49 protein-coding genes and 1 pseudogene (1 of these 50 only partly in view) are annotated in these 57,183 nt (G+C 61.0%); 24 read left to right on the top strand and 26 right to left on the bottom strand.

The features are described 5' to 3' along the window. Positions 1 to 233 carry the 3' portion of a PIN domain-containing protein gene (locus B348_RS0117505; RefSeq protein ID WP_017737367.1) on the top strand. 163 nt of this gene lie to the left of the window's left edge, so 233 of the gene's 396 nt are visible here — the last part of the coding sequence; its start codon lies beyond the left edge, outside the window; its stop codon occupies positions 231 to 233. 11 nt (positions 234 to 244) lie between these two features. Here the strand turns inward: B348_RS0117505 and B348_RS0117500 are convergent, their stop codons facing one another. Together B348_RS0117500 and mqo are read right to left on the bottom strand one after the other, a co-directional pair. Next, positions 245 to 574 (bottom strand): YXWGXW repeat-containing protein, encoded by a 330-nt coding sequence (locus B348_RS0117500; protein ID WP_026136855.1) that lies wholly within the window; start codon positions 572 to 574, stop codon positions 245 to 247. A gap of 242 nt (positions 575 to 816) precedes the next feature. Beyond that, on the bottom strand, positions 817 to 2,463 hold the full coding sequence (gene mqo, locus B348_RS0117495) for a malate dehydrogenase (quinone) (protein ID WP_017737365.1): 1,647 nt from the start codon (positions 2,461 to 2,463) through the stop codon (positions 817 to 819). 490 nt (positions 2,464 to 2,953) lie between these two features. On the opposite strand from mqo, the gene B348_RS01000000130105 reads away from it, so the two are divergent. From B348_RS01000000130105 to tal, 5 genes and pseudogenes are all read left to right on the top strand, one after another. Continuing rightward, positions 2,954 to 3,586: a Wzz/FepE/Etk N-terminal domain-containing protein gene (locus B348_RS01000000130105; RefSeq protein WP_017737364.1), complete on the top strand. Its 633-nt coding sequence runs from the start codon at positions 2,954 to 2,956 to the stop codon at positions 3,584 to 3,586. A gap of 214 nt (positions 3,587 to 3,800) precedes the next feature. Then, positions 3,801 to 3,976: pseudogene (locus B348_RS1000000131580) on the top strand (MFS transporter); the annotation flags it as partial. A gap of 152 nt (positions 3,977 to 4,128) precedes the next feature. Next, positions 4,129 to 4,968: a hypothetical protein gene (locus tag B348_RS0117480; RefSeq protein WP_026136854.1), complete on the top strand. Its 840-nt coding sequence runs from the start codon at positions 4,129 to 4,131 to the stop codon at positions 4,966 to 4,968. Positions 4,969 to 5,068: 100 nt separating this feature from the next. Then, a complete protein-coding gene (gene dusA, locus B348_RS0117475) occupies positions 5,069 to 6,064 on the top strand; it encodes a tRNA dihydrouridine(20/20a) synthase DusA (RefSeq protein WP_026136853.1) in 996 nt (331 codons plus the stop codon). Positions 6,065 to 6,251: 187 nt separating this feature from the next. Further along, positions 6,252 to 7,178, top strand: a complete 927-nt coding sequence (gene tal / locus B348_RS0117470) for a transaldolase (RefSeq protein WP_017737360.1) — start codon at positions 6,252 to 6,254, stop codon at positions 7,176 to 7,178. Positions 7,179 to 7,323: 145 nt separating this feature from the next. Here the strand turns inward: tal and rssC are convergent, their stop codons facing one another. Together rssC and rssB are read right to left on the bottom strand one after the other, a co-directional pair. Beyond that, complete coding sequence (rssC, locus tag B348_RS0117465) at positions 7,324 to 7,806, bottom strand: anti-sigma factor antagonist RssC (protein ID WP_003172602.1); 483 nt, start codon at positions 7,804 to 7,806, stop codon at positions 7,324 to 7,326. Further along, complete coding sequence (gene rssB / locus B348_RS0117460; protein WP_017737359.1) at positions 7,806 to 8,987, bottom strand: two-component system response regulator RssB; 1,182 nt, start codon at positions 8,985 to 8,987, stop codon at positions 7,806 to 7,808. Before rssB ends, rssC begins: the two co-directional genes overlap by 1 nt. A 277-nt stretch (positions 8,988 to 9,264) precedes the next feature. On the opposite strand from rssB, the gene B348_RS0117455 reads away from it, so the two are divergent. Next, positions 9,265 to 9,561 (top strand): PilZ domain-containing protein, encoded by a 297-nt coding sequence (locus tag B348_RS0117455; RefSeq protein ID WP_017737358.1) that lies wholly within the window; start codon positions 9,265 to 9,267, stop codon positions 9,559 to 9,561. 63 nt (positions 9,562 to 9,624) lie between these two features. Here B348_RS0117455 and B348_RS0117450 read toward each other — a convergent pair whose 3' ends face one another. Further along, entirely contained in the window at positions 9,625 to 10,314 is a 690-nt protein-coding gene (locus tag B348_RS0117450) for a VacJ family lipoprotein (protein ID WP_017737357.1), read from the bottom strand. Positions 10,315 to 10,510: 196 nt separating this feature from the next. Between B348_RS0117450 and B348_RS0117445 the strand changes: the two genes are divergently transcribed. Next, positions 10,511 to 11,119, top strand: a complete 609-nt coding sequence (locus tag B348_RS0117445; protein WP_017737356.1) for a hypothetical protein — start codon at positions 10,511 to 10,513, stop codon at positions 11,117 to 11,119. Positions 11,120 to 11,229: 110 nt separating this feature from the next. Then, entirely contained in the window at positions 11,230 to 11,496 is a 267-nt protein-coding gene (locus B348_RS0117440) for a DUF4404 family protein (RefSeq protein WP_017737355.1), read from the top strand. A 137-nt stretch (positions 11,497 to 11,633) separates the two neighbouring features. Here B348_RS0117440 and queF read toward each other — a convergent pair whose 3' ends face one another. Together queF and B348_RS0117430 are read right to left on the bottom strand one after the other, a co-directional pair. Next, positions 11,634 to 12,464, bottom strand: a complete 831-nt coding sequence (gene queF / locus B348_RS0117435; RefSeq protein ID WP_017737354.1) for an NADPH-dependent 7-cyano-7-deazaguanine reductase QueF — start codon at positions 12,462 to 12,464, stop codon at positions 11,634 to 11,636. A 61-nt stretch (positions 12,465 to 12,525) separates the two neighbouring features. Then, positions 12,526 to 13,041: a plastocyanin/azurin family copper-binding protein gene (locus B348_RS0117430; RefSeq protein ID WP_017737353.1), complete on the bottom strand. Its 516-nt coding sequence runs from the start codon at positions 13,039 to 13,041 to the stop codon at positions 12,526 to 12,528. Positions 13,042 to 13,196: 155 nt separating this feature from the next. Here B348_RS0117430 and B348_RS0117425 point away from each other — a divergent pair, with 155 nt between their 5' ends. Together B348_RS0117425 and B348_RS0117420 are read left to right on the top strand one after the other, a co-directional pair. Further along, positions 13,197 to 13,877, top strand: a complete 681-nt coding sequence (locus B348_RS0117425; RefSeq protein WP_017737352.1) for a heavy metal response regulator transcription factor — start codon at positions 13,197 to 13,199, stop codon at positions 13,875 to 13,877. Further along, positions 13,874 to 15,220 carry a heavy metal sensor histidine kinase gene (locus tag B348_RS0117420; RefSeq protein WP_017737351.1) on the top strand — a complete coding sequence of 449 codons (1,347 nt, stop codon included), beginning with the start codon at positions 13,874 to 13,876 and terminating at the stop codon, positions 15,218 to 15,220. The genes B348_RS0117425 and B348_RS0117420 overlap by 4 nt, the downstream gene beginning before the upstream one ends. A gap of 105 nt (positions 15,221 to 15,325) precedes the next feature. On the opposite strand, the gene B348_RS0117415 is transcribed toward B348_RS0117420, so the two are convergent. The 3 genes from B348_RS0117415 to B348_RS0117405 are packed head-to-tail and all read right to left on the bottom strand — an operon-like array spanning position 15,326 to position 18,570. After that, complete coding sequence (locus tag B348_RS0117415; RefSeq protein ID WP_017737350.1) at positions 15,326 to 16,570, bottom strand: lipoprotein-releasing ABC transporter permease subunit; 1,245 nt, start codon at positions 16,568 to 16,570, stop codon at positions 15,326 to 15,328. A 58-nt stretch (positions 16,571 to 16,628) separates the two neighbouring features. Then, positions 16,629 to 17,312 carry a lipoprotein-releasing ABC transporter ATP-binding protein LolD gene (gene lolD / locus B348_RS0117410; RefSeq protein ID WP_016971432.1) on the bottom strand — a complete coding sequence of 228 codons (684 nt, stop codon included), beginning with the start codon at positions 17,310 to 17,312 and terminating at the stop codon, positions 16,629 to 16,631. 7 nt (positions 17,313 to 17,319) lie between these two features. Then, positions 17,320 to 18,570 (bottom strand): lipoprotein-releasing ABC transporter permease subunit, encoded by a 1,251-nt coding sequence (locus B348_RS0117405; RefSeq protein ID WP_026136852.1) that lies wholly within the window; start codon positions 18,568 to 18,570, stop codon positions 17,320 to 17,322. 94 nt (positions 18,571 to 18,664) lie between these two features. Here B348_RS0117405 and B348_RS0117400 point away from each other — a divergent pair, with 94 nt between their 5' ends. Beyond that, positions 18,665 to 19,249 (top strand): PilZ domain-containing protein, encoded by a 585-nt coding sequence (locus B348_RS0117400; RefSeq protein ID WP_017737348.1) that lies wholly within the window; start codon positions 18,665 to 18,667, stop codon positions 19,247 to 19,249. A 43-nt stretch (positions 19,250 to 19,292) separates the two neighbouring features. After that, on the top strand, positions 19,293 to 20,015 hold the full coding sequence (locus B348_RS0117395; protein WP_017737347.1) for a glycerophosphodiester phosphodiesterase: 723 nt from the start codon (positions 19,293 to 19,295) through the stop codon (positions 20,013 to 20,015). A gap of 42 nt (positions 20,016 to 20,057) precedes the next feature. On the opposite strand, the gene sthA is transcribed toward B348_RS0117395, so the two are convergent. Then, entirely contained in the window at positions 20,058 to 21,452 is a 1,395-nt protein-coding gene (gene sthA / locus B348_RS0117390) for a Si-specific NAD(P)(+) transhydrogenase (RefSeq protein WP_017737346.1), read from the bottom strand. 234 nt (positions 21,453 to 21,686) lie between these two features. On the opposite strand from sthA, the gene B348_RS0117385 reads away from it, so the two are divergent. Next, positions 21,687 to 22,208 (top strand): chalcone isomerase family protein, encoded by a 522-nt coding sequence (locus tag B348_RS0117385; protein WP_017737345.1) that lies wholly within the window; start codon positions 21,687 to 21,689, stop codon positions 22,206 to 22,208. A 192-nt stretch (positions 22,209 to 22,400) separates the two neighbouring features. Here the strand turns inward: B348_RS0117385 and B348_RS0117380 are convergent, their stop codons facing one another. Next, positions 22,401 to 23,864, bottom strand: a complete 1,464-nt coding sequence (locus B348_RS0117380; protein WP_026136851.1) for a glyceraldehyde-3-phosphate dehydrogenase — start codon at positions 23,862 to 23,864, stop codon at positions 22,401 to 22,403. A 340-nt stretch (positions 23,865 to 24,204) separates the two neighbouring features. On the opposite strand from B348_RS0117380, the gene mfd reads away from it, so the two are divergent. Genes mfd through B348_RS0117365 form a run of 3 tightly spaced genes read left to right on the top strand, consistent with a single transcriptional unit; the run spans position 24,205 to position 30,935 of the window. Continuing rightward, complete coding sequence (gene mfd / locus B348_RS0117375; RefSeq protein WP_017737343.1) at positions 24,205 to 27,654, top strand: transcription-repair coupling factor; 3,450 nt, start codon at positions 24,205 to 24,207, stop codon at positions 27,652 to 27,654. 11 nt (positions 27,655 to 27,665) lie between these two features. Next, positions 27,666 to 28,235: a CsiV family protein gene (locus B348_RS0117370; protein ID WP_017737342.1), complete on the top strand. Its 570-nt coding sequence runs from the start codon at positions 27,666 to 27,668 to the stop codon at positions 28,233 to 28,235. A gap of 9 nt (positions 28,236 to 28,244) precedes the next feature. Then, positions 28,245 to 30,935, top strand: a complete 2,691-nt coding sequence (locus B348_RS0117365; RefSeq protein WP_017737341.1) for a DEAD/DEAH box helicase — start codon at positions 28,245 to 28,247, stop codon at positions 30,933 to 30,935. Positions 30,936 to 31,047: 112 nt separating this feature from the next. Here B348_RS0117365 and nagZ read toward each other — a convergent pair whose 3' ends face one another. Beyond that, entirely contained in the window at positions 31,048 to 32,058 is a 1,011-nt protein-coding gene (gene nagZ, locus B348_RS0117360) for a beta-N-acetylhexosaminidase (RefSeq protein WP_017737340.1), read from the bottom strand. Between the two features lie 145 nt (positions 32,059 to 32,203). Continuing rightward, positions 32,204 to 32,911 (bottom strand): TetR/AcrR family transcriptional regulator, encoded by a 708-nt coding sequence (locus tag B348_RS0117355; RefSeq protein ID WP_017737339.1) that lies wholly within the window; start codon positions 32,909 to 32,911, stop codon positions 32,204 to 32,206. Positions 32,912 to 33,174: 263 nt separating this feature from the next. Here B348_RS0117355 and lexA point away from each other — a divergent pair, with 263 nt between their 5' ends. Together lexA and sulA are read left to right on the top strand one after the other, a co-directional pair. Continuing rightward, entirely contained in the window at positions 33,175 to 33,783 is a 609-nt protein-coding gene (gene lexA, locus B348_RS0117350) for a transcriptional repressor LexA (protein WP_003172575.1), read from the top strand. Between the two features lie 10 nt (positions 33,784 to 33,793). Then, positions 33,794 to 34,270, top strand: a complete 477-nt coding sequence (gene sulA, locus B348_RS0117345) for an SOS-induced cell division inhibitor SulA (protein ID WP_017737338.1) — start codon at positions 33,794 to 33,796, stop codon at positions 34,268 to 34,270. Positions 34,271 to 34,494: 224 nt separating this feature from the next. On the opposite strand, the gene B348_RS0117340 is transcribed toward sulA, so the two are convergent. The 7 genes from B348_RS0117340 to B348_RS0117310 all read right to left on the bottom strand — a co-directional run bounded on the left by B348_RS0117340 (position 34,495) and on the right by B348_RS0117310 (position 42,853). After that, on the bottom strand, positions 34,495 to 34,728 hold the full coding sequence (locus tag B348_RS0117340; protein ID WP_026136850.1) for a hypothetical protein: 234 nt from the start codon (positions 34,726 to 34,728) through the stop codon (positions 34,495 to 34,497). A gap of 130 nt (positions 34,729 to 34,858) precedes the next feature. Continuing rightward, positions 34,859 to 35,380 carry a DUF6586 family protein gene (locus B348_RS0117335; protein ID WP_017737336.1) on the bottom strand — a complete coding sequence of 174 codons (522 nt, stop codon included), beginning with the start codon at positions 35,378 to 35,380 and terminating at the stop codon, positions 34,859 to 34,861. Positions 35,381 to 35,507: 127 nt separating this feature from the next. Then, positions 35,508 to 38,129 (bottom strand): type I DNA topoisomerase, encoded by a 2,622-nt coding sequence (gene topA, locus B348_RS0117330; protein ID WP_017737335.1) that lies wholly within the window; start codon positions 38,127 to 38,129, stop codon positions 35,508 to 35,510. Between the two features lie 114 nt (positions 38,130 to 38,243). Beyond that, positions 38,244 to 38,480, bottom strand: coding sequence for a DUF1653 domain-containing protein (locus B348_RS0117325; RefSeq protein WP_017737334.1), 237 nt, complete (start codon positions 38,478 to 38,480; stop codon positions 38,244 to 38,246). 97 nt (positions 38,481 to 38,577) lie between these two features. Next, positions 38,578 to 39,753, bottom strand: a complete 1,176-nt coding sequence (gene fadA / locus B348_RS0117320; RefSeq protein ID WP_026136849.1) for an acetyl-CoA C-acyltransferase FadA — start codon at positions 39,751 to 39,753, stop codon at positions 38,578 to 38,580. Between the two features lie 29 nt (positions 39,754 to 39,782). Continuing rightward, positions 39,783 to 41,930, bottom strand: a complete 2,148-nt coding sequence (gene fadB, locus B348_RS0117315; RefSeq protein WP_017737332.1) for a fatty acid oxidation complex subunit alpha FadB — start codon at positions 41,928 to 41,930, stop codon at positions 39,783 to 39,785. Between the two features lie 485 nt (positions 41,931 to 42,415). Further along, positions 42,416 to 42,853, bottom strand: a complete 438-nt coding sequence (locus B348_RS0117310; RefSeq protein WP_017737331.1) for a hypothetical protein — start codon at positions 42,851 to 42,853, stop codon at positions 42,416 to 42,418. Positions 42,854 to 42,958: 105 nt separating this feature from the next. Between B348_RS0117310 and B348_RS0117305 the strand changes: the two genes are divergently transcribed. Then, entirely contained in the window at positions 42,959 to 43,399 is a 441-nt protein-coding gene (locus tag B348_RS0117305; protein WP_017737330.1) for a universal stress protein, read from the top strand. A 123-nt stretch (positions 43,400 to 43,522) separates the two neighbouring features. On the opposite strand, the gene B348_RS0117300 is transcribed toward B348_RS0117305, so the two are convergent. Further along, the gene (locus B348_RS0117300) at positions 43,523 to 45,442 is read right to left on the bottom strand and encodes an ATP-binding cassette domain-containing protein (RefSeq protein WP_017737329.1); all 1,920 of its coding nucleotides are present in this window, start codon (positions 45,440 to 45,442) and stop codon (positions 43,523 to 43,525) included. Between the two features lie 213 nt (positions 45,443 to 45,655). On the opposite strand from B348_RS0117300, the gene B348_RS0117295 reads away from it, so the two are divergent. Next, positions 45,656 to 47,584, top strand: a complete 1,929-nt coding sequence (locus tag B348_RS0117295; protein ID WP_026136848.1) for a transglycosylase SLT domain-containing protein — start codon at positions 45,656 to 45,658, stop codon at positions 47,582 to 47,584. Positions 47,585 to 47,668: 84 nt separating this feature from the next. Here B348_RS0117295 and B348_RS0117290 read toward each other — a convergent pair whose 3' ends face one another. Then, positions 47,669 to 49,453, bottom strand: a complete 1,785-nt coding sequence (locus tag B348_RS0117290) for an ABC transporter ATP-binding protein/permease (RefSeq protein WP_177325339.1) — start codon at positions 49,451 to 49,453, stop codon at positions 47,669 to 47,671. Positions 49,454 to 49,699: 246 nt separating this feature from the next. Between B348_RS0117290 and B348_RS0117285 the strand changes: the two genes are divergently transcribed. Beyond that, a complete protein-coding gene (locus B348_RS0117285) occupies positions 49,700 to 49,879 on the top strand; it encodes a PA1571 family protein (RefSeq protein WP_017737326.1) in 180 nt (59 codons plus the stop codon). Between the two features lie 51 nt (positions 49,880 to 49,930). Here B348_RS0117285 and pdxB read toward each other — a convergent pair whose 3' ends face one another. Then, positions 49,931 to 51,073: a 4-phosphoerythronate dehydrogenase PdxB gene (gene pdxB / locus B348_RS0117280; RefSeq protein ID WP_017737325.1), complete on the bottom strand. Its 1,143-nt coding sequence runs from the start codon at positions 51,071 to 51,073 to the stop codon at positions 49,931 to 49,933. A gap of 229 nt (positions 51,074 to 51,302) precedes the next feature. Here pdxB and B348_RS0117275 point away from each other — a divergent pair, with 229 nt between their 5' ends. Further along, positions 51,303 to 52,697 carry an MATE family efflux transporter gene (locus B348_RS0117275; RefSeq protein ID WP_017737324.1) on the top strand — a complete coding sequence of 465 codons (1,395 nt, stop codon included), beginning with the start codon at positions 51,303 to 51,305 and terminating at the stop codon, positions 52,695 to 52,697. Here B348_RS0117275 and tusA read toward each other — a convergent pair. Beyond that, entirely contained in the window at positions 52,694 to 52,945 is a 252-nt protein-coding gene (gene tusA / locus B348_RS0117270; RefSeq protein WP_017737323.1) for a sulfurtransferase TusA, read from the bottom strand. The two genes, B348_RS0117275 and tusA, sit on opposite strands and share 4 nt — an antisense overlap. Before the next feature lie 144 nt (positions 52,946 to 53,089). Next, positions 53,090 to 54,166 (bottom strand): 23S rRNA (cytidine(2498)-2'-O)-methyltransferase RlmM, encoded by a 1,077-nt coding sequence (gene rlmM, locus B348_RS0117265; protein ID WP_017737322.1) that lies wholly within the window; start codon positions 54,164 to 54,166, stop codon positions 53,090 to 53,092. 190 nt (positions 54,167 to 54,356) lie between these two features. Between rlmM and acnA the strand changes: the two genes are divergently transcribed. Further along, positions 54,357 to 57,098, top strand: a complete 2,742-nt coding sequence (gene acnA / locus B348_RS0117260; protein WP_017737321.1) for an aconitate hydratase AcnA — start codon at positions 54,357 to 54,359, stop codon at positions 57,096 to 57,098. Positions 57,099 to 57,183: the final 85 nt, after the last annotated feature.

The following is a 57,183-nucleotide window of genomic DNA, read 5'->3' as shown; positions in this document are numbered from 1 at the left end:
ACCAATCAGCCAAGAGTGACGTGGTGGTGGTTCTGGAGACGTTACTGCGCACCCGCGAGCTGACTATCGAGCATGCCGAAACCCTCTGGCAGGCACTCCGACGGTTTACCGCAAGCAAGGCCGACTTCGCCGACTGCCTGATTGAACGCTGCGCCCATGCAGCAGGATGCGAGTACACCGCCACCTTCGATCTCAATGCCGCGAAGGCAGCGGGCATGAAACGGCTGACCTAGCCGTGCGGGGCTCAACGAACCCAGCCACCCCCCTGCCAGTGATAACCGTCATTGCGTTGCACCCAGTGCGGATGTACATAACGGTAACCTTCGCGCACCGGTTCCCAGTGACCGTGTACTGCCACATAGCGCCCGCTCTCCCAACGCCAATAACCGCGTGACCACACATAGCCGTAACGTGGCACAGGTTCGACTTCGATCACTTGCACCGGCGGCGGCTGTGGCGCGATGACTTCGACATACTCTCGTTGCACCGGCCTGCGCTCATGCACGACACGCTCCTGTACACACCCCGACGCGGCCACCACCACTGCCGCCAATGCTGCATAACGTAGCAACATACAAACCCCTCGGGCGTTATCGCCCCAAGCCTACACCGGTAAAAAATCCCCCCTTGTCACAGCCGCGCTCCTGCTTGGCCTGGGTTCTTTTTAACAGGTGGTGTCTGTCGGGTTGCTGAACCCATCGCCGCCGCCAAGACTCTCGCCCCCACGTATTGCACAGGCACAAAAAAGCCCGCTGACCGTCACCGGTTCAGCGGGCTTCTTTTGTCTCAGCGTGACCCTAGGACCACAGCTGTTTCTTACAACGCCAGGTCAGACGCCGGCTTGCTCGGCTCAGCCGCAGGCTTGGCAGCCTCGACAGCCTTCGGCGCAGCGCTCTGTGGGATCACAGGCGGTGTCGGCAGTTGCAGGACACCGGCGGTGTAGGCCCATTCCTTGGCAACAGCCTCAGGGCTGTCGTTCAGCTTGGTGCCGTAGCTCGGTACGATCTGGTGCAGTTTCGCCTGCCACTCAGGGGTCGCAACCTTGTCCTTGAACACTTTCTGCAGCACGGTCAGCATGATCGGAGCCGCGGTGGACGCGCCTGGCGATGCACCCAACAGGCCCGCGATGGTGTTGTCGGCGGAGCTGACCACTTCGGTACCGAGTTTCAGGACGCCGCCCTGCTCTTCGTCACGCTTGATGATCTGCACGCGCTGACCGGCTTGCCACAGGCGCCAGTCTTCTTTCTTGGCGTTCGGGAAGTACTCTTGCAGCGCCTTGAAGCGGTCGTCATCCGACAGCATCAGTTGGCCAGCGAGGTACTCGACCAGTGGGTATTCACGAATACCGACTTTGGTCATTGGCCAGATGTTGTGGGTGGTGGTGCTGGTCAGCAGGTCCAGGTACGAGCCTTCCTTCAGGAACTTGGTGGAGAAGGTCGCGAATGGGCCAAACAGGATCACGCGCTTGCCATCCAGCACACGAGTGTCCAGGTGCGGAACCGACATCGGTGGCGCGCCAACCGACGCTTTGCCGTAGGCCTTGGCCAGGTGTGCCTCGGCTACGGTTGGGTTATCGGTCACGAGGAACGAGCCACCTACCGGGAAGCCAGCGTATTCCTTAGCTTCAGGAATGCCCGACTTTTGCAGCAGGTGCAGTGCACCGCCGCCCGCGCCGATGAACACGAACTTGGCGTCGGTTTCGGTCTTGGTGCCGTCTTTCAGGTTTTTGTAGCTCACACGCCACGAACCGTCGGCGTTCTTGGTGATGTCCTGCACTTCGCTCGACAGTTTCAGGTCGAACTTGGGCGTGGTTTGCAGGTGAGCGACGAACTGGCGGGTGATCTCGCCGAAGTTCATGTCGGTACCCAGCGGGCTCCAGGTGGCCGCGATCTTCTGGTTCGGGTCACGCCCTTCCATCATCAGCGGAACCCACTTGGCGATCTGCGCCGGGTCTTCGGAGTACTGCATGCCGGCGAACAGCGGGCTGGCTTGCAGGGCTTCGTAGCGCTTCTTGAGGAACTTGATGTTGTCATCGCCCCACACAAAGCTCATGTGCGGAGTGGTGTTGATGAACGAACGCGGGTTCTTCAGCACGCCCTGCTGGACCTGCCAGGACCAGAATTGACGGGAGATCTGGAACGCTTCGTTGATTTCGACCGCTTTCGGGATCTCAACGTTGCCGTTCTTGTCTTCCGGGGTGTAGTTCAGCTCAGCCAGGGCCGAGTGGCCGGTACCGGCGTTGTTCCAGCCGTTGGAGCTTTCTTCGGCCACACCATCGAGGCGCTCGACCATTTCCATCGACCAGCCCGGCTCCAGCTCATTGAGCCATACACCCAGGGTCGCACTCATGATGCCGCCGCCGATCAGCAGCACATCGACTTTCTTTGCCTCTTCCGCGTGAACGGACGTGATCCCCATCGACAAAGCCAGCCCCAGCAGGGCAGTGTTTACTTTCTTAAACATCAGTAGCACCTATGATAAAACGCCATCCGCCCTACCGCCCCCGTTCGTGAGCAACCCTCCTTCACACTGCGCCAGGCAACGCACCGCGGGGTTTGCACACTCACTTAAAGGCCGCAGGGTGGGCACACAAGGCCGACGTATCGACCTCACTTTTATGTCCCTTCTGCGCTGACTTCTTATCATTATTGGCTTCAGCTACCTAGGCGACAGCCAACCGTCGGCGCGTATTCGGGTGAACGCACCTTGGAAAGCGTAGACCAAGACGGCGCGCAGAATATCACGCTCGGGGAGGATGGGGCGTCTGATGTGGACTCGCCGGTCGAATGCCGCCATCGGCTGGCGGGCCTGGGCCGCACCCGCAAGGGGTGGCACGGAACTATTCAGCTCCCGATCCGGTCAACCCGGTGGCAAATGTAGCAACTGCCAGCGCAAATATTTCCATTTACTCTACAATCAGCAACACGTGAAAACAGGCCTCTTCGTGAGTAGTATGACGACACCAAACGATCGATATAGAGATGACGAAATAGATCTTCTGCCGTTTATTCATGCCCTGTGGAAGAGCAAGTTCAAGATCATTGCGGCAACCGTGGTTGGGGTGGCCATTTCTTTCGCCGTCTTCTATACCGCCGCACCCAAATGGATCGCCAGCACTTACATCGCGAAACCGGCGCTATTGAGCCTTTATAACGAGTTGCGCAGTGACCATATCGCGCCCGCCACTGAGCAGGCTTCAGAGATCAGGCTCTACAGTTCGATACAGGACGATGTGTTCAATACCGCCATGGGCATCATGACGGCCAACGGAATCGACAGCGCAGGCACGCCGCAGCCTTATATCTTCCGCGTGTCGTCCACGGCCAGCAGCAAAGAGCAGGCAGAGGCGCAACTGAAGGCGGCGCTGGCCGTCGCCAACACGCAGGCGCTCAACCTCAACCTGCCCTCACTGGCTGCCGACAATACGCTCAGGGCCTTCAATCCACTAAGCGGTTTCAGCACGTTTAATTCAAAGAGCTTGAAACCCTATTTGGCGCCCGGCATTTTCATCGGGTTTATGTTCGGCTGCCTAGTTGCCCTGATCCCGTTACTCAAACTTCATTTCGGACGGGCGACTGGCAAATAACGTCACGCACATCCATTCGCGGACTCGGCAATAAAACTTGAATCACGGATGCCCCAAGCCGTTTCGCGAAAACCGTCGTTTTCATTGCGCACTCGTCAACCTATCAAGTAATGGCGTAAAGCCATCTTTCGCCACAAACAGTACTTCGTACACAAGTCGCATTCATCAGCTGGTTGGTAGCCTTCCATTGCGCTGGTCTGGCGCTTCGTGCCCGAGCGCCGCAACGAACCACGCCGCGTTCAACCTGGCCAATGCATTGGGTCGATGGTTTGGCGGGATCGCGATCAGCGCCGGTTTCGGCTGGACCAACACCGGCTACATCGACACAGCGACCGCACTGAGCGGCCTGGCGTTTACCGGGTAGCACGTCGAATGCCTGTAGGCACCTAAATGAAGACCGCATCTGAGTCAATGCCTGAAAAATCAAAAAATCGCCATTTACGATGAATATTTATTCATCAGACAGGTTAGGTTCAGGTTGGATCCAATAGCGGCATGCGTGTAACATCCCTGTAACATTTACCCAATGACAAGGATGTGTTTTGATTTTCCCCGACAGAGGTGTGCTTAAGAGTTTTCCCTCGATACTCGACCACCGTAAAGCCAGAATTTTTCTGACAGAAGACACGAATATCAATGTCGAACTGGCGATCCAAGAGCTGATTGACAGCCGGCACCAGTTGCAAGACCGCATCAGCGCCCCGCTCCAAGGCATGGAAAGCGACCTCTTCGCCAAATTCCAGCCCCTCGACAGCTTCAAGCCCAAATTGAGAGTGACCCTCGGACGTGCAAAGCGCGACGGCGCCTTCGATTGGCCGGTCGAAGAAGTCATCAACACCCACGCCGCACAACAACGCGGGGCCCCCATCGCCAACCTGCTCGGGTTTGGCTACCGAAAATCCGCGATTGGTTTGATCCAGGAATTCTTCATCTTCACCGAAATGCTCGACGACCACGTCAACGGCCTGCAGTGGCTGGACAAAAGCCGCGACATCCGCGGCCTGGTCAACCTGTCGTTCGACCTGCTGCGCGCCCTGCATGACAAGGGCATCGTGCATATGGACTTCTGGGCGAACAACGTGATGATCAACGCTGACGCACCCTACGCCGCCAAGGCCATCGACCTGGAAAACTGCTTCCTCACCCCTACCGATCACATGACCGAAGTGCTGGCGTTTCAATTCGGGTTCTTTTATCGACGGGAAGTTTTCCGCTTCATGATCGAGCAGGACTACGACCAGATGGTTATGGAAGAGCTGCACAAATACCGCGAAATCGACCGTAGCCGGTTTGACAGCATGTATACGTCATGCAAACACGAAAATATCAGCCGTCGCGCCAGACGCGAGATTTTCCATAGGGGCACTGTAGTTGCGGGATAAGCGTGACGGCGCGCATTGAACCTGAAGCCGCAGAGCAAGATATCTGGCCCCTGATTCCTGATAAACTCGCGCCCTCTGCCTTGCTCACTCAGATTTCCCAATGTCCCTGACTACTGCTGCACCGCAATCCGTTGCACGGCGCTTTTCTGTTGCGCCGATGATGGATTGGACCGACCGCCACTGCCGCTTCTTCCTGCGCCTGTTGTCGAAAAACGCCCTGCTCTACACCGAGATGGTCACCACCGGCGCGATTCTCCACGGTGACCACGAGCGCTTCCTGCGTCACAACGACGCCGAGCACCCTCTGGCCTTGCAACTGGGCGGCAGCGTTCCGGCGGACCTGGCCGCGTGTGCGCGAATGGCTGAGGCCGGTGGTTACGATGAGGTGAACCTCAACGTCGGTTGCCCCAGTGACCGCGTGCAGAACAACATGATCGGTGCCTGCCTTATGGGCCACCCCGCCCTGGTGGCGGATTGCGTGAAGGCGATGCGTGATGCGGTGGCGATTCCGGTGACGGTAAAACATCGCATCGGGATCAACGGCCGCGACAGTTATGCGCAGCTGTGTGATTTTGTCGGCCAGGTGAAGGACGCGGGATGCACCAGTTTTACCGTGCATGCGCGCATTGCGATTCTGGAGGGGTTGTCGCCCAAGGAGAACCGCGATATTCCGCCCCTGCGCTACGACGTGGCAGCGCAGTTGAAGCAGGATTTCCCTGAATTGGAGATCATCCTGAACGGTGGGATCAAGACACTGGCGCAGTGCCAGGAGCACTTGCAGGTGTTTGATGGGGTGATGCTGGGCCGCGAGGCTTATCACAACCCCTACCTCCTGGCGGAGGTGGATCAGCAGTTGTTTGGCAGTACTGAGCCTGTGATCACCCGGGCGCAGGTGCTTGCGCAATTGCGGCCCTATATCGCGGCGCATCTGGCGACGGGCGGCTCGATGCATCACATTACCCGGCATGTGCTGGGGCTGGGGACGGGGTTCCCGGGGGCACGGAAGTTTCGGCAGTTGTTGTCGGTGGATATTCACAAGGCGAGCGATCCGCTGGCGTTGCTGGATCAAGCCGCGCAATTGCTGGACGGGCGCTGATACCCTCGTCACAGGTCATCGGGGTTGAACCTGCCGGCCTTTTTGCCCTCCTATCTACCAGCAAGGCCAGTCATTCAAACGGCTGTTTTCAGGTTGTTGCCCTCGCAAACGATCGAACGCATTTGCGCCCTTGAGCGCCTGTCGGCGCTCGGGTAATGTCATCAGACCCATAGGACAGAGCACGCCCATGACTTCCAAGCTGGAACAACTCAAGCAAATCACCACCGTCGTAGCCGATACCGGCGATTTTGAAGCTATCGCTCGGGTCAAACCGCAAGACGCCACCACCAACCCTTCCCTGCTGCTCAAGGCTGCTTCGATTCCCGCCTACGCCAAGCTGCTGGACGAGTGCGTCAAAGACTGCAACGGTGATGTCGGCCTGGCCAGCGATCGCTTTGCGGTTGCGGTGGGTCAAGAAATCCTGAAAGTGGTTCCGGGGCGTATTTCCACCGAGGTGGACGCACGCCTTTCGTTCGACACCGACGCTGTACTCAAGCGTGCGCACCGTCTGATCGACCTGTACGAAAAGGCCGGCATTGGCCGTGATCGCGTGCTGATCAAGATTGCCTCCACCTGGGAAGGCATCCGCGCCGCAGAAAAGCTGGAAAAAGAAGGCATCCAGACCAACCTGACCCTGCTGTTCTCCTTCGCCCAGGCTGTTGCCTGTGCCGAAGCAGGTGTGTTCCTGATCTCACCGTTCGTGGGCCGCATCTACGATTGGTACAAGAAGGCCAACGGCAGCGACTACACCGGCTCGGAAGACCCGGGCGTGCAGTCGGTGACGCGCATCTACAACTACTACAAGGCTAACGGCTACAAGACCGTGGTGATGGGCGCCAGCTTCCGTAACCTGAGCCAGATCGAAGAACTGGCCGGTTGTGATCGCCTGACCATCAGCCCGGACCTGCTGGAGAAACTGGCGGCCGACAACGGCAAGCTGGAGCGCAAGCTGGCTCCAGGCCACGCCGGTGAAGCGCGTGTGCATCTGACTGAAGCGCAGTTCCGCTGGGAGTCCAACGAGGACGCGATGGCGACTGAGAAGCTGGCGGAGGGGATTCGTCAGTTTGCTCGGGATCAGGAGAAACTGGAGGCACTGCTGAGCGCCAAGTTGTAAGGCAGGCCGTAACAAAAAGGGCGATACCTGTGAGGGTATCGCCCTTTTTTGTGCTCGCCGGGTTTGGCAGCACGTCCTGTATTGCCTGGGCTGGCGCTATCGCAGGCAAGCCAGCTCCCACAGAGACCGAGTTTTTACTGGGGAATCAGTGGCGTTCCAGGGCGTTGACGAGGTCGTGGAACGCTTCGCGGTTGGACTCGTTCAAGCCCATCAGGATCTTGTGCGCTTCCAGCACCTTGACCCGCACCACTTCTTCGGACTGGTCCTGCGATGGCAGGTCGGTCAGGCATTCCGGGCAAGGAATCGGACGATCAACGATGTTGAACACCTGATCGAAACCCATGGATTGCAACAAACGGGTGATGTCTTCGTGGGTGGTGACGACCGTCGGCAACAGGCCGACCTTCTGCCGAGACAGAATGGACAACTTGGCCAACAACCCCAGGGTGGTGCTATCGATGCTGCGGGTTTCGGTCAGATCGATCACGATCGCCGAGAAATTCAGCGCGGTGAAAATCCGCTCAATCGTCGCATCCAGCGCCGAACACAAGGTCAGGCGCACTTCACCGACAAACTTCAGGACAAAGGTCCCGTCTTGCTCGGCGAATTGGATTCTTCCGGTACTCATCAAAGATTCCTGCTCAACACCAGTAGGGCGATATCATCCGGCATCTCCCCCAGCGTGGCCAATCCAAACACTTGCCGCAGGCCATCCAGGCTGCCGCCCGCCGACTTGACCTTTTGGGGCAAGGCGGCTTCTTTCTCCTTGAGTGTAGGCTCTGGAAGCAAATCCAGGATACCGTCGGACATCAGCGTCAGGCTGAAGGTCGGCGGCAGCTCCAGGATGTGATCTTCGTAGGTGGCTTCATTGAACAAGCCTACGGGCAGACCACGTCCTTCCAGGTAGCGCACACTGTCAGGCGTATACAAAACAGGCATCGGCAGGTGACCGCCAATACTGTAGGTCAAAAGACCAGTTTCTTCATCGATCACGCCGCCGACCATCGTCACATGCTTGCCCAGCTTGCAGCTGATCAAGCCTCGGTTGATGTGGCCCAGCACCTCGGACGGCGTGAACTCCGGCAAGGTGCCATTGCGCTTGGATTCGAACAACAACCGCGTGGTCATGAACTTCAACAACACGGTGACAAACGCGGAAGAGGCGCCATGGCCGGAGACGTCGGCCAGATAGAACGCAACACGGCGCTCATCCACGCGGAAATAATCGACAAAATCCCCCGACAGGTACAACGACGGGATGATCTGGTGGGCAAACTGGAATTCGTCGATGGTCCACGGACTCACCGGCAACATGTTCATCTGCACCTGGCGACCGGCGTTCTGGTCTTCCTGGAGCAGGTTCAGGCTGGCTTCGAGTTCGCGGTTGGCGGTTTCGAGCTTTTCGCGGTAGCGCTGGTTTTCCAGGAGCAGGCGTGCACGATCCAGGGCACGGCGCACCGAGTGCTCCAGCACCGCCAGGTCTTCCAGGGGCTTGATCAGGTAGTCGGCAGCGCCGAGGCGCAGGGCCTCGACCGCATCGTTCATCACCCCGGCACCGGACACCACAATCACCGGCGTCTGCGGCGCGAGCTCAGTCACCTGGCGAATCAGCTCCAGGCCGCCCATCTGGGGCATGCGCAGGTCGCAGATCACAAGGTCGGGCTTGTCGCGCTCGAATACCTGGAGACCCTGTTGGCCATTGCTGGCCTGCAGGACGCTGAAGCCACTGTCTTCCAAATAGGCCGCGAGACTCGCGCGCACTACTTCGTCGTCATCGATTATCAGCAGCGTGGCACTGGTTTTTTGCATGTGGGCAAACGGCGCCAGAATTAGGTTGGCGTAGGCAGCTCGGCAATGGCCGGGCTCACACTACTGGATTCGCTTTCTAGCCACTCTGTCCTACAAAGCACGGGCTTTTGGCCTACGCACAACAGTAAAGCAGAGGTGCCCTTCTAAGGCGCAGACGGTACTCCCATCCGTCAGGGGTTTCAAGCTCATGCCGATGGTCGCCGAGCGTCTTTACATCGCAAATCACTGGGAGTTATAAGAACAGCCACGACCACAACACAAAGTAAGGATGGAACCCGTGAGCGAACACGAGCGCGACTACGCCGAAAAACGCGATTTCATCCGCATGCGAGTGGATGCCGATGTGTCTTTGATCCACGCCGGGCAAGAGATTGCAGGGGTTTGCGTGGACCTTTCCAGCTCCGGCATGCAGGTGCAGGCACCGCGCCTGTTCAAGGTGGGCGACCTGTTGACCGTGCGCATCGATTCGGAGCACAGCTCCCTCACAGGCCTGGAGGCGGACACTGAAGTGGTGTGGGTCAAAGGCGCCGACGATGGCCAGCACCTGGGCCTCAAGATCTTGAAAATGCACTGAAATCCGCGCACAAAAAAGGCGACCCTTGAAGGTCGCCTTTTTTTCATTTCAAGACATCACAGCTTAGAAATCATCGACAACCTTGCCATCCTTGACCTTGAACTCGCGGTTCTGCAGGTAGGCATTGCGGATGAAGGTGTATTTGTCGCCGGTGATCAGCTTCTCGCTGTCGAGCAGGCTGGCACGGACATCAACCACGTTCAGGCCGAAGGTGCTGTTGCGCCAGCCGATATCGTTCATGTAGCGGTATGGCTGGGTGTAGCTGTCCACGTACTTGGACGGTGCGTCACGCAAGGTGCTCGGGCCCAGCAGCGGGAGCATCACGTAAGGGCCGCTGCCCACACCCCAATAGCCGAGGGTCTGGCCGAAGTCTTCATCGCTGCGTTGCAGCCCCATTTTGGTGCCGACGTCGATAAAGCCCAGCACGCCAAACGTGGTGTTCATCAGCAAGCGCGCCGTGTCCACACCCGCCGCATGCGGCTTGAGCTGCAGCACATTGTTGGCCAGGTTGCCGACATCGCCGATATTGCGGAAGAAGTTATGGACGCCATCCTGCATGAATTGCGGGGTCACGAACTGATAGCCTTGGGCCAATGGCTTGAGGGCATAGGTATCAACGGTGTCGTTGAAGGTGAAGATCGGGCGGTTCACGCTTTCCCAGGGATCATCTTCCGAGGCGGCCTGTGCGGCGAACGGGGCCAGCAGCACAGTGGCACACACCGACAGCTGAGCGAAATAGTGGCTCCAGCGCATAGCTTTTGCTCCTTGAATGGTCTGTCATGGGCGCTATGCCCTGAATAAGGCCGTGAGTATATGACGGAAGTGTCCATTTAGGCAGCAACCGGGGAACCTCCCGCCCAAAATGCACAAAATTCCTACAATTAAAGCCCGGTGTCATCCGCCTGTCATCCCGTTCCGATAGGGTCAACGCTATTTCAGGGAAGTCGCCATGCCTCACGCCGAGATTGCCATCGCCAGCGCGCCTGCCTTGACTGCCGTTCTGTTTGGCCTGAGTGGTTGCCTGGTGGACTTCGGTTCCCAGGCACGCAGCGATTCGCCCTCACCCGATTCCCTGGCAACGCCCGGCGCCCTGAAAATCCTGCGCAACCTGCAAGAGCAAGGCATCCCCTGTGCCTGGCTGGATGAACTCCCCGCCTCGATCACGACGCCACTGGCCGCCGTCCTGCCCGGCTGGCTGAAAGCAACGTCGCCCTCCTCCATTCGCTGGCCCGCACCTCACGCGTGCTGGCAGGCCTTGATGGAGTTGAACATCGAACGCCTCGAAGGCTGCGTGCTGGTCAGCGGCGAACCGCGCCTGCTGCAGTCGGGACTCAACGCCGGCCTGTGGACGATTGGCCTGGCATCCTGCGGCTCGCTGTGCGGCATGGCCCCGACACAATGGCAGGCCTTGAGCGAGCAAGAGCGCGAGCACAAGCGCGGCAAGGCCACCGTGGCCCTGTACGGGTTGGGCGTGCATTCGGTGATCGACCACCTGGGCGAGCTCGGCACTTGCCTGGCCGATATCAGCCTGCGTCAGCTCAAAGGCGAGAAGCCCTGATCGAGATCATGCACAGTCAGCGCAGGTGGATTAGTCTACAGGTCAGCCCGTAGACCTTTCTCGGCGTGCCGCGGTCTATGCCAGTGCCTATCGATAAAAGGAAACACGTCATGCCAGATCGCAAAAAACTGGAAGAACAGGTCGAGATCCTGCGCGGGCAGTTGGAACAGGAACCGCCCCTTTCGGAAGAAAAACGTACAGCACTGGAAGCCTTGATCGCCAAGTTCGAGCTACAACTGGAACTTGAACCGGCTACCCAGACACCCAGTATTTCCGACGATGTGAACCTGGCGGCTGTGGAATTCGAATCCGAGCACCCGCTGATTGCCGGGACGCTGCGTAACATCGTGACCACCTTGGGCAACATCGGGATCTGACCCGAACTCAAAGCCAAACCCTGAAACCAGTGTGGGAGCTGGCTTGCCTGCGATAGCGATCATTCAGCCACCCATCAGGTGACTGATCCACCGCCATCGCAGGCAAGCCAGCTCCCACAATTGTTTGTGCGTGAAGCTTACTGCCGGGCCAGGCGCACGTTCTGGAACGCCACATCCTCAGTACTGCGGTACGGGTTGATATCCAACCCACCACGCCGCACATAACGCGCATACACCGTCAACGTCTCAGGCTTGAGCAGACGTTGCAGGTCGAGAAAGATCCGCTCCACACACTGCTCATGGAAGTCCGAGTGCTGGCGAAAGCTCACGATGTATTCCAGCAGGCTGGCGTGATCCAGCGCTGACCCACGGTACTCCACCACCACGCTGCCCCAGTCGGGCTGGCTGGTCACCGGGCAGTTGGATTTGAGCAGGTGGCTGTGCACGCTCTCCTCGACGATGCGCGAATCATCGCAACGCAGCAGCTCCGGGCGCGGGTGCTCGTAGTTGCTGACGCTGATGTCCAGCTCATCGATGCACACGCCCGGCAACGCCATCACGCCCTCGGCCTCGATCTCGGCCAGGCTGCGGATGCGCACACCGACCGGCTTGCCGGCAGCGGCGCCGAGGTCGGTGCGCAGGGTCGCTTCCAGGCTCGCCGTGTCGGCGAACGCGGTCTGGTTCAGTGAGTTGAGGTACAGCTTGAAGGACTTGGACTCGATGATATTCGGCGAGTCAGCCGGGATGCTGAACTCACCGATGGCCACCACCGGCTTGCCCGACGGCAGCAGCCAGGACAGTTCGAAGCAGTTCCAGAAGTCCACGCCCTTGTAGGGCAGGGTCTCGGCGCTCAGGCCCAGCTCGGCCCATTTGGCGGCGCGAGGAATCGGAAACAGCAACGACGGGGTGTAGGTGGAGATGTATTCACTGGACTTGCCCAGCGGCGAATGTTCGGCTGCGGGATGCATGGCGGAAACCTGGCTAAATAAACGCCGCCAGTCTACCAGCCTTTGCCCCCGCCTTTGCGGCCTACTCGACGTTCAGCGCTCCCACCATGCCCGCCTGGTAATGCCCGGGCAGGTTGCAGGCGAACTCCAGGCCCGTGGACCGGGTGAAGGTCCAGGTCAACTCGGCGGTTTTCCCCGGCTCGACCAACACGCTGTTGGGATCATCGTGTTTCATCATCGCGCCATGGCCCATGGCACTGTGATCCATCTTGCCCATGCCCGTGGCTGTGAGCATGCCGCTGGCCTGCATCTGCAACATTTCCTTCTGGTGTTCGGCATGCATCGCCGCGTCACCCAGGTTGAATTCGTGGAGCAGTTGGCCTTTATTGACCAGGACAAAGCGCACGGTCTCACCGGCTTTTACGTCCAATGACTTGGGCGAAAAGGAAATATCCTGCAAGGTCACTTCCACGGTGCGCGTGGCCTGGCCGGCCGCTGCCGCGTGGCCGAATGCATAGGTATGCGCCGAGTCCGCCAGCGCAGCAAAACTCGCCACCAACAGGCAACCCGCCAATAACAGGGGTGTACGCAACGCCATCTCAACTCTCCAAAAATGTGTAACACACTGAACAGCACTCTAAGATGGGGCCGCTGCCAGCCAGCTGACTGCTAGATTACAACTTTGTCAGGTTGCGCCCCTACCCTGGAACCCACGGTATAAAGCGCCTCGTGCATCGCCACTCAGAGCCGCCCATGAAACTGCTGATCGTCGAAGACCAACCGAAAACCGGCCACTACCTGCGCCAGGGCCTGGCCGAAGCCGGCTTTACCACCGAACTGGCGGCCGACGGCACCAGCGGCCAGCACCTGGCACTGACCGGTGACTACGATCTGCTGATTCTCGACGTCATGCTACCCGGTCGCGATGGCTGGCAAATCCTGCAAGCGGTGCGCAGCGCCGGCCTGGAGACGCCGGTGCTGTTCCTCACCGCCCGTGACGCCGTGGAAGACCGCGTGCACGGCCTGGAACTGGGCGCCGATGATTACCTGGTCAAGCCCTTCGCCTTTTCCGAACTGCTGGCCCGGGTGCGCAGCCTGTTGCGTCGTGGCAGCAGCACGCCACAGGAAACCGCCCTGCAACTGGCCGACCTGCGCCTGGACCTGATCCGCCGCCGCGTCGAGCGGGACGGCCAGCGCATTGACCTCACCGCCAAGGAGTTCGCCCTGCTGGAACTGTTGCTGCGCCGCCAGGGCGAAGTGCTGCCCAAATCGCTGATCGCCTCCCAGGTCTGGGACATGAACTTCGACAGCGACACCAACATCATCGAAGTGGCGATCCGCCGCCTGCGCCTGAAAGTCGACGACAGCTTCCCCAACAAGTTGATCCACACCGTGCGCGGCATGGGTTATGTGCTGGAGGAGCGTTTCAATTGATCAAGCGCCTGTCCCTGGCCAGCCGCCTGGCGCTGCTGTTTGCGGCGTGTACTGCGGTGGTCTCGCTGCTCGCCGGCGTGCTGTTCAACCGCGCCAGCGAAGCGCATTTCATTGAGCTCGACCAACAACAGCTCGACAGCCAGCTCGTGGCCCTGCGCAGCACCTTGCAGGGCGTGGATTCGGCCGAATCCTTTGCCCGTCGCGAAGCCCAACTGCGCGCCGAACTCAGTCACCAACCCGACCTCACCCTGCGCATTACCCGCGCGGGCCAGCGCTGGTTCGACGGCGCACCAAGCATGACCTTGCCCGAAGCCCCCGGTCTGCACAGCCTGCAAGACGCCGGCACCAACTACCGGGTGTACAACGCGCCGTTGACGGCCAGCCAACCTGACTCACCGCAACTGAGCCTGATGCTCGACATCACCCATCACCAACACTTCCTGCAACGCATGCAGCATCTGATCTGGCTCACTGTTGGCCTCTCGGCACTCGCCACCGCATTGCTCGGTGCCTGGGCCGCACGCAGCGGGCTGCGGCCGTTGCGGCGCATGGGCGAAGTGGCGGCAGGTGTATCGGCCCATTCTCTGACCCAACGCCTGCCCCAGGAGCAGATGCCGGTAGAACTGGCAGAACTGGCCCAGGCCTTCAATGCCATGCTCGGCCGCCTGGACGACGCCTTCCAGCGCCTCTCGGCGTTCTCCGCCGATATCGCCCATGAGCTGCGCACACCGCTGTCGAACCTGTTGACCCACACCCAAGTCATCCTCACCCAGCCGCGCCCGCTGGAAGACTACCGCGAGGCGCTGCACAGCAATCTGGAAGAGCTGCAATGGATGGCGCAATTGGTCAACGACATGCTGTACCTGGCCAAGGCAGACCACGGCTTGCTGATGCCCAAGCGTGAGCCATTGGTATTGGCCGATGAGGCGGACACCTTGCTGGAGTTTTTTGCGTTGCTGGCGGAGGACGCCCAGGTCAGCCTGGTGCGCGAAGGTTCTGCGCACACGGTAGGCGATCGCGGCATGTTGCGTCGGGCGCTGTCGAATCTGCTGGATAACGCCTTGCGGTTTACCCCGACAGGGGGTGAGGTGCGGGTAAGGATAGAGGAAGGCGTGAGGCTGACTGTTGAAAATACCGGGGACGGTATTCCAGCGGCGTTGCTGCCGAGGCTGTTTGACCGATTCTACCGGGCGGACCCGGCGCGCCATGAGGGCAGCAGCGAGCATGCGGGATTGGGGTTGGCGATTACCCAGTCGATTGTGCGGGCGCACGGCGGGCGGATTTTTTGTGAATCGGGGAAGGGTTGGACCAGGTTTGTGATTGAGTTGCCAGCTCCAGATTGACGCAAGCTGTGCCGGCCCTATCGCGGGCAAGCCCGCTTCCACATTTTGATTTGTGAATACATTCAACGGTGGGAGCTGGCTTGCCTGCGATAGCGATCCAAAGGCCTACGAATACCTCAGGGCATGCGCCGGCTCAATCTTCGCGGCCCGATACGCTGGATACAGCGTCGCCAAAAAGCTCAACACAAACCCCGCCGTGCAAATCAGCACCACATCCCCACCTTGCAGCTCCGAAGGCAGGTTACTGACAAAGTACACGTCCGAACTGAAGATATGCTGCCCGGTCACCCGCTCCATCCAGCCCACCAGCGCACTCACGTTCAGCGCCGCAATCACGCCGAGCACGCCGCCGATCAAGGTGCCGACGATGCCGATCACCGTGCCCTGCACCATGAAGATCGCCATGATCTGCCGTGGCGTGGCGCCGATGGTGCGCAGGATGGCGATGTCGGCGCCCTTGTCATTCACCACCATGATCAGGGTCGCGATGATGTTGAACGCCGCCACGGCGACGATCATCAGCAACAGCAGGCCGATCATGGTCTTTTCCATCTTCATCGCGCTGAACAGGCTGCCCTGGGTGTGCGTCCAGTCATCCGCCTTATAGGCCGCACCCAGGCTGGCGGCGATGTCCGCCGAGACCTTGGGTGCCGCATACAGGTCTTTTACCGCCACGCGCACGCTTTGCACCTGGTTCGGTTGCCAGTGCTGGATCTCAGCCGCGTCAGCCATGTGGATCAGGGCCATCGAGCCATCCAGCTCGGCGCCGACCTTGAAGATACCGACCACATTCAAGCGCTGCATGCGCGGGGTAATCCCCCCCGGCGCCGTGCTGATTTCCGGGACGATCAAGGTCAGCTTGTCGCCCACATTCAAGCGAAAACGCCGGGCGGTGATTTCACCGACCACCACGCCGAACTCGCCGGGCTTCAGGTCCTCCAGCTTGCCCTGCACGATGTGCTGGGCCACGATCGACACCTTGCCTTCCTGGGCCGGGTCGACGCCGCTGATCTCGATCGGCTGCATCGCGCCCTTGTAGGAGAACATGCCATCCATCTGCGTGAAGGGAACTGCGGCAGTCACCTCGGGATTCTTCATCGCAGCAGCGGCCACCGGCTGCCAGTCGTCAATCGGGTTCACGCCGACGATGGTGGCGTGGGGCACCATGCCGAGGATGCGTGAGCTCATTTCGCGCTGGAAGCCGTTCATCACCGACAACACCACGATCATCGCCAACACACCCAGGGCGAGGCCGATCATCGAGGTCATCGAGATAAACGAAACAAAACGGTTGCGGCGCTTGGCGCGGGTATAGCGCGTGCCGATGAAAATCGATAACGGTCTGAACATTCGCGGGCACCGTTGGAAAAATAGAAAACCCGATGTCAGACACCGGGCTTGAAACAGGTCAGATAGCGACCAGATGACCTTCCTGCAGGTGCAGCACACGGTCCATCTGGCGGGCCATGCTCATGTCATGGGTCACCACCAGGAACGCGGTGCGCATCTGCGTGCTCAGTTCCAGCATCAAGTCCTTGATGCCCTGGGCTGTGTGGGAGTCGAGGTTGCCGGTGGGCTCGTCAAGCATCACCAGGCCCGGGTTGTTGACCAGGGCACGGGCGATGGCCACACGCTGGCGTTCACCGCCGGACAGTTCGGCCGGCTTGTGCTCCAGGCGATGGCCCAGGCCGACGCGTTCCAACAAGGCTTTGGCGCGCTGACGGGCTTCCGGAATCGCGGTCTTGCCGATCAACAGCGGCATGCACACGTTTTCCAGGGCGGTGAACTCGGGCAGCAAGTGGTGGAACTGGTACACAAAACCGAGGGAACGGTTGCGCAATTGGCCTCGGGCCTTTTCACCAAGGGCCGACAGTTCTTCACCGGCCAGCCAGACGCTGCCCTGGGACGGCGTATCAAGGCCGCCCAACAGGTTCAGCAAAGTACTTTTGCCAGAGCCGGAACTGCCGACAATCGCCACGCGCTCGCCCGGGTGCAACTCCAGTTGCAGGTCTGACAGCACCACCACCGATTCCGGGCCTTCCTCGTAGGATTTGCCCAGGTTGCGGCAGCTCAAGATTGCTTTTTCACTCATGCCCGATTCACTCATAACGTAAGGCCTGTGCTGGCTGGGTACGTGCCGCGCGCCAGGCTGGATACAGGGTGGCAAGGAAACTCAATACCAACGCGGCGCCGCCCACCATCAGCACGTCCTGGGCCTGCACCTGGGACGGCAAGTAGTCGATGAAGTAGACGTCGGCGTTGAGAAACTTGTGGCCGATCAGGGTTTCGAGGCCGGCGATGGCAGCGCTGACGTTCAGCGCGGCCAGGATGCCGACGGCGGTGCCGATCAGGGTGCCGACCACGCCGATCACCGTGCCCTGCACCATGAAGATCGCCATGATCTGCCCCGGCGTGGCGCCAAGGGTGCGCAGGATGGCGATGTCGCCTTTCTTGTCATTCACCACCATGACCAGCGTGGAAATGATGTTGAACGCGGCCACGGCGACGATCAGCAGCAACAGCAGGCCGATCATGGCTTTTTCCATGCGGATGGCCTGGTACAGGTTGCCGTGGGTGCGGGTCCAGTCGCGGGCGTAGTACTGGGATTCGCCCAGGTGCTGGGCGATTTCCCACGAGGTACGCGGGGCGTCGAACAGGTCATTGAACTTGAGGCGCAGGCCCTGCACCTGGTCCGGCTTCCAGCGATGCAGGCGGGCCAGGTCGGTGAGGTTGGTCAGGCCGAGGTAGCCGTCGATTTCGCCGGCGCCCACGTGGAAGGTGCCCACCACGGTAAAGCGCTTCATGCGCGGGAACATGCCGGCCGGGGTCACGGTGACTTCCGGGGCGACGAAGGTCAGCTTGTCGCCCAGGTTCACACCGAGCTTGGCCGCGGCCTTGTCACCGATCACGATGCCGAACTCGCCAGGGGCCAGGTCATCGAGTTTGCCCGACAACATGAACTTGTCGATGATCGAGACGTTACGCTCCTGGGCCGGGTCGATGGCATTGAGCAGGATCTTCTGCACCTTGCCGTCGTTGGTCAGCAGCCCCTGCATCTGGGTAAATGGCGCGACGGCCAGCACCTTGGGGTTCTGCTTGACCTTGTCGGCCAGGCTTTGCCAGTCACTGATGGGCGCATCGCCCTCGATGGTCGCGTGGGGCACCATGCCCAGCACGCGGGTACGCATCTCATGATCGAAGCCGTTCATCACCGACAGCACCACGATCATCACGACCACGCCCAAGGCGAGCCCGATCATCGAGGTCAAGGAAATGAACGACACAAAATGATTGCGACGCTTTGCACGGGTATAACGCGTGCCGATAAATACGAAGAGAGGTCTGAACATGTCGGGGCTTGTTCGGAGGAAAAGAAGACGTCCCGGTGGCGGGGTCTGGTAAGCAGCTTTACACTCAGACCATTAACGCTAGCTGGGGTTCGCCATGTCGACATTAGATGAAGAAGAGCGCCGCGAATACTACCGTATCGACGACATGATCGCACTTCAAATCAAAAGCCTGTCCGCCCCCGAAGCGGCGAGCAAGGAAGTGTTGCAGGATGAGTCGCCGCTGTTCAATTTGCTCAGCGAACTGCACCTCAGCGAATTCGAAGCCCAGCACCTGCTGCGCCAGATCAGCGAGAAAGACCGCAGCCTCGCCGCCTTCCTCAAAGTCCAGAACAAACGCCTGGACCTGCTCAGCCAGGTCATGGCGCAAAGCCTGCGCACGGCCGTTGGCGAGCCGCAGCCGGTGATCATTTCCGAAGGCGGCATCGACTTCCAGCACCCTACCCCGCTCGCCCCCGGCGCACACCTGGCGGTCAAGCTGGTGCTGATGCCCCAGGCGCTCGGCCTGCTGCTGCGCGCGCGGGTCACCCATTGCGATCCCAAAGGCGCTGGTTTTGACGTGGGCACGGAGTTCGAATCCATGACCGACGCCCAACGCCAGCTGCTCGCCCGCTACATCCTGCAGAAACAAGCCCAGGAACGCCGCCTGGCGCGGGAACAAAGCGACGCCCAAGACACCTGAATAGCATTCACCCCGCCAGACACGCTGGCGCATAGGAGCAACTGTGACCCTGATTTACGGCCACCGCGGTGCCAAAGGCGAAGCACCGGAAAACACCCTGACCAGCTTCCAGGAATGCCTCAAGCACGGCGTGCGCCGCTGCGAATTGGACCTGCACCTGTCCATGGATGGCGAGCTGATGGTCATCCACGACCCGACCCTCAAGCGCACCACCGACCGGCGCGGCAAAGTCGTCGAGTATTCGGCGGCGGACCTGGTGAAGATGGACGCCCGCAAAGGCGGCCCGGGTTGGGTCAAACCCTGCCCGATCCCGCGCCTGGAAGAATTGTTCGAGCAGTGCGACTTCGATCACTGGCAACTGGAAGTCAAAAGCGCCTCACGCACCCGCGCAGCCACCACCGTGCTGGCGATTCGCGAGATGGCCGTGCGCCACGGCCTGATGGACAAGGTCACGGTCACGTCAAGTTCGCGGGAAGTACTGAAAGCGGCGGTGGAACTCACCCCCGACCTGTCACGCGGCCTGGTGGCCGAATACGCGTGGCTCGACCCGCTGAAGGTCGCGCAAAACTACGGCTGTGAGATTCTGGCGTTGAACTGGACGTTGTGCACCCCTGAGCGTCTGGAAAAAGCCCAGCGCCAGGGCCTGCACGTGTCCGTGTGGACGGTCAACGAACCTGCGCTGATGCGCAGGCTCGCCGACTTCGGCGTAGATAGCCTGATTACAGACTTTCCCGGTTTGGCCACTGCCACCCTCGAGAATTACTGAAATCGGTCTCCCCGGCCGGCTCAGGCCACCGGCCGGAGCCGCTCAAAAAAGCCGGTTGAGGCCGTCGTAGGCCGCTACCCGATAGGCTTCGGCCATGGTCGGGTAGTTGAACGTGGTGTTCACAAAATACTTGAGGGTATTTTGCTCGCCCGGCTGGTTCATGATGGCCTGGCCGATGTGCACGATCTCCGAGGCCTGGTAGCCGAAGCAATGCACGCCGAGGACTTCCAGGGTTTCGCGGTGGAACAGGATCTTCAGCATGCCTTGCGGCTCGCCGGCGATCTGCGCACGCGCCATGCTCTTGAAGAACGCCTTGCCCACTTCGTAAGGCACCTTGGCCTTGGTCAGTTCGTGCTCGTTCTTGCCGATCGAGCTGATCTCGGGAATGGTGTAGATCCCGGTCGGCACGTCGTTCACATAACGCCAGCTGCCATTGTCGACGATGCTGCCAGCGGCCGAACGGCCCTGGTCATGCGCCGCACTGGCCAGGCTCGGCCAGCCGATCACGTCGCCGGCGCCGTAGATGTTCGGCACGCAGGTGCGGTAGTTCTCGTCCACCTCGATCTGGCCACGGCCGTTGACCTTGACCCCGATGTTTTCCATGCCCAGCTTGTCGGTATTGCCGGTCCGGCCGTTGCACCACAGCAAGGCATCGGCCTTGATCTTCTTGCCGGACTTGAGGTGCAGGATCACGCCGTTGTCCAGGCCTTCGACCCGCTCATACTCTTCGTTATGGCGCACGGTGATGTTGTTGTTGCTGAAGTGGTAGCTCAACGCCTGGGAGATTTCCGAGTCGAGGAAGCTCAGCAACTGGTCGCGGTTGTCCACCAGCTCCACCAGCACACCCAGGCCGCTGAAGATCGAGGCGTATTCACAGCCGATCACGCCGGCGCCGTAGATGATCAGTTTGCGCGGGGTGTGGCCCAGGCTGAGGATGGTGTCGCTATCGTAGATACGCGGGTGGTGGAAATCGATATCGGCCGGGCGATACGGGCGCGAACCGGTGGCGATGATGATGTGCTTGGCCACCAGCTTCTCGACCACGCCATTGGGGCACACCACTTCGACGGTTTGCTCGTCGGCAAAGCTGCCGGTGCCGAAGAACAGGTCGACACGGTTACGGGCGTAGTAACCGGTGCGCGAGGCCACTTGCTTGGAGATGACTTTCTCGGCGCTTTTCAGCACGTCCGGGAACGAGAACCAGCGCGGCTCACCAATGGCCCGGAACATCGGGTTGGTGTTGAACTGCATGATCTGGCGCACCGAGTGACGCAAGGCCTTGGACGGGATGGTACCCAGGTGGGTGCAGTTACCGCCGACCTGGCGACGGCTATCGACCATCGCCACCTTGCGCCCTGCCTTCGCGGCGTTCATCGCCGCACCTTCTCCAGCCGGGCCGGAACCCAGTACCACCACGTCGTAGTTGTAGACAGCCATGCGTACTCCTCAGAACAGGCCAGGCGTACGGTTGGACGCCTGGCTAAATCATGCCGCGGCCAGCGGTCATGAAGGACATTTTGGCTCAAGTGTGTGAACCGGGGCACAGTCTATATAAGGCTCAACGCCGCGCACATTAACCCTTGGTCGCGTCGTAGGCCAGTCTTGCCTTTACTACAGCATCAGGAAATTGCAATTACACTGCCAGCAAGCACCTTTGCAGGACTGGCCATTATGCGGCATGTCGCTTTCTGTTTATTGATGATGTTGTCGGCCATGGTTCAAGCCAACGAGGCCGACCGGCTCAGGCAAGCCGGTTTTCCTGCGCAATCCCATGAGCTGGCGCTGAAAAACCAGGTGGTGCTGACCTATCTCTGGGCGGATGTCTACGCGGCAGCGCTGTATGCCCCGCCCGAGAGGCGCGCCAAGCTCGCCTGGGAGCAGCAAAAGGCCCTGCGCCTTGAGCTGTATTACTTTCGCGATATCGATCGTGGCGATGTGATCAAGGCGGCCAATACGACGCTGGAGCGCCAACGGGTTAGCGCACGATTGAAACCCGAGGTAGAAAAATTGCATGCCCACTTTCGCAACATCCAGAAGGGTGATCGGTATGCGCTGGATTTTCGCCCTGGGCGTGGGTTGAATCTGGAAATCAATGGGGAGGTGGTGTTCAGCAGCCCCAATGACGAACTGGCGCGGGCTTACTTGGGGATTTGGTTGGCGCCCAAGGGGTTGTCGGAGGGGTTGCTGAATTGAAGGTGTGTCAGTGCTGCCGCCATCGCGGGCAAGCCCGCTCCCACATTGGACTGGGTTCACAGATTTCCATTTGTGAATACATTCAACTGTGGGAGCTGGCTTGCCTGCGATGAGGCCCTTACAGTCCCTACAAAACCCCCAGACATAAAAAAGCCCCGAACCAGTCGGGGCTTTTTCATTCAGCGCAAAGGCTTAGCGCGGAAACGCAGGCGGGTTAACCCCAGCCATGTCTTCCATCACGCGAACCACCTGGCAGCTGTAGCCGAACTCGTTGTCGTACCACACGTACAGCACAACACGGTTGTCCTGGGTAATGGTCGCCTCGGCGTCCACCACACCGGCGTGGCGCGAGCCCACGAAGTCGGTGGAAACCACTTCCTGCGAGTTGACGAAGTCGATTTGCTTATGCAGATCGGAGTGCAGCGCCATGAAGCGCAGGTACTCGTTCATCTCTTCACGGGTGGCGGCTTTCTCAAGGTTCAGGTTGAGAATGGCCATCGACACGTTTGGCGTCGGCACGCGGATCGCGTTACCGGTCAGCTTGCCGGCCAGCTCAGGCAGGGCCTTGGCAGCAGCGGTGGCAGCACCGGTCTCGGTGATCACCATGTTCAACGCGGCGCTACGGCCACGGCGATCGCCCTTGTGGAAGTTGTCGATCAGGTTCTGGTCGTTGGTGTACGAGTGAACCGTCTCAACGTGACCGTTGACGATACCGAACTTGTCATTCACCGCTTTCAGCACCGGCACGATGGCGTTGGTGGTGCAGGAAGCGGCGGACACGATCTTGTCGTCAGCGGTGATTTCACCGTGGTTGATGCCGTGCACGATGTTCTTCAACTTGCCCTTGCCCGGTGCGGTCAGGACAACGCGGTCGATACCCGGGCAGGCCAGGTGCTGGCCCAGGCCTTCGGCGTCACGCCATACACCGGTGTTGTCCACCAGCAGTGCGTCTTTGATGCCGTACTGGGTGTAGTCCACTTCAGCCGGGTTCTTCGCGTAGATCACCTGGATCAGGTTACCGTTGGCGGTGATAGTGTTGTTTTCTTCATCGATGACGATGGTGCCGTTGAACGGACCGTGTACCGAATCGCGACGCAAGAGGCTCGCGCGCTTGGTCAGGTCGTTGTCGGCGCCTTTGCGCACAACGATGGCACGCAGGCGCAGGCCGTCGCCGCCACCGGTTTTTTCGATGAGGATGCGCGCCAGCAGACGGCCGATACGACCGAAGCCGTACAGCACCACGTCAGTGCCTTTGCGACCGGCAGCGTTTTGCTGGCCAACCACATCGGCCATCTCTTCACGCACGAACTGCTCGGCGGTACGCCCAGCGCCTTCTTTGCGGAATTTATAGGCCAACTTGCCCAGGTCTACCGAGGCCGCGCCGAGCTTGAGCTCGCTCATGGCTTTGAGCAGTGGGAATGTTTCGTGGACGGAGAGTTCGCTGTCGTCGGCAGAACGGTGACGCGCAAAGCGGTGGGCTTTGAGAATCGCGATGACAGACTGGTTGATCAGGCTGCGGCCATAGATCGAGCTCACCACATTGTTATTGCGGTACAGCTGGCCGATAAGCGGAATCATCGCTTCTGCGAGTGCTTCACGGTCGATCCATTCACCAAGACACTGGTCGGGCTTCTGAGTCACGGGAACCTTCCACATGTAGGGGCAGAAAAAAGGGGCTACATTATGCCGCCCGACCGGCCTCGGAGCAATGCGCCCCAGGCAACAAAAAGTGCTTGCGAAAAAAAGGCACCCCGCTGGAGCCCAGTAAATACGCGGGTTCCAGAAGGCCACTAGTTGAGCCAAGCGGCCGACTTGTCCGTAACCCTCCGAAAACCTCGCCGGTTTTCGCACTACATAATGAGTCAAAAGCCGCCTTTGTTTGTCTTAGCCACTACATTTCCTACAAACCGTAATAGGCTCAGTCAGCAACTGACAGACGGCGCCTCGCACCGTTACAATTACCGACTTTGTCGCAACGCTTGGAGCTCAACCTTCCGTGCCCGTCCTGCGTCTACCGCTTCTCCCTGCTGCGGCAGGCAAACAGCACTGGGGCAACCTGCCCGGTGCCGCCCTGAGCCTGGCCATTGCCGAGGCTGCCAGCGCAGCCAAGCGCTTTACCCTGCTGCTGACCGCCGACAGCCAAAGCGCCGAACGGTTGGAGCAGGAGCTGAGCTTCTTCGCCCCCGATTTGCCGGTGCTGCATTTCCCCGACTGGGAAACCCTGCCCTACGACCTGTTCTCGCCGCACCAGGACATCATCTCCCAGCGCATCGCCAGCCTCTACCGCCTGCCGGAACTGGCCCACGGCGTGCTGGTGGTGCCGATCACCACGGCCCTGCATCGCCTGGCGCCGACCAAATTCCTGCTGGGCAGCAGCCTGGTGCTGGATATCGGCCAGAAGCTGGATGTCGAGCAGATGCGCACACGCCTGGAAGCCAGCGGCTACCGCTGTGTGGACACGGTGTACGAGCACGGTGAGTTCGCGGTACGCGGTGCGCTGATCGACCTGTTCCCGATGGGCAGCAAATTGCCCTACCGCATCGACCTGTTCGATGACGAAATCGAGACCCTGCGCACCTTCGATCCCGAGAACCAGCGCTCCATCGACAAGGTGGATTCGATCAAGCTGCTGCCCGCACGGGAATTCCCGCTGCAAAAAGACGCGGTCACCCGCTTCAAGGCGCGCTTCCGTGAACGCTTTGACGTGGACTTCCGTCGCTGCCCGATCTTCCAGGACTTGAGCAGCGGGATTACACCCGCCGGTATCGAGTACTACCTGCCGCTGTTCTTCGACGAAACCTCCACCCTGTTCGATTACCTGCCCCAGGACACCCAAGTGTTCTCGCTGCCAGGCATCGAGCAAGCCGCGGAAAACTTCTGGAACGACGTGCGCAACCGCTACGAAGAGCGCCGCGTCGATCCGTCCCGGCCTTTATTGCCGCCCGCCGAGCTGTTCCTGCCGGTGGAAGACTGCTTCGCCCGCCTGAAAAGCTGGCCGCGCGTGGTCGCCAGCCAGCAGGACGTGGACGCCGGCAGTGGCCGTGAACGCTTTCCCGCCGGGACGCTGCCGGATTTGGCCATCCAGGCCAAGGCCACGCAACCCCTGGAAGCGCTGTCCAACTTCCTCGGCGACTTCCCCGGCCGCGTGCTGTTTACCGCCGAATCCGCCGGCCGCCGCGAAGTCCTGCTGGAGCTGCTGGAGCGCCTGAAACTGCGACCCAAAACCGTCGACAGCTGGCCGGACTTCGTCAAAGGCAAAGACCGCCTGGCGATCACCATCGCGCCGCTGGACGAAGGTTTGCTGCTGGATGACCCGGCGCTGGCACTGATCGCCGAGAGCCCGTTGTTCGGCCAACGCGTGATGCAGCGCCGCCGCCGGGAAAAACGCGCCGACGCCAACAACGACGCGGTGATCAAGAACCTCACCGAACTGCGCGAAGGCGCGCCGGTGGTGCACATCGACCATGGCGTGGGCCGCTACCTGGGCCTGCAAACCCTGGAGATCGACAACCAGGCCGCCGAATTCCTCACCATGGAATACGCCGAGGGCGCCAAGCTCTACGTGCCAGTGGCCAGCCTGCACCTGATCGCCCGCTACACCGGCAGCGACGATGCCCTGGCGCCGCTACACCGCCTGGGCTCCGAGACCTGGCAGAAAGCCAAGCGCAAGGCCGCCGAGCAAGTGCGCGACGTCGCCGCCGAACTGCTCGACATCTATGCCCGCCGCGCGGCGCGCGAAGGTTATGCCTTCGCCGACCCGAAAGCCGACTACGCCACCTTCAGCGCCGGCTTCCCCTTCGAAGAAACCCCGGACCAGCAAACCACCATCGAAGCGGTGCGCGCCGACATGCTCGCGCCCAAGCCGATGGACCGCCTGGTCTGCGGCGACGTGGGTTTCGGCAAGACCGAAGTGGCCATGCGCGCCGCCTTCATTGCCGTACACGGCGGCCGCCAAGTGGCGATCCTGGTGCCCACCACCCTGCTCGCCCAGCAGCACTACAACAGCTTCCGCGACCGCTTTGCCGACTGGCCGGTGACCGTGGAAGTGATGAGCCGCTTCAAGTCGGCCAAGGAAGTGAATGCGGCCATCGCCGATTTGGCCGAAGGCAAGATCGACATCGTGATCGGCACCCACAAACTGCTGTCGGACGATGTGAAGATCAAGAACCTGGGCCTGGTGATCATCGACGAAGAACACCGTTTCGGCGTGCGCCAGAAAGAACAGCTCAAGGCCCTGCGCAGTGAAGTGGACATCCTCACCCTCACCGCCACGCCGATTCCGCGCACGCTGAACATGGCGGTGTCGGGCATGCGCGACCTGTCGATCATCGCCACGCCGCCGGCGCGTCGTTTGTCGGTGCGCACCTTCGTGATGGAGCAGAACAAAAGCACGGTCAAGGAAGCGTTGTTGCGTGAACTGCTGCGCGGCGGGCAGGTGTACTACCTGCACAACGACGTGAAGACCATCGAGAAATGCGCCGCCGACCTCGCCGAGCTGGTGCCGGAGGCACGTATCGCCATCGGCCACGGGCAGATGCGCGAGCGCGAACTCGAACAGGTGATGAGCGACTTCTACCACAAGCGCTTCAACGTGCTGATCGCCTCGACCATCATCGAGACCGGCATCGACGTGCCAAGCGCCAACACCATCATCATCGAGCGTGCCGACAAGTTCGGCCTGGCGCAGCTGCACCAGCTGCGTGGCCGGGTCGGGCGTAGTCACCACCAGGCGTATGCCTATTTGCTCACGCCGCCGCGCCAGCAGATCACGTCCGACGCCGAGAAGCGCCTGGAAGCCATCGCCAACACCCAGGACCTGGGCGCCGGGTTTGTGCTGGCCACCAACGACCTGGAAATCCGTGGCGCCGGCGAACTGCTGGGCGACGGTCAGAGCGGGCAGATCCAGGCGGTGGGTTTCACCCTCTATATGGAGATGCTCGAACGCGCCGTCAAAGCGATCCGCAAGGGCGAGCAACCGAACCTCGATCAACCGCTGGGCGGCGGCCCGGAAATCAACCTGCGCTTGCCGGCGTTGATCCCCGAAGACTACCTGCCCGACGTGCACGCGCGGTTGATCCTGTACAAGCGCATCGCCTCGGCCACCGACGAAGAAGGCCTCAAGGACCTGCAAGTCGAGATGATCGACCGCTTCGGCCTGTTGCCCGAACCGACCAAGAACCTGGTGCGCCTGACCCTGCTTAAATTGCAGGCCGAGCAGCTTGGCATCAAGAAAGTCGACGCCGGGCCACAAGGCGGGCGCATCGAGTTTGAAGCGCAGACGCCGGTGGACCCACTGGTGCTGATCAAGCTGATCCAGGGCCAGCCCAACCGCTACAAGTTCGAAGGGGCTACGCTGTTCAAGTTCATGGTGCCGATGGAACGCGCCGAAGAACGCTTTAATACATTGGAGGCGTTGTTTGAGCGCCTCATTCCGAAATCCGTATGAAGGACGCCCCAATGCGCCTGTTCCGCATTTTGAGCCTGTTGTTGGTGGTCGTGGCACCTGCGGCATTCGCCGACAGCCCGTACCAGGTGGAAATGATCCTCGTGCGCCAGAACGCCGAGCCGGTGATCAACAGCCGCGCCGCGCCGGAAAACTGGGATGCCGGGGCTGTGCGCCTGGGCTCCGACAAACTGAGCCCGCCACGCCTGAACAATATCGTCGACAAGCTCCGCGCCGATAACAGCTACACCGTGCTGGCGCACAAGGCCTGGGAGCAAAACCTCGGCGAGCAACCGGTGAAAATCGCCATCACCGACGGCGCGGAACAGTTCGGCCAATTCCCTATCGAGGGTGTGCTCAACCTGCAACTGGGCCGTTTCACCGACATCGACGCGAACTTCTGGATCAACACGTTCGACAGCAACGGCAGCGTGATCGCCAGCGAACACCTGAGCCAGACGGACGTGCGCACCAAGAACAACCAACTCAACTACCTGGACGGCGGCCACCTGGCGCTGCTGATCAAGATCACCTCGCTGACCGCCAAGCCGCCCAGTGCACCACCGTCCGACGTTCAGGACTGATCACGCGCCATGCCCCTGACGTCGCAGTTGACCAAACCCCTGGCCCCGTCGTGGGCCAATCGCTTTAAAGAGCAGAGCCTGGAGCGCGGGCGCCGTTATGCCCTGGAGAACCGCGTGCGCATCGTCGAGTGCGGCGACAGCACCATCGTCGCCAGTTGCGAAGGCTCGGGCGGCAACGTCTACCGGCAGACTATCTCGCTGCGCGAGTCGGCCAAGGGCACGCTGATCCTCGTCGACAGCCGCTGCACCTGCCCGGTGCATAGCAACTGCAAACACATCGCCGCGGTGCTGCTCAAGGTCCAGGAAACCCTGGCCTACCCGGCCGCCGCCCAGGATGCCGAGCTGCTGGAAAAGCTCCAGGCCGTGCTGGACAACCGCGTGGTGTTGCCACAAGTGGTGATGGAGGACGTGCCACCGGTGCCACGCCTGTGGCTGGCCAGCGTCGAGTTCAGCGCGTTTGAACCGCGCAACGGCAAGATGCAGCGCTACATCCAGCACCGTGCGGCGCTGTCGTTCAACTACCTGGGCAACTATGTCAGCGGGCAGAAGAACGCCGACATCATCGTCCGCCAGGACACCCAGAGCCTGCGGATCAAGCGCCATCCCGAGCTGGAACAGCCCTATCGCGAGCAACTGCGCTTGCTCGGTTTCAAGATCGCCACGCGTCAGAGCAAAGCCTTGCCGGAGAGCGCCGGCGAACTGTTCGAGATGGTCAATGACAGCGCCTGGCTGAACTTCACCCTGAACGTATCGCCCACCTTGCGCGCCCAAGGCTGGGAGTTGCTGATCGATGATGATTTCGGCTTTGACCTGAGCGCCGTGGATGACTGGTACGCCACCGTCGACGAGGGGCCGGAGCGCGACTGGTTCGACCTGGAACTGGGGATCATCGTCAACGGCGAGCGCCTGAGTCTGCTGCCGATCCTGTTGAACCTGATGCGCTCCCACACCGAGATCCTCAACCCGGAAAAACTCGCACGGCGGCGTGATGATGAGCTGATCCTGGTGAATATCCCCGGCCTGCCCAATGGCCACGGCCCGCTACAAGTGGCGCTGCCCTACGGCCGCTTGAAGCCGGTGCTGGCGACCCTCGGCGAGTTTTACCTACAGGAAGCCGGTACCACCACCTTGCGCCTGGCCAAGGCCGACGCCATTCGCCTGAACCCGCTGGAAGATTTGCCCCTGCAATGGGAGGGCGGCGAAAAAATCCGCAACTTCGCCCAGCGCCTGCGGGATATCAAGGACTTCACCTGCGTGGCCCCCGAGGGGCTGAACGCGACCTTGCGCCCGTATCAGCTGGAAGGCTTGAGCTGGATGCAGTCACTGCGCCAGTTGGATGTGGGCGGCATTCTTGCGGACGACATGGGCCTGGGCAAAACCCTGCAAACCCTGGCGCACATTCTCACGGAGAAAAACGCCGGGCGCCTGGACCGCCCGTGCATGGTGGTGATGCCTACCAGCCTGATCCCCAACTGGCTCGATGAAGCGGCGCATTTCACCCCGCAACTCAAGGTCGTGGCCCTCTACGGCGCCGGGCGTAAGAAACACTTCCAGAACCTGCAGGACTATGACCTGCTGCTGACCACCTACGCCCTGCTCCCCAAGGACATCGAACTGCTCGCCGCCCAGCCGCTGCATGTGCTGATACTTGACGAAGCCCAGTACATCAAGAACCCCAACAGCAAGGCGGCCCAGGCCGCGCGCGAGCTGAATGCGCGGCAGCGCCTGTGCCTGAGCGGCACGCCGCTGGAAAACCACTTGGGTGAACTGTGGTCGCTGTTCCACTTCCTGCTGCCGGGCTGGCTGGGTGACGTGAAGAGCTTCAACCGCGATTACCGCGTGCCCATCGAAAAGCGCGCCAGCGAAGTGCGATTGCAGCACCTCAACGGTCGGATCAAGCCCTTCCTGCTGCGTCGCACCAAAGAACAGGTGGCCACGGAGCTGCCGCCCAAGACCGAGATCATCCACTGGGTCGATCTCAACGAGGCCCAGCGCGACGTATACGAAACCATGCGCCTGGCCATGGACAAGAAGGTGCGCGACGAAATCACCCGCAAGGGCGTGGCGCGCAGCCAGATCATCATTCTTGAAGCGCTGCTCAAGCTGCGCCAGGTGTGCTGCGACCTGCGCCTGGTCAACGACGCCGCCCTGCCCGCCCGTGGCAGCAGCTCGGGCAAGCTCGACAGCCTGATGGAAATGCTCGAAGAACTGTTTGCCGAGGGGCGGCGAATCCTGTTGTTTTCACAATTCACCTCGATGCTCAGCCTGATCGAAGCCGAGCTGAAAAAGCGCGGCGTCTCCTACGCCCTGTTGACCGGCCAGACCCGCGATCGGCGCACGCCGGTGAAGGACTTCCAGAGCGGCAAGCTGCAGATTTTCCTGATCAGCCTGAAGGCTGGCGGCGTGGGCCTGAACCTGACGGAAGCGGACACGGTGATCCACTATGACCCATGGTGGAACCCGGCCACGGAAAACCAGGCGACTGACCGTGCGTATCGCATCGGCCAGGAGAAGCCGGTGTTCGTCTACAAGATGATCGCGCGGGGCACGGTGGAGGAGAAAATCCAGCATCTGCAGAAGGAAAAGTCCGACTTGGCGGCAGGCGTGCTGGATGGGCGTACGACGGGGGATTGGCAGTTGGGTAACGAGGATATCGAGGCGTTGTTTGCGCCTTTGCCCAATAAGCAAGAGAAGCGCTGACTGTTAGACCGCTATCGCGGGCAAGCCCGCTCCCACATGTTGACCGCCTTTCAAAATATGTACTCGGTCGAATGTGGGAGCTGGCTTGCCTGCGATGGCCGCGACGCGGTCTTCAGCCGATCAACTGCGCATCCCGCAACGCAGTCAGCGCCGCCAACCAGCGCGGGTCCTGCTTGTAATCCGTCGACGCAATCGCCTGCCCACGCATCCGCGCAATGCGTGCGGAAGGCTTGACCTTCATCCGCTGCGCAGCGGTCAATGCCAACTCCGCCGCCGCACGATCGTTACACACCAGCCCCATGTCGCAACCCGCCGTCAGCGCAGCTTCAATCCGACTGGCCGCATCGCCGACCACATGGGCACCCGCCATGGACAGGTCATCACTGAAAATCACCCCATCAAACTGCAACTCGCCGCGCAGGATGTCCTGCAACCAACGGCGCGAAAAGCCTGCGGGCTGGGAATCAACCTGCGGGTAGATGACGTGGGCCGGCATGACTGCGGCCAACTGTTTACTCAGGCGCGCGAAAGGCACCAGGTCATTGGCGCGGATCTGGTCCAGGCTACGCTCATCATTGGGAATGGCAACGTGGGAATCGGCTTCAGCCCAGCCGTGTCCCGGAAAATGTTTACCGGTGGCGGCCATGCCAGCGCTGTTCATGCCACGGATAAAAGCACCGGCGAGCACGGCGGCGCGCTCGGGGTCGCCCTCGAAAGAACGGGTACCGACCACGGCGCTGCGCTGGTAATCCAGGTCCAGCACCGGGGCAAAGCTCAGGTCCAGGCCCACGGCCAGCACTTCAGTGGCCATGATCCAGCCGCACTGTTCGGCCAGGTATTCGGCGTTGGGATTGTCAGCCAGCGCACGCATGGCCGGCAGGCGTACAAAGCCCTGGCGCAGGCGCTGCACACGACCGCCCTCCTGATCGACGGCCAGCAGCAGGTCCGGGCGCACGGCACGAATCGCCGCGCTCAACTCCCGCACCTGGCGCGGGTGTTCGATATTGCGCGCAAAAATGATCAGGCCGCCCACTTCAGGCTGGCGCAACAGGTGGCGGTCCTCGGCCGTCAGCCAGGTGCCGGCCACGTCAACCATCAAAGAACCTTGCAGGGCAGCAGTCATAAACCTTCCTTAAATAACGCACACAACCCGCTGCACTCACCGGATGCGATAAGCAGGGTGAGCACAGCGGGTTGCGAGTAAATAGCTGAATTCGGCATGGGCGGCTAGCTTAGCGGATGCAAGCGGCCGCGCACACCCGGAGGGGTCAAACCTTGGCGACGGCCGGCGCGGATTTGCTGCGTGGGCGCAATTGCGCGGCAGCCATGGCCTGGTCGGTGACCCCGGTTTCGGCGCGCATGCCGGCCGCGAGGAACGGCACCATCAGGCGCATGACTTGCTCGATGGAGGTGTTCACCCCGAAGTCGGTCTCGGCAATGGCGCGCAAGGCCTTGATCCCGGACATGCTGAACGCCGCGGCGCCGAGCATGAAGTGCACGCGCCAGAACAACTCGATGGGCGGAATGCGCGGGGCGGCTTCGTTGACCAGCAACATATAGCGACGGAAAACCTTGCCGTACATGTCTTCCAGGTAACGGCGCAAGTGACCCTGGCTCTGGCTGAACGCCAAGCCGAGCAAACGCATGAAGATCGACAGGTCGTTGCCGCTGCGCGGTTGCACCACCAGCGCTTGCTCGACGAGGATCTCCAGCAGGTCTTCCAGGCTTGGCTTGTTTTCGGGCTTGGTCTGGCGGCGCTCCAGCTCGCGGTCGAGACTGGCGCAGAACGGCCCCAGGAAGCGCGAGAACACCGCCTGGATCAGGGCCTTTTTCGAGCCGAAATGGTAATTCACCGCGGCGAGGTTGACCCCGGCCTTGCTGGTGATCAGCCGCAATGAAGTTTCAGCAAATCCTTTTTCCGCGAACAACTGCTCGGCAGCATCGAGAATGCGTTCAACGGTTTCCGACTGGGCCATGGCTACTCCGCCTGACAAACACTTGTTTGAAACATACGTTTCAGGTTGTGTCTTGTCAACCCTGAGGGGCCGTTTTCCGGCCGGGCAGTCATCTATTTCATCGCTATTTAATCACATCCTTCCCGGTCTGTAGGCAGCGCTATCTCCGGCTTGTAGGAGGGGTGCCGAATGACCGTCCAGCGGAGTGGTAGAAAAGGATGATTGCCAAGCGCAGTCCACTGTATATAATCCCAGTCACTGTATAAAAAGACAGAGCGATCAACATGCTAAAACTGACGCCACGCCAAGCTGAGATTCTGGCTTTTATCAAGCGCTGCCTCGATGACAACGGCTACCCGCCGACTCGAGCGGAGATTGCGCTGGAACTGGGATTCAAATCCCCCAACGCCGCCGAAGAACACCTCAAGGCCCTCGCTCGCAAAGGCGCGATCGAGATGACCCCAGGTGCCTCACGCGGCATTCGCATCCCTGGCTTCGAAGCCAAGGCCGACGAATCGACCCTGCCGATCATCGGTCGCGTCGCCGCCGGTGCGCCGATCCTGGCGCAGCAGCACGTCGAGGAATCCTGCAACATCAACCCGACCTTCTTCCATCCTCGCGCCGACTACCTGTTGCGCGTCCATGGCATGAGCATGAAGGACGTGGGCATCTTCGATGGCGACCTGCTGGCCGTCCACACCACCCGCGAAGCCCGTAATGGCCAGATCGTCGTCGCCCGTATCGGCGATGAAGTCACCGTCAAACGCTTCAAGCGCGAAGGCAGCAAGGTCTGGCTCCTGGCCGAGAACCCTGAGTTCGCCCCGATTGAAGTGAACCTGAAAGATCAGGACCTGGTGATCGAAGGCTTGAGCGTCGGCGTCATTCGCCGCTAAAGGAGGCATCATGCAGCTCGTGCACACCCCGCAACACACACAACTGTCGCTGTTCGAGGCCTTTATGGCCCAACCCCTTGCGCCTATCCTCAAGGAAACGGTCGAGGCGCCCTGGAGCGCCGAGCCCGAGGCGTTCAGTGAATTGTCGTTGCGCGGTGCGGCCGGGAGCTGCCTGAGCCTGCTGGCGCCAATCCTGCGCGAACTGAGCGAAGAACAGGACGACGCCCGCTGGCTGACGCTGATCGCCCCGCCCGCCAGCCTGACCCAGGCATGGCTGCGGGACGCCGGCCTCAACCGTGAACGCATCCTGCTGCTGCAACCGCGCGGCGCGCAAAGTGCCCAGCAGTTGACCTGCGAAGCGTTGCGCCTGGGCCGTAGCCATACGGTGGTGAGTTGGTTGAATCCGTTGAGTGCAAGCGCCAAGCAGCAACTGATCAGTGCTGCACGTACGGGCGATGCTCAGAGCTTGAATATTCGATTGGGATAAGATCACAGGCCTGACCTGTGGTGGGTGCGCTTGCCGTGGCGAGCGAGCTTGCTCGCGCTGGGCTGCAAAGCAGCCCCAAAACCAGACACCGTGGAATGCCTGATATACCGCGTCAATCTATTCAGGGCCGCTTCGCAGCCCAGCGCGAGCAAGCTCGCTCGCCACAAAAGCCCGCTCAGCACAGCAAGCCCGTAAAACCACAGCAGACACCTTAGCCACAGCTCTCAGTGAAGAACCCGCGGCCCATCATCTTTCTCCGGCTCGCCTTCCGCCAGGCGACCTGCCATCTGCACACCCACGCTCAACATGGCTTTTGCCACTTCCACGTGCTGGCCTTGCAGGAACGCCTTTGCGTCCTCGGAAAAATCCAAAGTCACCAGAGAACCCTCGTCCTCAGCCCGGCGCAGCTCGATTCGGCCGTCAGGCAGTTCAACAATTTCCAGAAAGGACGTTGGCATAAAAGTCTGTTCTCCACGAAAGGCCGCGATTATATCAGTCATCCACCCGGCCCCGCTGAGGATCTGAAGAGGTTTCTTTACAGCATGATGAATGGTGCTCTCTGCTGTGTAACTGAACAATGGGGGTGCCTTAGCACTCGTTCAAGCCTTCACGAAAGCGCAACGCCAGCTTTTTCAGCGCCTGGCGCCAGCCTTCCAGCTCTTCCCGACTCAATGGCTTGGGCTCATCTTCTTCCAACGAAACCGCCACGATCAGCGGCTGGGTCACGTCCCCCTTGGGCACATGGGGAACGCGCGGCGGCTGGAACATATCGGCATGGGCCTTGAGCAAGCGCGCCACCCAACTGTCGGGGCTCTGGGCCATTTCCACCAGTTCGGCCAGTTCGGGGATGGCCATGGTCTCCAGGACTTCGTGGGTCATGATCAGTTCTGCACGCGGCGCACCGGCCTGGGGCAAGCGATAGAACCCGGCGATCTCATGGCACAAGCCCAGCAGCGCACCGTAGAGATGGAACAACGCCGCTTCACGCCCCGCCTGGACCAACGCGATGGCATTCATCTCCTTCCCTTCCTCGGCGCGGCCAAGGGCTTCCAGGGACAAACCCGCGAAGTAAATTTTCTGATTGGTACGGGTATAGAGTTCGTTGGCCATAACGGCAGTCTCCACAACGAAAAGAGGCGTGATGCTGGCCCAACAGTGTCACGGATCATCCAAGCGCACTGCAAGCGTAAAAAAAGGCCGCCCTTGCAGGCGGCCTTTGTAGGTGCAGCTTAGTCGATCAAGCGCCCTGGCGCTTGTCCTCGACCTTCCACTTGCCGCCGTCGTAGAACGCCTTCCAGCCCGTAGGCTTGCCGTCCACTTCGGTCTGCACGTACTGCTCCTTGGTCTTGCGGCTGTAGCGGATCACGGCTGGACGACCATCCGGATCCTTCTTCGGCGCTTCACACAGGAAGTGGTACTTCGGATCGATCTCATCCTTGTGCGGCACAATCTCCATGACCAACGGCGCACGGGTCTCGCGGTTTTTCGGGAACTGGCTCGCGGCCAGGAACAGGCCCGAAGCACCGTCACGCAAGATGTAAGTGTCGTTGACCTTCTCGCACTTGAGCTCCGGCATCTTCACCGGGTCCATCTTCGGCGGCGCCGCATCACCGCTTTTCAGCAGCTTGCGGGTGTTCTTGCAGGTCGCGTTGGTGCAACCGAAGAACTTGCCGAAGCGGCCGGTCTTGAGTTGCATCTCGCTGCCGCACTTGTCGCATTCCAGGCTCGGACCTTCGTAGCCCTTGATGCGGTAGGTGCCCTCTTCAATCTCGTAGCCGTTGCAATCCGGGTTGTTACCGCAGATGTGCAGCTTGTGCTTCTCGTCCAGCAGGTAGGCGTCCATCGCCGTGCTGCAGATCGGGCAGCGGTGCTTGCCACGCAGTACGAGCGACTCGGATTCACCCTCGTCGTCAGCCGCAATTTCATCGCCCGGCACCAGGTTGACCGTGGCCTTGCAGCGCTCTTTCGGCGGCAGGCTGTAGCCCGAGCAACCGAGGAACACGCCAGTGGATGCCGTACGGATCTGCATCGGACGGCCACACGTCAGGCACGGGATGTCCGTCATCACCGGCTGGTTGGCGCGCATGCCGTGCTCTGGGCTTTCGGCCACTTCGAGCTTCTTCTTGAAGTCGCCGTAGAACTCGTCCAGCACGCTTTTCCAGTCGCGCTCGCCCTGGGCCACGTCATCGAGGTTCTCTTCCATGCCGGCAGTGAAGCCGTAGTCCATCAGGTTGGAGAAGCTCTCGGACAGGCGCTCGGTGACGATGTCGCCCATCTTTTCCGAGTAGAAGCGACGGTTATGCAGCGCCACGTAGCCACGATCCTGAATGGTCGAGATGATCGCCGCATAGGTCGAAGGACGACCGATGCCGCGTTTTTCCATCTCTTTCACCAGGCTGGCTTCCGAGTAACGGGCCGGCGGCTTGGTGAAGTGCTGGGACGGGTCCAGCTTGATCAGTTTCAGCGTGTCGCCCTGGGCCATGTCCGGCAGCACGTCGTCGTCGCCCGGCTTGGCGATTTGCGGCATCACGCGGGTGTAGCCGTCGAACTTGAGGATACGACCCTTGGCGCGCAGCTCGAAGTCGGAAGCGGCCACCGTCACGGTGGTGGACAGGTATTGCGCCGGCAGCATCTGGCAGGCCAGGAATTGGCGCCAGATCAGCTCGTAGAGGCGCTCAGCGTCGCGCTCCATGCCGGTCAGCTTGGCCGGCGTGGTGTTGGCGTCAGAAGGACGAATCGCTTCGTGAGCCTCCTGTGCGCCTTCCTTGCTGCTGTAGACGTTCGGGTTCTCCGGCAGGTACTTCTTGCCGAACTCGCCTTCAATATACGTACGCGCCATCGCCACCGCGTCTTGCGACAGGTTGGTGGAGTCAGTACGCATATAAGTGATGTAGCCGGCTTCGTACAAGCGCTGGGCCATCATCATGGTTTTCTTCACACCGAAGCCCAGGCGGTTGCTCGCCGCCTGTTGCAGGGTGGACGTGATGAACGGCGCCGACGGCTTGCTGCTGGTCGGTTTGTCTTCACGCTTGACGATGCTGTAGCTGGAAGACTTGAGCTTCTCCAGCGCGGCCATGGCCTGGGCTTCGTTCAGCGGCTTGAAGGCCTCGCCTTTCTCGCGGGCCACTTCGAAGCGCACGTTGGCGCCCTTGGCGGTGCCGAGGTCGGCGTGGACTTCCCAATACTCTTCAGGGATGAACGCACGGATCTCGCGCTCACGCTCCACCACCAGCTTCACCGCAACCGATTGCACACGGCCGGCGGACAGGCCACGGGCGATCTTCGCCCACAGCAGCGGCGAGACCATGTAGCCCACGACGCGATCGAGGAAACGACGGGCCTGCTGGGCGTTGACGCGGTCGATGTCCAGCTCGCCCGGCTTGGAGAAGGCTTCCTGGATGGCTTTCTTGGTGATTTCGTTGAACACCACACGCTTGTAGCGGCTGTCATCACCGCCGATGGCTTCCCGCAGGTGCCAGGCAATGGCTTCCCCTTCGCGGTCCAAGTCCGTTGCGAGATAGATGGTGTCGGCATCTTTGGCGAGCCGGCGCAGCTCTTCGATGACCTTTTCCTTGCCCGGAAGGATTTCGTACTTGGCCTTCCAGCCATGATCCGGGTCTACACCCATGCGCGAGACCAGCTGCTTGCGCGCTTTCTCTTTAGGCGTGAGCACCGGACCTTCGCCCGCAGCGGCCTTGCCGCGCTTGGCGGCAGGCTCCTTGCTGGCGCTAGCCGAACCGCTGGTGGGCAGGTCTCGGATATGGCCGATACTCGACTTCACCACGTACTCGTTACCCAAGTACTTGTTGATGGTCTTGGCCTTAGCCGGGGATTCCACAATGACCAGCGATTTGCCCATGGATCGGAAAATTCCTGAATTCGAGAAGTGAAAGGCAGTTGGCGCCTGTCGCGGCAACGCTATATATAGTGGCAACAAGGTGAGGTCAAGCGCAGCATTCTGCGCGACCTGCCGTTATTGCCCTGAAAAAAGACTGGCTTCGGCCTGCACCAAAGCAAAGCGCGGGACCTGCTCGCCGTCAACTTCGACGGTCTCGACAAACATGCTCAAGGGGCGTACCCAAAAGCCGTAATCGCCATACAGTGCTTGGTAGAACACCACTTCCTCTTCGGTCTCGGAGTGCCGCGCCACACTGAAAACGCGGTACTGCGGACCTTTATAATGCTGGTAGAGCCCTGGTTCGACTTGCATGCTCTGGCCCTCTTGCAAAATTTGTTAAAAAAAAATTACGAAACCACCCAAAAACAAAAACCGGGGCACTGGGCCCCGGCTTCCGTCAACCCAACGCTTAGACGCGTTCGAAGACGGTGGAAATGCCTTGGCCGAGACCAATGCACATGGTGGCAACGCCAAGGTTGCCGCCATTTTGCTTCATCACGTTAAGCAAAGTGCCGGAGATACGTGCACCGGAGCAACCAAATGGGTGACCCAGGGCAATCGCACCGCCGTGCAGGTTAACCTTCTCGTTCATCTTGTCGAGTACTTTCAAATCTTTCAGCACTGGCAAGGCCTGTGCGGCGAAAGCTTCGTTGAGCTCGAAGAAGTCGATATCGGAGATGGTCAGGCCCGCGCGCTTCAAGGCTTTTTGTGTGGCCGGTACTGGACCATAGCCCATGATCGCCGGGTCCACACCCGCCACGGCCATCGAACGGATCACTGCCAGCGGCTGGATACCCAGGTCCTGGGCACGCTGCGCCGACATCACGATCATGCACGAAGCGCCATCCGTGATTTGCGACGAAGTGCCCGCCGTCACGGTGCCGCCCTTTGGATTGAAGGCTGGCTTCAAGGCCGCCAGGCTTTCCAGGGTGGTGTCCGGACGAATGGTTTCGTCATAGTCGAACAGCTTCAGGAAACCGTTCTCGTCGTAGCCGTTCATCGGGATGATCTCATCCTTGAACTTGCCTTCCACGGTCGCCTTGTGGGCGAGCTGGTGGGAACGCACGCCGAACGCGTCCTGGGCTTCGCGGGTGATGCCGTGCATTTTGCCGAGCATTTCCGCGGTCAGGCCCATCATGCCCGAGGCTTTCGCCGCGTACAGCGACATGTGCGGGTTGGGATCGACGCCGTGCATCATGCTGACGTGGCCCATGTGCTCCACGCCGCCGACCACGAACACATCACCGTTGCCGGTCATGATGGCTTGCGCAGCGGTGTGCAGCGCGCTCATCGACGAGCCACACAGGCGGCTGACGGTCTGGCCGGCAGCGGTGTGCGGGATCTGGGTCATCAGCGACGCCATGCGCGCGATGTTCCAGCCTTGCTCCAGGGTCTGGTTGACGCAGCCCCAGATCACGTCCTCGACTTCGTTCGGATCGACTTTGACGTTACGTTCCAGCAATTTGCTGATCAGGTGCGCCGACATGTCTTCGGCGCGGGTGTTGCGGTGCATGCCGCCCTTGGAGCGGCCCATTGGCGTGCGACCGAAATCGACAATCACCACGTCTCTTGGATTCAAGCTCATAAATATTCTCGCTCTAGTCGTCTGGGCGCTTAACCGAAGAAGCTCTGGCCGTTCTTGGCCATTTCACGCAGCTTCGCGGTCGGGTGGTACAGCGGGCCCAAATCAGCGTACTGATCAGCCAGGGCAACGAACTCGGCCACACCGATCGAGTCGATGTAACGCAGCGCACCACCACGGAATGGAGGGAAACCAATACCGTACACCAGGCCCATATCGGCTTCGGCGCCGGTTTCGACGATGCCGTCTTCCAGGCAGCGCACGGTTTCCAGGCACAGGGCGATCATCATCCAGTTGATGATGTCTTCGTCCGACACCTCACGCTGCTCGTAGATGACAGGCGCGAGTACTTCGTGAACCGATGGATCGGCCACTTTCTTCTGCTTGCCCTTCTTGTCAGCCTCGTAGGCATAGAAGCCCTTGCCGTTCTTCTGGCCCAGGCGCTTGGCCTCGTACAGCGCGTCGATCGCCGAGCGGCGGTCGTCTTTCATGCGGTCCGGGAAGCCTTCAGCCATCACGTCGCGACCATGGTGGCCGGTGTCGATGCCGACCACGTCCATCAGGTACGCCGGGCCCATCGGCCAGCCGAATTTTTCCATGACTTTGTCGATGCGCACGAAGTCCACGCCAGCGCTGACCAGCTTGGCGAAACCGCCGAAGTACGGGAACAGCACGCGGTTGACCAGGAAGCCTGGGCAGTCATTGACCACGATCGGGTTCTTGCCCATTTTCTTCGCGTAGGCAACGGTGGTGGCAACGGCCAGCTCGCTGGACTTCTCGCCACGGATCACTTCCACCAGCGGCATCATGTGCACCGGGTTGAAGAAGTGCATGCCGACGAAGTTTTCCGGGCGCTTGAGGGCCTTGGCCAGCAGCGAGATGGAAATGGTCGAGGTGTTCGACGCCAGGATGGTGTCTTCCTTCACCTGGCCTTCGACTTCAGCCAGTACCGCCTGCTTGACCTTCGGGTTCTCGACAACCGCTTCGACCACCAGGTCGACGTGGCCGAAATCGCCGTAGGACAGCGTAGGACGAATGCCGTTAAGCACTTCAGCCATCTTCGCGGCGGTCATGCGACCTTTGTCCACACGGCCAACCAGCAGCTTGGCGGCTTCCGCCAGGCCCTGCTCGATACCGTGCTCGTTGATGTCTTTCATCAGGATCGGCGTGCCTTTGGACGCCGATTGATAGGCGATGCCGCCGCCCATGATACCGGCGCCGAGGACGGCAGCCTGTTTCACGTCGCGCGCGATTTCGTCGTAGGCCTTGGCCTTTTTCTTCAGTTCCTGATCGTTCAGGAACAGGCCGATCAGGCTTTGGGCTGCCGAGGTTTTCGCCAGTTTGACGAAACCTGCCGCTTCCACTTCCAGGGCTTTGTCGCGACCGAAGTTCGCCGCCTTCTGGATGGTCTTGATCGCTTCAACCGGCGCCGGGTAGTTCGGGCCGGCCTGGCCAGCCACGAAACCTTTGGCGGTTTCGAACGACATCATTTGTTCGATGGCGTTGAGCTTGAGTTTTTCCAGCTTCGGCTGACGCTTGGCCTTGTAGTCAAATTCGCCGCTGATGGCGCCCTTGATCAGGTTCAGTGCGGCTTCGGCCAGTTTGTCCGGGGCAACCACGGCATCGACGGCGCCGACTTTCAGCGCGTCTTCAGCACGGTTTTCCTTGCCGGCGGCGATCCACTCGATGGCGTTGTCGGCACCGATGATACGCGGCAGACGGACGGTGCCGCCAAAGCCTGGGTAGATGCCCAGCTTGACTTCAGGCAGACCGATCTTGGCCGTGGCCGACATGACGCGGAAGTCCGCCGCCAGGCACATTTCCAGGCCGCCGCCCAATGCGATGCCATTGATCGCGGCAACGGTCGGTACGTTGAGGTCTTCGAAATCGCTGAAAATCTTGTTGGCTTCGAGGTTGCCAGCCACCAGCTCGGCATCGGGCAGCTTGAAGTTGTCGACGAATTCGGTGATGTCCGCGCCGACGATAAACACGTCCTTGCCGCTGGAAACGATCACACCCTTGACCGAAGCATCTGCTTTGATGGTGTCTACGGCCTGACGCAATTCATTCAGGGTTAGACGGTTGAACTTGTTGACGGACTCACCCTTGAGGTCGAATTTCAATTCGACGATGCCGCTTTCAAGAGCCTTAACCGTGATGGCTTTACCTTCGTAAATCATCAACTGATCTCCACGATATGGACGCTGAACAGTACACATTGGACGCTGGCCTATTGGTTGGACATTGAGCTTTTCGTCAACGTTCAGGCCAATCCGCCAGGCACACCCGCCAATGCGATAGTCGGGATTCTGTATGAGCGGTCTGACAGACAAACGCTCAATTCATACGCCCGTTTGATTTGGGTACGCCACCTTCATCCAATTCCGGGCAATTGTCAATCGCTCGAAAGGCTAGGAAAAACGCGACTTTCCAGTCATTTCAGAACCCGAAGCACAGGCACGCGCCTCGTCAATATTCAAATATTCACGAAATCAATAATGGAAAAGTTCTGGGAAAGGGCTGTACAGAACGGGATATGCGGCTAGGCTAGCCGCAACCGTAACGCGTCTGGATGAATATCCGACGCGAGAGACACCAAATTACCGGCCTGCCTGGCCAACTCCAGCCCGATGATGATGTCGGGCTTTTTATTGCGTGCTGTTTCTCAGGCCAGTGCCTTGAGCAGCCTGTCGATGTCCTGCAACACGCTCGCCTCGCCCTTCTCGCCCCAGTACAAGGCGATCATCTGCTTGTCGGCCTCGATCTTGTAGACGTTGTCCGGCAGCCTCGAAAAATACGGCAACAACTTTTCATCGACGCAGACTTCACGCCATTGGTTGACCCACACCCCCGGCTCCAACTGCCAGTAGCTCCAAAGCGCCGGCGTGCTGCCACGGCGTGGCCGACAGTACTGCGCACAGGGGCTCGGCGGCTCCTGCTTGAGCCAGTGCGGCCACTCCTGGGGCGACAACTGCATGGCCAGGCCGATGCGGCGCGCCTCCATACGCAGGGCCATGCGCCCGCTCTGATGGCGCGACGGACGCAGCCATGCCAGAGGGCTCAACACCACCACAAGGATTGACACCACTATCCAGACCGTCATATGTGTACTCCCGAATTTCTAGATGAGCGGATTTGATCTGACGCAACCCCATCCGCTTGAAAGCAGCCATACTGAACTTATTGCAGTCCCTTGGAGGAACGCCTCATGCCCTACCAACATATTCTGGTCGCTGTCGATCTGACCGAAGAGTGCGATCCAGTGATCAAGCGCGCACAGGAATCTGCATTGGCCAATGGCGCCATTCTCTCGCTGGTGCATATCGTCGAGCCCATGGCCATGGCCTTTGGCGGTGACGTACCGATGGACCTTTCCCAGTTGCAGCAACAACAGTTTGATCAGGCCAAAGAGCTTCTTGACCGTTTGATTCTCAAATACCCGCACTTGAAAAAGGAAGACTGCCACCTGACCTACGGCCAACCGCGCCAGGAAATTCACCACCTGGCCAAGGAAAAGGCCTGCGACCTGATCGTAGTGGGCAGCCATGGCCGTCATGGTTTGGCGCTGTTGCTGGGTTCCACGGCCAATGACGTACTGCACGGCGCGCCGTGCGACGTACTGGCCGTCAAGCTGGTCAAAGCCCCTTAAGCCCTACCGAGATCAACCTGTGGGAGCAGGCAAGCCAGCTCCCACATTTTTAGATCGCATTTCATATAAAAAGCCCGGCGCTCATAGGAATGAACGCCGGGCTTTTTAGTGCAGCAAGATCACTCAGGCATCCAACTCAGCCCAACGCTCAACCAGCACTTCCAACTCCTGGTTCAACGTCTCCAGGGAAGCAATGACCTTGGCCGTCTCAGCCGCCGGACGCAGGTAGAAACCCGCGTCAGCCATGTCCGCTTCAACCGCCGCGATCTGCTGTTCCTTGGCTTCGATATCACCCGGCAAGGCTTCCAGCTCACGCTGCAGCTTGTAGCTCAGCTTCTTCTTGGCCGCCGGTGCCGCTTCGACAGCCGGCTCAGCAGCCGCCACCGGGGTGACCACCGCCGAGTTCAAGTCGGCCTTGCCGGACTTGCTCTCGGTCACGCCCAGCAGGCGCGGCGAGCCGCCCTGGCGCAGCCAGTCCTGGTAACCACCGACGTATTCCCGCACCTTGCCTTCACCTTCAAAGACCAGGGTGCTGGTGACCACGTTGTCGAGGAATGCCCGGTCGTGACTGACCATCAGCACGGTGCCGTTGAAGGTCAGCAGGACCTCTTCCAGCAGTTCGAGGGTTTCCACGTCGAGGTCGTTGGTCGGTTCGTCGAGCACCAGCAGGTTGGCCGGTTTGCTGAACAGCTTGGCCAGCAGCAGGCGCGCACGCTCACCACCGGACAAAGCCTTCACCGGCGTCCGCGCACGCTGCGGGCTGAACAGGAAGTCGCCCAGGTAGCTGAGGACGTGGCGGCTCTGGCCGTCGATATCGATAAAGTCGCGGCCCTCGGCGACGTTGTCGATCACGGTCTTTTCCAGGTCCAACTGGTGGCGCAACTGGTCGAAGTAGGCCACGTCGATGCGCGTGCCCTCTTCCACGGTGCCGCTGGTCGGTTGCAGACCGTTGAGCATCAGCTTGAGCAAGGTGGTCTTGCCGGTGCCGTTGGCGCCGAGCAGGCCGATACGGTCGCCGCGCTGCAGGACCATCGAGAAGTCCTTGATCAGGAACGGACCGTTCGGGTGATGGAAGCTGACGTTTTCCAGCACCATCACCTGCTTGCCCGACTTGTCGGCGGTATCCAGCTGGATATTGGCCTTGCCGGTACGCTCGCGACGCTCGCTGCGCTCAACACGCAGGGCTTTCAGGGCGCGTACGCGGCCTTCGTTACGGGTGCGACGGGCCTTGATGCCCTGGCGGATCCAGACTTCTTCCTGGGCCAGCTTTTTGTCAAACAGGGCGTTGGCGGTTTCTTCAGCCGCCAGCGTGGCTTCCTTGTGCACCAGGAAGCTGGCGTAGTCGCCGTTCCAGTCGATCAGGCCACCACGGTCCAGTTCGAGGATGCGCGTGGCCAGGTTTTGCAGGAAGGAACGGTCGTGCGTGATGAACAGCACGGCGCCCTGGAATTCCTTGAGGGCTTCTTCCAGCCAGGCGATCGCGCCGATGTCCAGGTGGTTGGTTGGTTCGTCGAGCAGCAGCAGATCCGGCTCGGACACCAGGGCCTGGGCCAGCAGCACGCGACGACGCCAGCCACCGGACAACTCGGCGAGGGTCTTGTCGGCAGGCAGTTGCAGGCGGCTCAGGGTGCTGTCCACCAGTTGCTGCAAGCGCCAGCCGTCACGGGCTTCGAGGTCTTGCTGGACATGCATCAGCTTGTTCAGGTCGTCTTCGGTGACGCAGTTCTGCGCGAGGTGATGGTACTGGGCCAGCAACTCACCGACGCCGTCGAGGCCTTCGGCAACCACGTCGAACACTGTCCGTCCGTCGGCCACCGGCAATTCTTGCGGCAATTCGCCAATCTTGAGGCCCGGGGCACGCCAGACAGAGCCGTCATCGGGCTTCTGGTCGCCTTTTACCAGCTTCATCATGCTGGACTTGCCGGTGCCGTTGCGGCCGATGATGCACACCCGCTCACCACGGGCGATCTGCCAGGACACCTTGTCCAACAACGGCATAGCGCCGAAAGCAAGGGACACATCGCTGAATTTGAGCAGGGTCATACGCTTCTCCAAAAACTGGGCGCGCATTCTACCTGAGTTAGGGGTGGGATGCGGCCGGCATTTTCTTTATAGACAGGTTATGTAAGACATTTCTGACCAACCTGAACGAACCGGCCGGCAAAGCTTTCGCCTGCGTCGAGCAAAAGGCTAAGCTAGGGGCAATCAGTGTCGGCCGCGCCGGCGCTATTCGTGATTTCTCTGCACGGACGTCTCATGCGCAGTCGCCTTTTCAACTTTTTATCTTGTCTGCTTCTTTCCGCCACTGCCGCCCAATCTGCCCAGGCCGTGGACCTCACCACCCAACGCCAGTATTACGATGAAGCCAAACGCGCCCTGGCCAAGGGTGATTCCGGCCCGTACATGCAATACAGCCAGGCGCTGGCCGACTACCCGCTGACGCCGTACCTGGCCTACGACGAGTTGACCGCGCGCCTGAAAACCGCGAGCAACGAGGAAATCGAACAGTTCCTCGGCAAAAACGGCGACCTGCCCCAGGCCAACTGGATGAAGTTGCGTTGGTTGCGCTGGCTGGCCGACCGTGGCGACTGGCAGACCTTTGAAAAGTACTACGACCCCAAGCTCAATTTCGTCGAGCTCGACTGCCTGCACGGCCAGTTCCAGCTCACCCACAATCTGAAAGCCGAAGGCTACAAGACCACCGAAAAGCTCTGGCTGACCGGCAAGTCCCAGCCTGCTGCCTGTGATGCCACCTTTGCCCAGTGGGCCGCCGACGGCCAACTCACCGAACAGAAAATCTGGGACCGCGCCAAGCTCGCCGCCGAAGCGCGCAACTACGCGCTGGCCAACAGCCTGGTGAAAACCCTGCCGACCTTGGGCGCCCAAGGCCGCCTGATGGTGGACGTGGCGCAAAAGCCCGACATGCTCGGCGACCCATCGCGCTTCCGGCCGGTCAACGAGGCCATGTCCGACGCCGTAGGCCTGGGCCTGCGCCGCCTGGCGCGCCAGGACCCGGACAAGGCCATGGCCCTGCTCGACGGGTACGCCAGCAGCATGCACTTCTCCCGTGACGAAAAAGTGTCGATCGCCCGCGAAATCGGTCTGACCCTGGCCCGTCGCTACGACCCGCGCGCCCTCGACGTGATGACCCAGTACGACCCGGAACTGCGCGACAACACCGTATCCGAATGGCGCCTGCGCCTGCTGCTGCGCCTGGCGCGCTGGGAAGATGCCTACCAGCTCACCCGCAAACTCCCACAAGACCTGGCGACCACCAACCGCTGGCGCTACTGGCAGGCCCGCAGCCTGGAACTGGCCGAGCCGAAAAACCCGCAAGCGCTGGTGCTGTATAAAAACGTGGCCAAGGAACGTGATTTCTACGGCTTCCTCGCCGCCGACCGCTCCAAATCCCCGTACCAGCTGACCAACCGACCGCTGGTGATGAGCCAGGCGCTGGTCAACAAGGTGCGCAACACCCCAGGCGTACGCCGTGCCCTGGAGTTCTACGCCCGTGGCCAGATCGTCGATGGCCGCCGCGAGTGGTACCACGTCAGCCGCCACTTCAACCGCGATGAAATGGTCGCCCAGGCCAAGCTGGCCTATGACATGAAGTGGTACTTCCCGGCGATCCGTACCATCAGCCAGGCGCAGTATTGGGACGACCTGGACATCCGCTTCCCGATGGCCCACCGCGACACCCTGGTGCGCGAAGCCAAGGTGCGCGGCCTGCATTCGAGCTGGGTGTTCGCCATCACCCGCCAGGAAAGCGCCTTCATGGACGACGCGCGCTCCGGCGTCGGCGCCAGCGGCCTGATGCAACTGATGCCCGGCACGGCCAAAGAGACCGCACGCAAGTTCAGCATCCCCCTGGCCTCCCCGGCCCAGGTGCTCGACCCGGACAAAAACATCCAGCTCGGCGCCGCCTACCTGAGCCAGGTGCACAGCCAGTTCAACGGCAACCGCGTGCTCGCCTCCGCCGCCTACAACGCCGGCCCCGGCCGCGTGCGCCAATGGCTGCGCGGCGCCGACCACCTGAGTTTCGACGTGTGGGTAGAAAGCATCCCGTTCGATGAAACCCGCCAGTATGTGCAGAACGTGCTGTCTTATTCGGTGATCTACGGGCAAAAGCTCAATTCACCGCAGCCGCTGGTGGATTGGCATGAGCGTTATTTTGACGATCAGTAAGAGGGGCAGCTTCAAGGGGTTAGTTTGAAGCTTCAAGAGGAATGCCCGCATTGAGAGATGCGGGCATTTTTTATGGGTTGGGGTTTAGTGTGAAACCTGTTCTTCATCCCCATCACTGAACTGCAACGCCGCCAACCGCGCATACAGCGGATTGCTCGCAATCAACTGCTGGTGCGTGCCCACCGCCACCAGCTTGCCCTGGTCCATCACCGCAATCCGGTCGGCGTTCTTCACCGTCGCCAGTCGATGGGCGATCACCAGCGTGGTGCGCCCTTGCATCAGCTGCGGCAACGCTTGCTGGATCAAGTGCTCACTCTGCGCATCCAGCGCGCTGGTGGCTTCGTCCAGCAGCAAGATCGGCGCATCCACCAGCAAGGCGCGGGCGATGGCCAGGCGTTGGCGCTGGCCGCCGGACAGGCCCATGCCGCCGTCGCCCAGGTGGGTCTGGTAGCCGTCGGGCATTTGCAGGATGAAATCGTGGGCGTGAGCAATGCGCGCGGCGGCTTCGACCTGTTCCTGGGTGGCGGACGGGTTGCCGTAGCGGATGTTCTCTTCGACGCTGCCGAAAAACAGCGCCGGGCTTTGGGACACCAGGGCGAAGTGACGGCGCAGGTCCATGGGATCCAGTTCGGTCAGCGGCTGGCCTTCGATCAGGATGCGACCGTGCTGGGGGTCATAGAAACGCAGCAACAGATCGAAGATTGTCGACTTGCCCGCGCCGGACGGGCCGACCAGCGCCAGGGTTTCACCGGGGTTGATCGTCAGATTCAAGCCGTCGATGGCGTAGCTGTCGGGCCGCGACGGGTAGGAAAAGCGCAGGTCTTGCAGCTCCATACGCCCGCTCACCCGCTCCGGCAACTGAGCCGTACCGGTGGCCGGCGCCTGGATCTCGTTGCTCGACTGCAGCAGTTCACCGATGCGCTCGGCCGCACCGGCGGCGCGCTGCAACTCGCCGAGCACTTCACTGAGGGTGCCGACGGCGCTGCCGACGATCAGGCTGTAGAACACAAACGCCGCCAGCTCACCGCCGGAAATCCGCCCGTTGATCACGTCCATGCCGCCGACCCACAGCATCACGCCCACTGCGCCCAGCACCAGCATGATCACCAGGGTAATCAGCCATGCACGCTGGAGGATACGCTTGCGCGCCGTGGTGAACGCCTCTTCCACGGTCACGGCGAAGCGCTGTTCGTCCTGCACCTGGTGGTTGTAGGCCTGCACGGTCTTGATCTGGCCGAGGGTCTCGGACACGTAGCTGCCCACGTCCGCGATGCGATCCTGGCTCTGGCGCGACAAACTGCGCACGCGACGCCCGAAGATCAGGATCGGCGCCAACACCAGCGGCAACGCCACCACGACGATGCTGGTGAGCTTGGGGTTGGTGACAAACAGCAACACGATGCCGCCGATCACCATCAAGGCATTGCGCAGGAACAGCGACAGCGAAGAGCCGATCACCGATTGCAGCAAGGTGGTGTCGGTGGTCAGCCGCGACTGGATTTCCGAGCTGCGATTGTTCTCATAGAAGCCGGGATGCAGGTAGATCAGGTGGTTGAACACCTGGCGCCGGATGTCCGCCACCACCCGCTCGCCGATCCACGACACCAGGTAGAACCGCGCAAACGTGCCCACGGCCAGGCCCAGCACCAGCAGCATGAACAGGCCAATGGACTGGTTGAGCAAGTGCGGCGACTGGGTCATGAAGCCCTGGTCCACCAGCAGGCGAATGCCCTGCCCCATGGACAAGGTGATGCCCGCCGTGACAATCAGCGCCAGCAAGGCACCCAGCGCCTGCCAGCGATAGGGCGCAATAAAGCGGCTGGCCAGGCGGATCGCACGGCGTTGACGGATCGAGAACATGGAGGGCATCACCTGCGCAAGAAGGATAGGTATCTACACAGCAACATTGGGGGAACTTGGGTAAATAACAATGAGTCAGGTTAATTATGCCCGCCGATATGGGCCCCTAGAGGCTATCGGTCTAATGCCCGGCTGGAAATTTGTAGCGGTTTCTGGTGGACTGAGGGTTCGAACCGGTGATCTTGCAAGGAGTTGTAACAGCGCGGTCACGCGGGGGAATTAGAGTAGGTACACAACCTGATGAGGAGACAGGCCATGACCTTGCACACTAGCAGCACTGACAAAGTAGAAGTCGTCCGCACCGCGCATCAGGCCAACCTGGGTTGCTCGATCATCGACGCCCAAGGCCGCGAAGTGCCGATTACCGAAGACATGATCCAGCAAGCGTGCCGCGAGCTGGAACAGCGACTGGTCACGCCTGCCAAGCAAGGCTGAAGCGCCCAAGCTCTTTCCGACCCGGCCCAGGTGGCCGGGTTTTTTATGGGGTTAGATAACTGTCGCGCCCAATGCCGACACGATGCTTGCCAACGCCGCAGACTCCCCATTGATACGCACCTTCAAGCCATCGATCTCACGGCGTGCCGGGTAATGCTTGCGCAGCAGGTCAAAGGCCTTGCGCTGCTCTTGCACGGTGCCTACAAGGCTGCGGCGGAAATCCGCATCATCGCGGCGCGGGTCGTACACACTGCGGCACAAGGTCGCCAGCGCCCAGGCCGGATCAGTGTCCGCATTCAGATGCACCTCGGCCAGCCACAACGGCGGCAACAGGTCACTCAATTGAATGCTCGGTTCCTGGCCCAGGTGTGCACAGAACGCCTGGTAAATCTGCGCCGTACCACGCTGGCGGCCTTCCAGGCTGTAACCGGCGATATGCGGCGTGGCCAGCACGCACAAGTCAGCCAGGTCGACGTCCACTTCTGGCTCGCCTTCCCACACATCGATCACCGCTTGCAGGTCTTCGCGCTCCAGCAACACCTCGCGCAGGGCCGCGTTGTCCACGACCGCGCCACGGCTGGCGTTGATCAGCCAGGTGCCAGGCTTGAGCTGGTCGAGGCGCTGACGGTCGAACAGGTGCCAGGTGGAGCCCTTGCCGGACTTGGTCAGCGGCGTGTGCAGGCTGATCACATCACATTGCTCGATGACCTGCTCCAGGCTGACGTAATCGCCCCCTTCGGCGCTCTGCCGGGGGGGATCGCAGACCAGCACGTTCCAGCCCAGGCCCTTGAGGACCTTGACCAGCCGCCCGCCCACTTCGCCGGCACCGACAACGCCGTAAGTGCGCTGATTGAGGTCGGCGCCTTCGATCTCGGCCAGGGTCTGCAGGCTGCCCAGCACGTAATCCACCACGCCCCGTGCGTTGCAGCCGGGGGCGCTGGACCACTGGATGCCGGCCTGCTTGAAGTAGTCCAGGTCGAGGTGATCGGTGCCGATGGTGCAGGTGCCGACAAACTTAACCGGCGTGCCTTCCAGCAGCGCGCGGTTGACGTTGGTCACCGAACGCACCAGCAGCACATCGGCCTGCTCGACCGTGGCGCGGTCCATGGCACGGCCGGGCACACGGCGGATCTCGCCAAACCCTTCAAAGAAGGCGTCGAGCAGCGGAATATTTTCGTCGGCAACAATCAACATGGCAGGCTCCTTTCGCGGACCCGCAGTGTACAGGCTTGCGATCTGTGTTCCAGCGCAGATCCAGTGGATGAATGGGCTGTTGTGGGAGCTGGCTTGCCAGCTCCCACAGGGGATTGGTGGTGTTTGGGAGAGTGCTTACAAATCGCTAACACAGGATTTTTCCTGACCATCACGTCAAGGCGTAGAATCCGCCGTCCTTGCGCCTCCCTTTATTCCTGGACACCCGTACGTGAACACTGCCACCGCCGCCCTCACCCGCCCCGCCCGCATCAGCCGGGAAGTGCGCGACCTGCTGACGCTCGCCCTGCCGATCATGATCGGCCAGTTGGCCACCACCGCGATGAGCTTTGTCGATGCGGTGATGGCCGGGCGTGTCAGCCCCCAGGATCTGGCGGCGGTGGGCCTGGGCAATTCGATCTGGATCCCGGTGTACCTGCTGATGAGCGGCACGCTGCTGGCCACCACGCCAAAAGTCGCCGAGCGCTACGGTGCCGGGAAATTCACTGAGATCGGGCCACTGGTGCGCCAGTCGCTGTGGCTGGCGAGTGTGGTCGGCATCATGGGCGGGCTGTTGTTGCTGTGCGCGGAACCGATCCTGCACTGGATGAAGGTCGAGGCCGACCTGATCAAGCCGTCCATGGGCTACCTGCACGGCATCGCCGCCGGCATGCCGGCCATCGCGCTGTACTACGTGCTGCGCTGCTTCAGCGACGGCCTGGGCCGCACGCGGCCGAGCATGGTCATGGGGCTGGTCGGCCTGGCGCTGAATATTCCGCTGAACTACATCTTCATCTACGGCCACCTCGGCGTGCCGGCCATGGGCGGCGTCGGCTGCGGCTGGGCCACGGCCCTATCGATGTGGGCGATGGTAATCGGCCTGGCCGTGTGGACACGCTTCGGCCCGGCGTACCAGAGCAGCGAGCTGTTCAAGCGCTTCGACTGGCCGCAATGGGCGGTGATCAAGCGCGTACTGGGCATCGGCCTGCCGATTGGCGTGGCGATCTTTGCCGAGTCGAGCATCTTCGCGGTGATCGCCCTGCTGATCGGCAGCCTCGGCGCCACGGTGGTGTCGGGCCATCAGATTGCGCTGAACGTCAGCTCGCTGGTGTTCATGATCCCCTACTCCCTGAGCATGGCCGTCACCGTGCGCGTCGGCCAGGCCCTGGGCCGCGGCGAACCGCGTGAGGCGCGCTTTGCCGCCGGGGTCGGCATGGGCACGGCGGTGGCCTACGCCTGCCTGTCGTGCAGCCTGATGCTGGTGTTTCGCGAGCAGCTGGCGGCGATCTACACCCCTGACCCGGTGGTGATTCACCTGGCCTCGACGCTGATCGTGTTTTCCGCGCTGTTCCAGTTCTCCGACTCGATCCAGGTCACGGCGGCCGGCGCCCTGCGTGGCTACCAGGACACCCGGGTGACCATGGTGCTGACCTTATTCGCCTATTGGGGCGTGGGGCTGCCGGTCGGCTATGCGCTGGGGCTCACCGACTGGCTCGGCGCGCCGAGCGGCCCGAGCGGTTTGTGGCAGGGCCTGATCGTCGGCCTGAGTTGTGCAGCGGGGATGTTGCTGGTGCGCCTGGCGCGCAGTGCACGCCGGCGCATTCGCGCAGCAAAAGCCTTGGGTTAAGCGGACTTCTTGCGGATCCAGTACAGGTACGTACCGGCCTGTTCCTGTTGATCCACCAGTTCGTGGTCAAGGAACACGCAGAACTTGGGAATATCGCGACGGGTCGACGGATCGGTCGCGATCACCTTGAGCAAGCCGCCGGGCGGCAGGTCGCGGATGTGCTGATGCAGCATCATCACCGGCTCGGGGCAGTTGAGGCCGGTGGCGTCGAGGATGCCGTCGACCGGCAGATCCTGGGATTGGCTCATATCTCACTCCTGAAAACGGCCCGCTCTTGGGTGGCAGCGGGCTTGCCCGCGATGACGGGGGCACATTCAATATAGATGTCGATTGTTATACCGCTATCGCGGGCAAGCCCGCTCCCACAGGGGGTTTGTGGTCACTTCAACTATTCAGCGGTTCTTGGGTTTCTTCGGGGTTTCCAGGCGGCGCAGGTGGCAGGTCACTTCCTCACGGTCGTGATACAGCTGCTTGCAACCAATCTCCACCCGAATGCCACGTGCCTTGAAGCCCTCTTCAATGCGTTCCAGCAAACGCTTCACTTCGGCATAACGCTGCTTCATCGGCAACTTCAGGTTCACCACCGCCTCGCGGCAATGCCCCTCGCCGATCCAGGTTTCCAGCAGCGCCGCGTTGCGCGCCGGTTTCTCGACGATGTCACACACCATCCAGTCCACCGGCTGCTTGGGCACGAAGGTGAAACCGTCGGCCATCAAGTGTTGCACCAGGCCCGTGTCCATCAGGCTTTCGGCCATGGGGCCGTTGTCGATGGCCGTCACCAGCATGCCCCGGTTGACCAGTTGCCAGGTCCAACCGCCGGGGGCGGCACCGAGGTCGACACCGGTCATGTCGCCGTGCAGGCGCTCGTCCCACTGGTCGCGGGGAATGAAGTGGTGCCAGGCCTCTTCCAGCTTGAGGGTCGAACGGCTTGGCGCGTCACGCGGGAACTTGAGACGCGGGATGCCCATCGGCCACATTGCCGAGTTGTTCGACTCGGCCAGGCCCATGAACACTTCGCGGCCGCTCTTGAAGGTCAGCAGCAGGCGCGGCTTGCTCGGGTCGTCCACCAGCTTGCCGGCGTTGAGCAACGCCTTGCGCAGGTGCACTTCGAATTTCTTGCAGAAGTTCGACAGCTCTTTGCCATCGTTGGTATCGACCATCTCCAGCCACAGGCTGCCGCACACCGGGAATTCGCGCAGGTGGGCGAGGATCACGCTGATGCGGTCGGTTTCCGGCAGGTCGATGAACACCCCGCGCGCCCACTGCCGCGGGAAGATCAGCTCGGCAAAACGCTGGCCGTGCATCAGGCGCTGGGCGCCGTCTTCTTCGGTGCAGACAAATTCGGCGCAGGCGCTGCCGGTCTTGGCCTTGGCGTAGCCGGAAACGTTCAGGCGCGCGGCGTGTTCCGCGATCTCGGAACAGACTTCGCCTTCAAAACCCGGGCGGCAGTGCATAAAAAGGGTGTTCATCAACTCTCCTGGCAACTGGCTTGCTGTAGCGCAAGGCCTGTCATGAAAACGCGCGCATGATAACTGAGTTCGGAACCTTGGACTTCACCATAGAGTCCAGTTATTAGCCTGCTAATGAAAACAGGGCTAGCTTTATAGCTCTGTCCGTCCCGTCAGGTCCGTAGCCGTGCGGATCATAAGGAGTCGCGTCATGTCATCGCTTGATAGCCTGAAAACCCTTAAAACCCTGGAAATAGACGACAAGACCTACCACTACTTCAGCCTGCCCGAAGCGGCCAAAAGCCTGGGCGACCTGGACATGCTGCCGATGTCGCTCAAGGTGCTGCTGGAAAACCTGCTGCGCTGGGAGGACGACAAGACCGTCACCGGCGCCGACCTCAAGGCCATCGCCGCCTGGCTCAAGGAGCGCCAGTCCGACCGCGAGATCCAGTACCGCCCCGCCCGAGTGCTGATGCAAGACTTTACCGGCGTCCCCGCCGTGGTCGACCTGGCCGCCATGCGCGCCGCGGTGGCCAAGGCCGGTGGCGACCCGCAGCGTATCAACCCGCTGTCGCCGGTGGACCTGGTGATCGACCACTCGGTGATGGTCGACAAATTCGGCAACGCCGACGCCTTCGAACAGAACGTCGATATCGAAATGCAGCGCAACGGCGAACGCTACGCCTTCCTGCGCTGGGGCCAGAGCGCCTTCGACAACTTCAGCGTGGTGCCGCCAGGCACCGGCATCTGCCACCAGGTCAACCTCGAATACCTCGGCCGCACCGTGTGGACCAAGGACGAGGACGGCCGCACCTACGCCTTCCCCGACACCCTGGTCGGTACCGACTCCCACACCACCATGATCAACGGCCTCGGCGTCCTCGGCTGGGGTGTGGGCGGCATCGAAGCGGAAGCGGCGATGCTCGGCCAGCCGGTGTCGATGCTGATTCCGGAAGTGATCGGCTTCAAGCTCACCGGCAAGCTCAAGGAAGGCATCACCGCCACCGACCTGGTGCTGACCGTCACCCAGATGCTGCGCAAGAAAGGCGTGGTAGGCAAATTCGTCGAATTCTATGGCGACGGCCTCGCGGACCTGCCGTTGGCCGACCGCGCCACCATCGCCAACATGGCCCCGGAATATGGCGCCACCTGTGGCTTCTTCCCAGTGGATGAAGTGACGCTGGACTACTTGCGCCTGTCGGGCCGTCCGTCAGCCACCGTCAAGCTGGTCGAGGCCTACACCAAGGCCCAGGGCCTGTGGCGCCACGCCGGCCAGGAACCGGTGTTCACCGACAGCCTGGCCCTGGACATGGGCAGCGTCGAAGCCAGCCTGGCCGGGCCGAAACGCCCGCAGGACCGGGTGTCGCTGCCGAATGTCGGCCAGGCATTCAGCGACTTCCTCGACCTGCAATTCAAACCGGCCAGCAAAGAGGTCGGGCGCCTGGAAAGCGAAGGTGGCGGCGGCGTTGCCGTAGGCAATGCCGACTTGGTGGGTGAAGCCGATTACGACTTCGAAGGGCAGACCTATCGCCTGAAAAACGGCGCCGTGGTTATTGCCGCGATCACGTCGTGCACCAACACCTCCAACCCCAGCGTGATGATGGCCGCCGGTCTGGTGGCGAAAAAGGCCGTGGAAAAGGGCCTCACACGCAAACCCTGGGTCAAGACTTCCCTGGCGCCGGGTTCCAAAGTGGTCACCGACTACTACAAGGCGGCGGGCCTGACCCACTACCTCGACAAGCTCGGCTTTGACCTCGTGGGTTATGGCTGCACCACCTGCATCGGCAACTCCGGCCCGCTGCCTGAGCCGATTGAAAAAGCCATCCAGAAGGCCGACCTGGCCGTGGCCTCGGTGCTGTCCGGCAACCGCAACTTCGAAGGCCGCGTGCACCCGTTGGTGAAAACCAACTGGCTGGCCTCGCCGCCGCTGGTGGTCGCCTATGCATTGGCCGGCACGGTGCGCATCGACATCAGCAGCGAGCCGCTGGGCAACGACAGGGACGGCAAGCCGGTGTACCTCAAGGACATCTGGCCCAGCAGCAAAGAGATTGCCGACGCCGTGGCCCAGGTCAGCACCGGCATGTTCCACAAGGAATACGCCGAGGTGTTTGCCGGTGATGCGCAGTGGCAAGCCATTGAAGTGCCACAGGCCGCGACCTACGTGTGGCAGAAGGACTCGACCTACATCCAGCATCCGCCGTTCTTCGACGATATTGCCGGGCCTTTGCCGGTGATCAAGGATGTCCAGGGTGCCAATATCCTGGCCCTGCTGGGCGACTCGGTGACCACCGACCACATCTCCCCCGCCGGCAACATCAAGGCCGACAGCCCGGCCGGGCGCTACCTGCGCGAGCAAGGCGTGGAGCCGCGTGACTTCAACTCCTACGGCTCACGCCGGGGCAACCACGAAGTGATGATGCGCGGCACTTTTGCCAACATCCGCATCCGCAACGAAATGCTCGGTGGCGAGGAAGGCGGCAATACGCTGTATATCCCCACCGGCGAGAAAATGGCGATCTACGACGCGTCGATGCAGTACCAGGCGGCGGGCACGCCGTTGGTGGTGATTGCGGGGCAGGAATACGGTACCGGCTCAAGCCGCGACTGGGCGGCCAAGGGTACGAACCTGCTGGGAGTGAAGGCGGTGATTGCCGAGAGTTTCGAGCGCATCCACCGTTCCAACCTGGTGGGCATGGGCGTGCTGCCGTTGCAGTTCAAGCTGGATCAGAACCGCAAGAGCCTCAAGCTCAGCGGCAAGGAGCAGATCGATATTCTCGGGCTGACGGGCGCAGAGATCGTGCCGCGGATGAACCTGACGCTGGTGATTACGCGGGAGGATGGCAGCAGCGAGAAGGTCGAGGTGTTGTGTCGGATTGATACGCTTAATGAAGTGGAATACTTCAAGGCGGGGGGGATCTTGCACTACGTCCTGCGCCAGCTGATCGCATCTTAAGCAACGCTGTAAAACCAAATGTGGGAGCTGGCTTGCCTGCGATAGCGGTAGGCCAGCCAACATTTACTTAGCTGACATACCGCTA

The organism is Pseudomonas sp. CBZ-4 (assembly GCF_000346755.1).
In the GTDB taxonomy this organism is placed as follows: Bacteria; Pseudomonadota; Gammaproteobacteria; order Pseudomonadales; family Pseudomonadaceae; genus Aquipseudomonas.
This window is presented reverse-complemented; position numbering and strand designations above follow the sequence as displayed.

Excerpts from the sequence above, each read along its gene's own strand:
- B348_RS0117500 (WP_026136855.1), bottom strand. The coding sequence starts at position 574 with ATGTTGCTACGTTATGCAGCATTGGCGGCAGTGGTGGTGGCCGCGTCG.
- mqo (WP_017737365.1), bottom strand. The coding sequence starts at position 2,463 with ATGTTTAAGAAAGTAAACACTGCCCTGCTGGGGCTGGCTTTGTCGATG.
- B348_RS01000000130105 (WP_017737364.1), top strand. The coding sequence starts at position 2,954 with ATGACGACACCAAACGATCGATATAGAGATGACGAAATAGATCTTCTG.
- dusA (WP_026136853.1), top strand. The coding sequence starts at position 5,069 with ATGTCCCTGACTACTGCTGCACCGCAATCCGTTGCACGGCGCTTTTCT.
- tal (WP_017737360.1), top strand. The coding sequence starts at position 6,252 with ATGACTTCCAAGCTGGAACAACTCAAGCAAATCACCACCGTCGTAGCC.
- rssC (WP_003172602.1), bottom strand. The coding sequence starts at position 7,806 with ATGAGTACCGGAAGAATCCAATTCGCCGAGCAAGACGGGACCTTTGTC.
- rssB (WP_017737359.1), bottom strand. The coding sequence starts at position 8,987 with ATGCAAAAAACCAGTGCCACGCTGCTGATAATCGATGACGACGAAGTA.
- B348_RS0117450 (WP_017737357.1), bottom strand. The coding sequence starts at position 10,314 with ATGCGCTGGAGCCACTATTTCGCTCAGCTGTCGGTGTGTGCCACTGTG.
- B348_RS0117445 (WP_017737356.1), top strand. The coding sequence starts at position 10,511 with ATGCCTCACGCCGAGATTGCCATCGCCAGCGCGCCTGCCTTGACTGCC.
- B348_RS0117440 (WP_017737355.1), top strand. The coding sequence starts at position 11,230 with ATGCCAGATCGCAAAAAACTGGAAGAACAGGTCGAGATCCTGCGCGGG.
- queF (WP_017737354.1), bottom strand. The coding sequence starts at position 12,464 with ATGCATCCCGCAGCCGAACATTCGCCGCTGGGCAAGTCCAGTGAATAC.
- B348_RS0117430 (WP_017737353.1), bottom strand. The coding sequence starts at position 13,041 with ATGGCGTTGCGTACACCCCTGTTATTGGCGGGTTGCCTGTTGGTGGCG.
- B348_RS0117425 (WP_017737352.1), top strand. The coding sequence starts at position 13,197 with ATGAAACTGCTGATCGTCGAAGACCAACCGAAAACCGGCCACTACCTG.
- B348_RS0117415 (WP_017737350.1), bottom strand. The coding sequence starts at position 16,570 with ATGTTCAGACCGTTATCGATTTTCATCGGCACGCGCTATACCCGCGCC.
- lolD (WP_016971432.1), bottom strand. The coding sequence starts at position 17,312 with ATGAGTGAAAAAGCAATCTTGAGCTGCCGCAACCTGGGCAAATCCTAC.
- B348_RS0117405 (WP_026136852.1), bottom strand. The coding sequence starts at position 18,570 with ATGTTCAGACCTCTCTTCGTATTTATCGGCACGCGTTATACCCGTGCA.
- B348_RS0117400 (WP_017737348.1), top strand. The coding sequence starts at position 18,665 with ATGTCGACATTAGATGAAGAAGAGCGCCGCGAATACTACCGTATCGAC.
- sthA (WP_017737346.1), bottom strand. The coding sequence starts at position 21,452 with ATGGCTGTCTACAACTACGACGTGGTGGTACTGGGTTCCGGCCCGGCT.
- B348_RS0117385 (WP_017737345.1), top strand. The coding sequence starts at position 21,687 with ATGCGGCATGTCGCTTTCTGTTTATTGATGATGTTGTCGGCCATGGTT.
- B348_RS0117380 (WP_026136851.1), bottom strand. The coding sequence starts at position 23,864 with ATGTGGAAGGTTCCCGTGACTCAGAAGCCCGACCAGTGTCTTGGTGAA.
- B348_RS0117370 (WP_017737342.1), top strand. The coding sequence starts at position 27,666 with ATGCGCCTGTTCCGCATTTTGAGCCTGTTGTTGGTGGTCGTGGCACCT.
- B348_RS0117365 (WP_017737341.1), top strand. The coding sequence starts at position 28,245 with ATGCCCCTGACGTCGCAGTTGACCAAACCCCTGGCCCCGTCGTGGGCC.
- nagZ (WP_017737340.1), bottom strand. The coding sequence starts at position 32,058 with ATGACTGCTGCCCTGCAAGGTTCTTTGATGGTTGACGTGGCCGGCACC.
- B348_RS0117355 (WP_017737339.1), bottom strand. The coding sequence starts at position 32,911 with ATGGCCCAGTCGGAAACCGTTGAACGCATTCTCGATGCTGCCGAGCAG.
- lexA (WP_003172575.1), top strand. The coding sequence starts at position 33,175 with ATGCTAAAACTGACGCCACGCCAAGCTGAGATTCTGGCTTTTATCAAG.
- sulA (WP_017737338.1), top strand. The coding sequence starts at position 33,794 with ATGCAGCTCGTGCACACCCCGCAACACACACAACTGTCGCTGTTCGAG.
- B348_RS0117340 (WP_026136850.1), bottom strand. The coding sequence starts at position 34,728 with ATGCCAACGTCCTTTCTGGAAATTGTTGAACTGCCTGACGGCCGAATC.
- B348_RS0117335 (WP_017737336.1), bottom strand. The coding sequence starts at position 35,380 with ATGGCCAACGAACTCTATACCCGTACCAATCAGAAAATTTACTTCGCG.
- topA (WP_017737335.1), bottom strand. The coding sequence starts at position 38,129 with ATGGGCAAATCGCTGGTCATTGTGGAATCCCCGGCTAAGGCCAAGACC.
- B348_RS0117325 (WP_017737334.1), bottom strand. The coding sequence starts at position 38,480 with ATGCAAGTCGAACCAGGGCTCTACCAGCATTATAAAGGTCCGCAGTAC.
- fadA (WP_026136849.1), bottom strand. The coding sequence starts at position 39,753 with ATGAGCTTGAATCCAAGAGACGTGGTGATTGTCGATTTCGGTCGCACG.
- fadB (WP_017737332.1), bottom strand. The coding sequence starts at position 41,930 with ATGATTTACGAAGGTAAAGCCATCACGGTTAAGGCTCTTGAAAGCGGC.
- B348_RS0117310 (WP_017737331.1), bottom strand. The coding sequence starts at position 42,853 with ATGACGGTCTGGATAGTGGTGTCAATCCTTGTGGTGGTGTTGAGCCCT.
- B348_RS0117305 (WP_017737330.1), top strand. The coding sequence starts at position 42,959 with ATGCCCTACCAACATATTCTGGTCGCTGTCGATCTGACCGAAGAGTGC.
- B348_RS0117300 (WP_017737329.1), bottom strand. The coding sequence starts at position 45,442 with ATGACCCTGCTCAAATTCAGCGATGTGTCCCTTGCTTTCGGCGCTATG.
- B348_RS0117295 (WP_026136848.1), top strand. The coding sequence starts at position 45,656 with ATGCGCAGTCGCCTTTTCAACTTTTTATCTTGTCTGCTTCTTTCCGCC.
- B348_RS0117290 (WP_177325339.1), bottom strand. The coding sequence starts at position 49,453 with ATGCCCTCCATGTTCTCGATCCGTCAACGCCGTGCGATCCGCCTGGCC.
- B348_RS0117285 (WP_017737326.1), top strand. The coding sequence starts at position 49,700 with ATGACCTTGCACACTAGCAGCACTGACAAAGTAGAAGTCGTCCGCACC.
- pdxB (WP_017737325.1), bottom strand. The coding sequence starts at position 51,073 with ATGTTGATTGTTGCCGACGAAAATATTCCGCTGCTCGACGCCTTCTTT.
- tusA (WP_017737323.1), bottom strand. The coding sequence starts at position 52,945 with ATGAGCCAATCCCAGGATCTGCCGGTCGACGGCATCCTCGACGCCACC.
- rlmM (WP_017737322.1), bottom strand. The coding sequence starts at position 54,166 with ATGAACACCCTTTTTATGCACTGCCGCCCGGGTTTTGAAGGCGAAGTC.
- acnA (WP_017737321.1), top strand. The coding sequence starts at position 54,357 with ATGTCATCGCTTGATAGCCTGAAAACCCTTAAAACCCTGGAAATAGAC.